Below are 55,962 nucleotides of genomic sequence, written 5' to 3' on the forward strand. Positions count from 1 at the left end.
CCTTCCACAATGCTTTGGAGGCCGTGTGGAAAAGGTTTCGGTTGCCGCAGCGAAACGGATCGATTAAGACTGTCTCCGTTCCGCTGATCCACTTCAGGAGCTTGGGAACCCGGTGCGAATCCGGGGCGGTCCCGCCACTGTAAGCCCGAGAGGGCGAGCCAGAAAACCGGCCTGAAGCATTTCTCTTAACCCTCTGCACGCGGATGCAGGGTGTTGAGATATTCAGAAAGAAACGTCCATCCACTTCGAGCGAACATGACGGACACGAGCCCGGTCTGGGATCGCGTGCGCGGCATGGAGCCGGTGAGTCTGTGCGACTGGCCCGGAAGGGTTTCCTGCGTGCTTTTCACCGGCGGCTGCAACCTGCGCTGCCCGACCTGTCACAATGCCTCCCTGGCCTGGACCTGGGAAAAACTGCCCGCCCTGGACAGGGCGACGGTGCTGGCCGACCTCGGCAGGCGTCGCCGCTGGCTGGACGGGATCACCGTGTCAGGAGGCGAACCGACCTGCCTGGACGGCCTGCGGGAACTGCTCGTCGACCTGGCGGCCACGGGGCTCCCGGTCAAGCTTGATTCCAACGGGTCCGCCCCCGATGTCCTGGCCGAGCTGCTCAGGGAGAACCTGGTCCAGACCCTGGCCGTGGACGTCAAGGGACCGTGGCGGATGTACCCGGAGCTGACCGGGCACGCCATGACGCCCCAAGGGGCCAGGCAGTCCTTGGAGCGGGTTTTCGACCTGGCCGGCGAGTATCCGGGGCGAATCTATTTTCGCTGCACCAAGGTTCCGGCTCTTTCTCCGGACGACTTGGAGGAGGCGAGAGCCCAGGTGCCCGCGGACCAGCCCCTGTCCTTCCAGGAGTTCGTGCCGCCCCGAAGTGCCGTGGACGTTTCCTGAAAACCTCAACCAGATTTTTTGATCGGAGTATTCATGCCCCAGCAGATTGTGAAACGTGATGGACGGATTGAATCCTGGTCCGTGGACCGCATTGCCCAGGCCATCCTCAAATCCCTGAACGCCAGCGGCATCAAGGACCCCCTCCTTGCCAAACGCCTGGCCGGGAAGGTGGAGGCCAAGCTCGACGGCATGGACAATCCTGAGCAGGAGCTCGTGCAGGACACCGTCGAGCAGGTGCTCATGGAGTCCCGCCTCTATCACGTCGCACGCCGCTACATCGTGTACCGCGAGAAGCGTCGCCAGATCCGCAGCCAGACCGAGACGTTCCTGGACGTGACCGAGACCATCGACAGCTACCTGAACAAGTCCGACTGGCGCGTGAGCGAGAACGCCAACATGGCCCACTCCTTCCAGGGGCTCATGCTGCACCTCTCGGGCTCGGTCCAGGCCCGCTACTCGCTGGAGAAATACCCCGAGGAGATCAGGCAGGCCCACGAGCACGGCTATTTTCACATTCACGACCTGTCCTTCGGCCTGGCCGGCTACTGCGCCGGCTGGTCCCTGCGCGACCTGCTGCTGGAGGGCTTCAATCTCGAAGGCCGCTGCTCCTCGGGCCCCTCGCGCCACTTCGACGCGGCCTTGGGCCAGATGGTCAACTTTCTGGGCACGCTGCAGAACGAGTGGGCCGGCGCCCAGGCCTTCAACAACGTCGACACCTACCTCGCGCCCTTCGTGCGCCACGACGGCCTGAACTACGACGAGGTCAAGCAGGCCATGCAGAAGTTCGTCTTCAACCTGAACACGACCTCGCGCTGGGGCGGGCAGAGCCCCTTCACCAATCTGACCTTCGACCTGACCCCGCCGGCGCACATCGCCTCCGAGGCGGTCATCATCGGAGGGGCGCTGCAGGACAGCACCTACGGCGAATACGGCGCGGAAATGGAGATGATCAACCGCGCCTTCCTGGAAGTCATGCTCAAGGGCGACTACCACGGCCGCATCTTCTCCTTCCCCATCCCGACCTACAACGTGACCCCCGACTTCCCGTGGGAGTCCGAGGTCGGCGAACTGCTGCTCAAGCTCACGGCCAAGTACGGGGCCCCGTACTTCCAGAACTTCATCAACTCCGATCTCAAGCCCGAGGACGTGCGCTCCATGTGCTGCCGTCTGCAGATGGACCTGCGCGAACTGCGCAAGCGCACGGGCGGCCTTTTCGGCGCCGGAGACCTGACGGGCTCCATCGGCGTGGTCACCGTGAATCTGCCCAAGCTCGCCTACCTGGCCCAGGGCGAGGAGGACTTCCTGGACCTGGTCGGCGAGTACGCGGCCCTGGCCAAGGATTCCCTGGAGTTCAAGCGCAAGATGGTCGCTGACAACATGGACAAGGGCATGTTCCCCTTCTCCCGGCGCTACCTCAAGAACGGCTTTCGCGGCCACTTCAGCACCATCGGCATCCTGGGCGGCCACGAGGCATGCCTCAACCTCCTGGGCAAGGGCATCGAGACCGAGGCCGGGACCAGGCTCATGATCCGCACCCTGGACCATCTGCGGACCATCACGGCGCGCTTCCAGGAGGAGACGGGCAACCTCTACAACCTCGAAGCCACGCCGGCCGAGGGGACGAGCTACCGCCTGGCCAAGATCGACAAGAAGCTCTACGCCGACATCCATGCCTCGGGCAACGGCGTGCCCTACTACACCAACTCGACCCTGCTGCCCGTGGGTCACACCACGGACATCTTCACGGCCCTGGAGCACCAGAACCGTCTGCAGCCCATGTACACCGGCGGCACTGTGTTCCACAGCTTCCTGGGCGAGTCCGTGCCGGACATCAAGGCCCTGCGGAGCTTCATCGTCAAGGCCCTGAGCGAGACCAAGATCCCCTACATCTCCGTCACGCCGACCTTCTCCATCTGCAAGGACCATGGCTATCTCACGGGCGAACAGGCCACCTGTCCGCGCTGCGGCCAGGAGACCGAGGTCTACACCCGGGTGGTTGGCTACTACCGGCCGGTCAAGATGTGGAACCGCGGCAAGCAGGCCGAGTACAAGGACCGCGTGGAATACTCCCAGGCCTCCTGCTTCGGAGCCTAGGCCCTCGCGGGAAACATAAAGAAAACGGCCGGGCTGCTTGTGCAGTCCGGCCGTTTGACGTTGCAGGCCTGGTCCCGGGGCGCCGGGAGGGGGAGTCAGCGCAGGGCCGTCCGGTTCCCCTGCCCCAGGCTGCTCAAGACGGAGCGCAGCCCGGCGGCCAGCCGGAGGATGGCCTTGGAGATGACCGGTTCGGGGCGGTTGATTTTCTGGGAGTGCAGAAAGACGGTAATTTCGCGCATGATGAGCCTCGTATTCGAAAATATGGTAAATTTCGTGAATGTCGTTTTGAAGCGAGGGTCAATTAGGCGCGAATGGTCTGTTCGTCAAGTGAATTTCTGACGATTGTATTTTTGTATGATTTCGGGGCGCTGGCGTGTCAGGACGGAGGCAGCAGGGCGTCCTGGGTGCCCCGGTCCCACTGGGCGGTGGCCGGCAGGCCCAGGGAGGCGCGGAAACGGGCCAGTGCGGCCTTGGATCTTTTGCCCCATACGCCGTCGATCCCGCCCTTGTAGAGGCCTTGGCTGGCCAGGGCCTGCTGGACGCGCTTGGCGTCGGACCTGTGCTTCAGGTCGAGGAGCGGGGCGGGCGGGGTCTTGGCCTTGACGGCGGACGGGGCCGCCCCCATGAGGAGGCGGACTTCCTCGGTCAGGCGCAGGCGGCACGAGGCCGATGCCAGGACGACGTGGTCCGCGGTCTGCACGATGCGCGCGCTGACCCGCACCCCGCCGTCGGCCAGGGTGTATGTGCCGGTCAGCACGGTCTGCAGCCCCGAGGTCGAGCCGGCCTGATCCGGGCTGCCGGACAGGGCCGTCTCCCCGTTCTCCTTGAGGCTGTAGGGCGTCGGCATGAAGGCGCGGGTGTCGGCCACGCGGTACCCGTGACGCGCGAAGGCGTTGCCGGTCTCCTCGGCCAGGATGCGCCCCAGGGGGGATGTCGACCTGAGGTCGTTCAGGTCCGCGAAGGGGGCGGTCATGATGGCGGAGGAACGGTCTAGGCGGACCTGGAGGTTCCCGGCCAGGCTGTCGGCGAGAGCGGTGCAGAGTTCCTCGATGCGAGAGGCCCCGCAACCGGCCGCGCCGGGGGCGGGGATGGCGCAGAGCAGGGCGCAGAAGAGCAGGATGGCGCGGGTCATTTGTTCACCAGAGAATAGCGTTTGAGCTCGACGTCGCCGCTCGGCGCGCCGAGTTTGTAGTGGGCCATGTCGCGGCCGTCGACATAGAAGATGCTCGAATCCCGGTACAGGTAGCCGCCGTTGTGGACGAGGGCTGAGGTGACCTGAATTTCCGTCTGCGGAGTATCCGGATCGAAAAGGCCGCTCTCTTCGGACACCATGGGGACCTTCGGGTAGCGTCCCTTGTCGTCCTTGGCCTGCACGAAGTCCGGGTCCGCGATGAGGAGGCGGCCCGACCGGGTCCGCGCGAGGGTCCGGCGGTGGGTGACCGTCTCAACGCCCACTTCCAGAACCGCGGCCCCGTTCGGCGTGAAGGAGACCGGTACGCCGTAGTCCACCAGGCGGGTCAGCAGCGCCTCGCGGTAGGATTTGCCGAACGGGGTGGCCTGCGCAGGGGCGACGTAGACGCGGAGTTCCCCATCGGGATGGAAGTGATCCAGCGCCTTGGCGCAGTTGCCGGCGACTGTGGCCGCCAGGCGGTCCCAGTGGGCCATGGCCTGCATTTTGGGCTGCGAGGACAGCGGGTACCCGGAGGCCAGGGGGGCCTGGGCCGTGGCAAAGCTGTCGGACTGCGCGCCGTTGATGCCGGCCGGGGAGCAGGCGGCCAGGGACACTACGGCCATCAGGGCGAAAAGGGCGGTCAGGCGCATGATTTGCTCCTTGAAATCGGTTCTTTCCATGATCAGGTTATCGGCCGCGCCGAAGAAAACTTAAGGTTAGGCTGGCAGCCTTTGGCACGAGGCATGCTTCGGAACGGTCAGTCGGCATTTTTCTCCGGGGGGTTCGACCATGTCCAGAATATTCATCGCTCTGGCGAGTGTGTTTCTTTGCGGCTGCATCCAGCTGCCGTCCTTCGTCGGCAAGGCCTCGGGCCCTGTCGAGCCGCGCCTGCTGGATTTTTCCTACAAGGCGGGCGACCAGTTGCACTCGCAGCTTTCGGGAGGCCCGGTGGCGTCCTATCCCATGCTCGCGGCGTCCTTCGTCGATTCGGGCAGCATGGAGAACACCAATGATCTCGGGCGGCTCCTGTCGGAACAGGTCGCATCGCGGCTGAGCCAGCACGGCTACTCCGTGACGGAAATCCAGCTGCGTTCGGATCAGTTGCGCGTGGATCCATCCGGCGGCGTCATGGCCCTGTCCCGCGACATCGCGGAGATCAACACCGACTCCGCAGCATATTCCGTCCTGGTCGGGACGTACACGGTCGTGGGGCGCCAGATGTACGTCAACGCGCGTGTCCTGCGGGCCAGCGACGGCATCGCCCTGGCCTCTTCGGACTTTTCCCTGCCGTATGCCCACCAACAAAAGGCCGAAACCAGGTCGGCTTCCGTCCAGCCGTCCGTGGAAACGACACTCAGGTGACGTGCCGGCCCCCTTCATGCTTGTTCTTGTGTCAAGATTGACTTATACGCAAAGTCGTGTGTCAATCTTTACATATCTGGAGGAAGCATGAAGAAATTGCTCTTGGTATTCGCGTTGTTGCTGCTGCCCGTCACGGCCATGGCCCAGGACAAGGTGCTGAAGATGTCCACCACCACCAGCACAGAGTCTTCGGGGCTCCTTGAGGCGCTTCTGCCCGAGTTCAAGAAGGACACGGGCATCGACGTCCAGGTCGTGGCCAAGGGAACCGGCGCGGCCATCAAGGACGGCGTCGACGGCAACGTGGATGTCATCTTCGTGCACGACCCGGCCCGCGAGGAGAAGTTCGTGGCCGACGGCTTCGGCACCAAGCGCTACTACGTCATGTACAACGACTTCCTGCTGATCGGCCCGGCCAGCGACCCGGCCAAGGCCAAGGGCCTCGACGCGGCGGTCGCCATGAAGAAGATCGCCCTGTCCGAGGCGGTCTTCGTTTCCCGCGGCGACGACAGCGGCACCCACGCCAAGGAGCAGGAGCTCTGGAAGGCCGCGGGGCTGCCCCTGGAGGACGAGGAAACGGTCTTCAAGGCCAAGGACAAGGACGTGAAGTTCACGGCCGTGCATCCAGAAGGCATGAAGGGCTACATGTCCATCGGACAGGGCATGGGCAAGACCCTGACCTTTGCCGAGGAAAAGCAGGGCTATACCATCACGGACCGCGGGACCTACGTCCAGTACAAGTTCGGCCGCGCCGAGGGCCTGCAGCTCGAACCCGTCAGCGAAGGCGACAAGACGCTCTTCAACCCCTACGGCGTCATCCCGGTCAACCCGGCCAAGCACCCCCACGTGCGCTTCGATCTGGCGGACACTTTCGCCAAATGGCTGGTTTCCGAACGCGGGCAGAAGGTCATCGGCGACTACAAGCTGCTTGACAAGCAGCTCTTCTTCCCCGACGCGAAGTAGGCCGCAGGGGCCCAGGATATCTGCCGCAGAATCAGGTCTTCGGTGATGACGGGGCCTGCTGTTGCAGTGGGCCTCTTATTTTATTTCATCTCGGAGTCTCTTCATGTTTTTCTGGGACAGTCTTCACGCAGCGCTGATGATGGTGATCGGTTTCAACGACGAATTGCTGCACATTGTCGGCGTGTCCTTGAATGTCAGCGTCTGGTCCACCCTGGCCGCATGCATTCTCGGGGTGCCGGCCGGGTTTGCCATCGGCATCGGACGGTTTCGCGGCAGGCAGACGTGCATCACGTTTTTCAACACCATGCTGGCGCTGCCCACCGTAGTCATCGGACTGCTCGTCTATTCCGTCCTTTCCCGCAGGGGCGTATTCGGAGCATTGGGCTGGCTGTACACGCAGAAAGCCATGATAGTGGGGCAAATCATCCTCATCACACCCATCGTCATCGCCTTCACCATCGCAGCGGTGAGCCGCATAGACGAACGTTACCGCCGCACGGCGCTTACCCTCGGGGCTTCGGGGTGGCAGGCGGCCATGGTCATCCTGCACGAGGCGCGGTTCAGCATCATGGCAGCTGTTGTCGCCGCATTCGGGAGGGTCATATCCGAGATCGGCATTTCCATGATGCTCGGCGGCAACGCCAAGGGCTTTACCCGTACCATGACGACGGCCATGGCCCTCGAATACGACAAGGGCGAATTCGTGCTGGCCCTGGCTCTGGGGCTCGTGCTGCTGGCCATCAGTCTGGGCGTGAACATGCTGCTGGGGTATGTGCAGGGGAGGACGCGCCGATGAGCCTCTACGATCTGCGGAACGTGCGCGTATCCCATGACGGCCGGACAGTGCTCGACTTGGCCGGGCTGTACATCGAGCAGGGACGGACCTACGCGCTGCAGGGGCCCAACGGGGCCGGAAAATCCACGCTGCTGTCCATCCTGGCATTTCTGAACGCCCCCCATGCGGGGGACGTGCATTTCGAAGGGCGTCCCGTATCCTGGAACGAGCCCAGCCTGCGTGTTTTGCGGCGCGATGTCGGACTGGTCGAGCAGCATCCGGTCATGTTCAGCCGCAGCGTGCGCGAGAACGTCGGCTACGGGCTGGCTGTGCGCGGGGTGGACCGCGAGCGGCGGGCCGTGCTGGTGGCCGAGGCCCTGGAACTGGTCGGTCTCGGGCATCTGGCCGAAGCCTACGCCCCGCGCCTGTCAGGAGGAGAGACCCAGCGCGTGGCCATAGCCCGGGCTCTGGCCAGCCGCCCAAAGGTGCTGCTGCTCGACGAGCCCACCGCAAGCGTGGATACCCAGAACAGGGTCCTCATCGAGCAGATTGTGGCCGAACTGCGCGACCGGGGGGATACCACCCTCGTGCTGTGCACCCACAATCGTTCCCAGGCCAAGGCCTTGTGTCCCGAGTTCATCTATCTCGATGACGGCAAGCTGGTTACGCGCGCGCGGACGAATTCCTACGCCGGTCTCGTGACGGTCGAGGACGGCCGGAAGTGGTGCCGGATCGCAGAGGGCTTCCGGGTTCCGGTGTCGGCATGCGAGGCAGGCAGGGTGCAGGTCTCCATCGACCCGGAAGGCGTGCGGCTGGGCAAACCCTCGGATACCGGGCCTAACCGAGGGCCGCTGTCCAAGGTGCGTCTCGAGGGGGACATGGTTTCCTTGAGCGTTGAGCTCGGGTATCCTTTGCATGTGCAGATGCGTGTGGCGGACTTCAAGGCGGCGAGGCTGGAGATCGGCGACATGGTTCTGGCGGAGATCAGCCCGGAAGCGGTGGAGTGTTTGCCGGTGCGCTGACTTCGTGGCCGAAAGGCGAGATGCCGCCCTGACCCCTTCAACCCCCAGGATGAACGACGTGCCAGACCGGATGTCGCAATACCTCTCTTCGCAGGAAGCGCCGGACCGTCCGCGCTGGTTCGAACTGTGTCTGCGCTTGAACGAACTGCGGCGTGACGAGAGCGGCTGGTGGTCGAAGGTCGTGACTGATTCGGAAGCAATTCCCAGAGTCGACGAGTCCGGGGTCGCCGTGCGGCTGCACGGGAACGCTTTCGTCGAGATCGGGCTGCGCGACGGCGAGCCGCAATGCCGCATCGAGTCCGAGCATCTCCTGCTGGCCCATCCGGGAGGGCGGGCCGTTCTCGGGGATGACGCGGCCTGCGCGCGCTCGGTCCGGACCCTGTCCGAGCTGGCCGAACACTACGATCATGTCCGCCGCCGCGCCTGCCGCCATGCGGACCGCCGGCAGGCCATTCTGGACCGCCTCTTTCTCCGCCACTCCTGTGTTCTGGCCGTTGACGCCCCCTTTGCCGCTGGCCGGGTCGACCTCGTGGCCCTGTCCCCGCAGGGCACAGCCGTTTTTTTCCTGATGCGGCGCTACGCTGACGGAGACCTGCGCCTGAAGGGGCGCGGGGGCATCGTCTGGCGGATGCGCGAGATGGACGGCCGGCTCGCGGACCAGGCGGCGGCCTCCGTCTGGATCCGCGGGCTCCTGGAGCGCGGCGCCGCCCTCGACACCCGCCACGCACGGCGTTACCGCCTGCCCGGATCCCTGCACGTCCACCCGCACGCCCGCCTGCTCATCGTCGATTTCGACCACGCCCAGCGTCAGGCGGGGCTGCCGGCCCTGCGCGCCGACCTCGAACACGGACTTGACCGCAGGGGCGCCCGGAGTGATATTCATTGTCTTGGCGACGCCGGGAACATTTCCTTCGGGACCTTTTTCTCCGGCCTTTGACGGTTTTTCACGTTTTGCGGCGGAGGCGATATGTCCGATCTGCATTTGTGGCACCGCGCCGAACTCGGGAAGCTCCGACAGGACATGGAGGAGCTCTTCGACTCCCTCGTGCGGGACTTCTGCAGCCCCCTGGATCTTCGGCTGCTGCGCTGCGAGCCCGATGTGCGCGTGGTCAGCGAAGGCGACGCCATCGTGGTCACGGCCCTCGTCCCCAACCTCGACCCGCGCTCCATCAAGGTCTCGGTGTCCGGGAACCGGCTGTCCATTTCCGGGGAAAGGGTTGAGGAGGACCGGGACGCGGGGAGCCTGTATATTTCCCGGCAGGGGTTCGCCAGCTCCGTGCGGCTTTCCTCGGCCGTGGACGCGGACCATGTGACCGCCAGCTACGCGGGCGGAATGCTCAGGATCGTCCTGCCCAGGCTCGCGGGCCGCACGTCGGTGCGGATGCGGGCGAACGAGCACAACAACGAGCGAGGTAGGCATGAGTGAATCCTTACGACTGACTCCCGAAGAACTGCGGTGGACCCTCGACATCTCCACCCTGCCTTTCGCCACCACGGACGAACTCGAACCCCTGGACGAGATCCTCGGCCAGGACCGGGGCGTCGAAGCCCTGCGTTTCGGCATCGGGGTGCGTCGTCCGGGCTTCAACATTCTGGTCACCGGCGCTCCGGGCTCCGGCCGCATGGACGCCGTGAAGAAGGTCCTGGCCCTGGCCGTCCAGGGCGGCAAGGTGCCCGGCGACCTGTGCTACCTGAACAACTTCAAGGACCCCGAAGCCCCCATCCTGGTGCGTCTGGGACAGGGGCAGGGCGCGCGTCTGAAGAAGAGCATGCAGGGGCTGGTGGACGAGCTGAGGAAAGAGGTTCCCAAGCTCTTCGAGAGCCCGGAATATCTCGCCCGCAAGAACGAGATCAACGAGGCCTACGAGAAGAAGACCGCGAGCTTCTTCATGAATCTCGAAAAGCAGGTCAAGGAGGCCGGCTTCGCCCTGGTCACCTTCCAGGGGCGCCAGGGGCAGCCGCCCGAGGTCATGCCCGTCGTCGACGGTGAACCCACCCCGGTCCTCAAGCTCGAACAGATGGTCGACAAGGGCCGCTTCCCCCGCGACGAGTTCGAGCGCATCAAGGCCAAGCATTCCGAGATCAAGAGCGAGATCGATTCCATCTTCCTGCAGGTCCGCCAGCTCCAGAAGGAAATTCAGGAGAAGAACCGGCAGGCCGACAAGACCATGTTCTCGAACCTGGCCGACGACCTCATCGCCCCCCTGCGCGAGGATTTCGCCTGCGAGGAGCTGAACGAGTACTTTCAGCACATGATCGACAACATGGTCGAGAACATCGCCATCTTCTTCGCCCAGGAACAGCCCCCGCACATGCCCGTGGGCGATCCCTTCGAGCAGTACACGGTCAACGTGCTGGTGGACAACTCCGAGCAGCAGGGGCCGCCGGTCATCATCGAGGAATACCCGACCTACCGCAACCTGTTCGGCAGCATCGAACGCATCGTGGACCGCAGCGGCGTCTGGCGCACGGACTTTTCGCGCATCAAGGCCGGCTCCTTCGTGCGCGCCAACGGCGGCTATCTGGTGCTGAACCTCCTGGACGCCATCATGGAACCGGGCGTCTGGCAGTCCCTCAAGCGCGCCCTGAAGAGCCGCAAGATGGAGATCCAGACCTACGACCCCTTCTATCTGTTCACCACCTCGTCCATGAAGCCCGAGCCCATCGAGATGGACATCAAGGTCATCGTCCTGGCCGACACCTACATGTACCACCTGCTCCAGCACTACGACGATGACGTGCCCAAGATCTTCAAGGTCCGGGCGGACTTCGACACGACCATGGACAACACCGGCGAGGCCGTGAGCCAGTTCGCCCGTTTCGTCCGCGCCCGCTGCGCCGAGCACGGCCTGCGACCCTTCGACCGCACGGCCGTTGCGGCCCTGGTGGAGGAGGCCGTGCGCATGGGTGGGCGGCAGGAGAAGATGGCCGCCACCTTTCCCAAGCTGACGGATCTGCTCATGGAGGCCGAGTATTTCGCCCAGCAGGCCGGCCGGGACATGGTGGAGAGGGATGACGTGGCGCAGGCCGTCGAGGCCCGCATCCACCGCTCCAGCCTCATCGAGGAAAAGATCCAGGACATGATCGACCGCGGGTCCATCATGATCGACACGGACGGCGCCAAGGTCGGCCAGATCAACGGCCTGGCCGTGTACAGCATGGGCGACATCATGTTCGGCAAGCCCAGCCGCATCACCGTGGCCACGTCCATGGGCAAGGCCGGCATCATCAACATCGAGCGCGAGGCCGACCTCTCGGGCAGCACCCACAACAAGGGCGTGCTCATCCTCGGGGGCTACCTGCGCAAGATGTTCGCCCAGGACAAGCCCCTGGCCATGAGCGCGTCCATCGCCTTCGAGCAGAGCTATTCCGGGGTGGACGGCGACAGCGCCTCGTCCACGGAGATGTACGCCCTGCTGTCGAGCCTTTCGGGCGTGCCCATCAAGCAGGGCGTCGCGGTGACGGGCTCCGTCAACCAGAACGGCGAGGTGCAGGCCATCGGCGGGGTCAACCACAAGATCGAAGGGTTCTTCGCCTGCTGCAAGGCGCGCGGGCTGAACGGCGAGCAGGGCGTCATCATCCCCAAGGCAAACGTCAAGGACCTCATGCTCAAGCCCGAGGTCGTGGACGCCGTGCGCGGGGGGACGTTCCACATCTGGTCCGTGGGCACCATCGAGCAGGGCATCGAGATACTGACCGGCAAGAAGGCCGGGATACGGAAAAAGGACGGAAGCTATCCCAAGGGCACCATCTACGCCCTGGTGGACGAGCGCCTGAAGAATCTTGCCCAGGCCATGGCCCAGTTCGGCAAGGACGACAACAACAAGAAGGATTGAGCGGGCCCGTGCCCGGAAGGAGACAGTCTTGGAAAACAACATGTACGATCTGGTCATCGTCGGCGGCGGGCCGGCGGGCCTCTCGGCGGGCATCTACGCCATGCGCGCGGCCATGCACGCCGTGCTGGTGGAGAAAGGCATGCCCGGCGGGCAGATCGCCCTGACCAAGGACGTGGAGAACTACCCCGGCATCGAGGAGGTCGGGGGCTTCGAGCTGTGCGAGAAGTTTCTGAACCACGCCAAGCGGTACAATCTGGAGATTCGGGAGAACGAGGTGGCCCGTGTGGAGCCCGGAGTGGACTTCCATGAAGTGGTGCTGGCCGACGGCACGCGCCTGAACACCCACGCCGTGATCCTGGCCGCCGGCGGCTCGGCCCGGAAGCTGGGCGTGCCCGGCGAGATGGAGCAGTACGGCAAGGGCGTGTCCTACTGCGCGACGTGCGACGGCTTCTTCTTTCGCGGCAAGACCGTCATCGTCGTCGGCGGCGGCGACACGGCTCTGGAGGACGCCCTGTACCTCTCCAAGATCTGCAGCAAGGTCTACCTCGTGCACCGCAGGGAAGAGTTTCGCGGCAGCCGCATCCTGCAGCAGCGCGTCCTCGCCGAGCCACGCATCACCCTGGTCCTGAGCTCCGTGCTGACGAACATCGCGGCCGACGACCAGGGCGTGACCGGCGTGACCGTCCAGCATGTGGAAACCGGGGAAACCCGCGACATCGACACCGACGGCGTCTTCATCTTCGTCGGGTTCAGGCCCAACAACATGCTGGTGCCGGCAGGGGTGAAGATGAACGCCGCGGGGTATGTCGTCACCGACGAGAAGTGCGAAACGAGCCTGCCCGGCATCTTCGCCGTGGGCGACCTGCGGCAGAAGTACGCCAACCAGATCGTCCTGGCCGCGGCCGACGGCTGCGTCGCGGCCCTGGCCGCGGCGCACTACGTGGAGGCTCGCAAGGCCCAAGCCGGCCGCAAGTAGCCGGGCCTGCCGCATTCCCGTTCGCGGAAAACAAAAAAACCCCTTGGAAACAAGGGGTTTTTTTGTCGCCTGCGGCGTGAAATCTTCTGGCTCCCCGGGACAGATTTGAACTGCCGACAGGGTGGTTAACAGCCACCTGCTCTGCCAACTGAGCTACCGGGGAACGTCGGCCAGAAGGCGCTTTTAGGGAAAGGGGGCGCGGCTGTCAACACGGAGGGCATTCTCTTTTTGCCGTCAGCCCCTTCTTCCGCTCAACGGAACCCCCGAATGATCGGGTCGAGGCGTTCCTGTGGATACATTCTCGCGAAGGGCGGCAGCTGCGACGCCCCCTCTCCGGGAGTCAGTTCCATGACACGAGTCAGGACCGTATCCACGGGCAGCCTGTCCAACACCCGGACCCGGTAGCTCGATGCGAGCGTGGCCCCCGCGTCGGAGACCTTCGCCAGGTAGCGCTTGTATTCAGGGTCGGTGGTCGAGGACGACAGGTAGTACAGGCTTTCGCGGTATTCGCGGCCGCCGAGTTCCGTCTTGCCGCCGCCGAGGAAGACGAAGACCTCTCTTCCGGCTGTTTTGATGACTCTCGACAGCAGCAGGATCGAGGCCGGCCCTTCCCCCTCCTGCACGAAGACCAGTGTCTGGACGAAGTCGACCGGAGTCAGAGCGGTGTCCCTGATCTTGCCGCGGACAGAGACCTGCTCTTCGCCGATGAAGCGCCACTCGGGTCCGATGGGTATCGATTCTGATCCCCACAAGACGACTTCCGCGGCCCCCGGTCCGTAGCGGTCGGCGAAGGGCGTAGACGCGCATCCGGCCAGCAGGGCCAGCAGGGCCAGCATCGGCAAAAACAGAACACATCTTTTAAGTTTTCGGGCGAACATGGCGTCCTCCTTGCGTTGGTGAAGACTCTTTTTGAGTAAGTATTGCATGTTAAAAGTACACCCCGAGCCCGGGCGTGAGCCATTCGAAAGATGCGTCAAGCAGGGGCGGGTAGCGTCCCGGCAGCGCGGGGTCCGCAACGGGGGGCTGCCGCTTGTGACGCAATCCGTCCAGGGTGATGGGGCGCGGTTCCTGGACGCAGTGGCGTTCCAGCACGACGTCGAAGCCCTCCGTGACGGGAACGATGCGGTGGGCGTGTCCGGGGGCGGCTGCGGGGCGCAGGAACGCGGCGTCGTAGCCAACCCGCAGCGCCGCGTCCGCGGCCGCGACAGCGGACAGCGGCGTGGCCCTCCAGGGGGAATGCGGGGAATCCTGCGTCTCGACCGTCCGGATATGGCCGCTTGCGGTCAACTCCTCGCCGTTCTCCAGCAGCCACGAACCGAAACGCTCGCGGGCGGCTGCGGCCTGAAAACGGTTCTTGTAGGCAAAGGAGCAGTAGTTGACGGCCAGGGGCAGGTCCTGCTCCGCGGCATGCGCCACCAGTTCCAGGGCGCACAGTTCCGACTCGAGCACCGTGACCTTGGGGCCATGCACGAAGGTGTAGTCGCGTTCCAGCAGATGGCGCGCGTTGTGCGGGGTGAGACGGAGCTGATGCAGGTTCAGGTGGGAGGCCCCGGCCTCCCACATCTTTGGCAGCAGCGTCCGCAGGCGTTGCAATTCCTCGGGAACGGCCGGGATTTCCACGGTCACCGTGGGCACGACGCCCCTGGCCAGACGGACCGCGTCGAGGGAGTAGTCCGTGGCCCCTATGTCGAAGCGGATTTCGTCCAGGCCCGCCAGGGCGAGCCTGGCGAGCTTCTCCGCGGTGGCCAGGATGCCGTTGGTGTAGAGCCAGATGTGCAGGCCGGGGCCGCAGGTCGCGCGCAAGGCGCGGACGTATTCGAGGCTGCGTTCGAAATCCAGGAACGGTTCGCCGCCGCTGACGCTCGCTCCGCCGAACCCAAACAGCCTGACGAAGGCCGCGAAATCCCCGGCGCGCCGGAAAGGCACGGTTCCAGACATGGGCGGGTCGTCGTTGTTCTGAGGCGTGGGGCAGTAGAAGCATCGGCCGTTGCAGCGGCCGCTTATGAACAGGCATGACCACGCCTTGTCCGCGCACTGACGGCAACCGGGAGACAGGGGCCCGTGATGGATCTTGGTGCCCAGGCAGGACAGGCGCACGCCGGGCCGTGCGAGCAGATCGTCCCGCCGCTGCCGGGCCTCGGCGGCGCGGTCGGCATCGATCCAGTTCATGTAGTTGTAGAGGGCGCCGTACTCGCGTGCGTTGTCCTCGATGACGCTTTCCCTTTGCCGTGTTGCATCCATGCCCGTCTCCTGTGGAGAGCAATGCGTTGTGGAAGGATCTAGTCGACGCGCAGGATGGTGGCGTACGCGCCGAACACGGCCCAGGCCGCGGCGCCTTCGCGCAGCCCGAGGCGGTCGAGGCTCTCGTTGGTCCCGATGGCGCACAGCTCGGTCTCGGCGTCGATGCGCAGGACGCATTCGGTGTTGATCCGTCCGCGGGTCAGGCGGACGATGCGGCCGAGGAAGCGGTTTTCGGCCGAGCAGAGAGGCTCCGCTTCGGATGGGTACAGATGCACCCAGGGCGCCTTGACCTCGATGGTCGCCAGACGGCCCTCCTTGAGGCCCATGCGGTTCAGGCTGTCCAGGGTGATGATGGACGAGATGGTATGCCCGCCGGGAGTGACCAGTTCCACCACTGCCTGCAGGTCGGCCGGCAGGATGCGGCCGACGCGGCCGAAGAAGGCGTTGCGGGCGCTGGTCTTGCGGGCGCTTTCGCGCTGCAGGAACGTGGACGTCACGGCCTGGATGTCGTCTTCGGAGAACGAGACGTAGGACGAGGTCAGGTTTGGCGTGGAGTGACCCAGATACTTCTGTACCGCCGGCAGGGGCATGTTGGACTGCATCAACTCAACCCCGCGGGACTTGCGGATGGCTTCCGGGCTGCCCAGTTGCTTGGGGAAACCGCAGGCCTGGGCCCGTTCGTAGAACTTGCGGCGCACGAAGGCCGGGTCCACGCTGAGGGTCTGCCCTGCGCTGTGAAGGAAGGTCTCGTCGTCCAGCAGCGCCTTGATTTCCCGCGACAGGGTTTCGGATAGCGGCACCGTCCGCGGCTCGCCGCCCTGTGCGTCGCGGCCGAAAGCCATTGTCAGGGCGGCATGGTCTATGTCGCGGACGGGGTTCAGCGTCAGGACCTCGTGCAGTTTGGCCCCGGTATGGCGGATGAGCAGGAAGATGAGCAGGATGCGCCTGCGGGACAGGGCCACGTCGGCGCGCGGCGTTCCTTCGGCCCATGTCCTGAACTCCCGTTCCAGGCGTTCGAGCTGCAGCGTGTCCAGGCATGAGGACGGCTCGGCCACGATGCGGCCGTGATCGGACGGGCGGGAGGATGGCCGGGGCTTCTTGCTGGTGGGGGAATTCATGAGAATGCATTTTGAACCGGTTGGAGGGGAAAAGGCAAGAAGAGAATGCAGATTGGGGCTATACGTGACGACATAATTAATTGCGCACTTGATAAAATCATGGCATCGTGGATCCATGAAAGTACTCACAATCACCGATGCCGAAGACATGATTATGGCCATCCAGGACGAAATTCGCCGTACCGAGGAAGCCCGCTACGATCATCGCCTCCACGCTATGCTTCTCGTCGCGCAGGGACTGAGTTGCAGGGAGGCTGGAAAGATGTTGGGCGATGCACCCCGGACAGTCGCGTACTGGGTCAACAGGTTTGAAAATGAGGGTTTTGCAGGTTTGGTCGATGGAGAGCGGCCCGGGCGCCCCCGTAGACTGACCAAAGAGCAACTCGCTGCAATTGAGACGGCCCTGCGAAAAGATCCAGCCGAATTCGGATTGCAAGGCCTTTGGGATGGAAAAACCCTTTCGTGTTTCATTCAGGACCAATGGGACGTCTCCCTGGGAGTTCGACAGTGTCAGCGCCTTTTCCGGCAACTCGGTTTTCGATTCCGCAAGCCTCGACCGAAAATTGCGCACGCTGATCCCGCCCAGCAGGCGGAATATAAAAAAACTGCTGAGATTTCTGAAGAATAAACGGATCGATATCTGGGCCTTGGACGAGGTCAGGTTCGAACAGCATGGATCCAGGTGCCGCATGTGGATTCCGAAAGATGTGAAAGACCCTGTTGTACTCCATCATCCGACAAGAAAGAGCGTGGGATATTTCGGAGCAGTGAGAATCAGAGATGGCAAGTTCGTCTATCGCCGAGAAGCAGACAAGTTCAACGGAGAGACATTTTTCGGCTTTCTCAAATACTTGCGCCAAATCAGCTCTCACTCGGGCAGGCGGGTTGTGCTGATCGTCGACAACGTCAGATACCACCATGCGCAGCTTCATGCTGAATGGAGATTGGCTTGCCATAAGAGATTTGCGTTGGAGTTCATGCCGCCCTACAGCCCTGAACTCAATCCCATTGAGCGGGTTTGGAATATCACGAGAAGAAAAGCTACTCATAACCGATACTTCCCCAAACTGGAGGATGTGATCAGTGCCGTTGAGGGTGTGTTCGACCGATGGCGTCATGGCAGCGAAGTTCTCCGGAAGTTATGCGCAATAAATTAGGTCGTCGAGTATAGGTTCAGGGCGGTGGGGTCTTCGGCCGGGTGCCGTCCGTGCGGCGTCGGAACTCCTTTGCCGGCCTCGTAGGGGATAACCGTTGCGTGCACGGCCGGAAACCGCGCTTCGGGCGAGGGCAACGGTTCTCCCGACGATGCCTGGCGCAGTCGGACAGCCGACGCCGCACGGACGGCACCCGGCCGAAGACCTGCGCCTTGGAGTCAGGTTGTGTCGAAGATTGGGGAAAAGAAGGGGGGCGGAAAAAGAAAAGGCCCTTCGATGTGAAGGGCCTTGGAAATTCTGGCTCCCCGGGACAGATTTGAACTGCCGACAGGGTGGTTAACAGCCACCTGCTCTGCCAACTGAGCTACCGGGGATCGCTCGTGAGAAGCCCCTTTAGGGCAAAGAGGGACGCGCTGTCAACCGGTTTGGGCCGCGGCGCGAATTTTTGTCTGTCCGGCCTCCTCGGCCTTGCCCTGCTGCTCCAGGGCCGAGATGAGGACTTCCCAGAAGGCCGGCGCGTCGGGTTTGAGGTGCACGCTCTGGCGGGCCAGGGACTCGGCGATCTCCGGGTCGTCGCCGCGCTCGAGATAGATCTTGGCCAGCAGGTGGAAGGAGTGGGCGTCCTGTGGGTTGGCGGTGATGGCCTGGTGGAGGAGCTCGCGCGCCGTGTCGCGGTCGTCGCGGCGGAAGGCCAGGCGGGCCAGGTAGCGGTGGGCCAGGCTGCTGGCCGGTGTCTGCCCTTCGCCTTCGGGGGCGGTGCCGACCTGCTCGTAGAGGGCCCAGGCCCGTTCGAAATCCCCTTCCTCCTCGGCCATGAGGCCCAGGCGGATGAGGGCGTAGATGTGGTCGGGCTTGACGGCCAGGACCTGCTCGAAGGCCTGCCGCGCCGCTTCGGGGTCTCCGTCCTTGAGGCAGGCGCAGCCGAAATTGTAGAGGGGCATGATCTGGTCCGGATGGCTCGCCGCGAGGTCCTGGAAGATGGCCCTGGCCGAGGTGTACTTGTTCAGGCGGGCGTAGCAGACGCCGAGGGAGTTGCGGGCCAGGAGGTTGCCTTCGTCGGCCGTGAGGGCCTTCTTGTATTCTGCGATGGCGTCGTAGACTTCGCCCTGGGCGAAGAGCCGGTCGGCGCTGATGTTCAGGGAGATGGAGTCGAAGCAGGCGATCTTCTCGTCCTGCAGCAGGGCGGCGTGGTCCAGGGCCTTGCGGGCGTTGTCCAGGATGTCGGAACGGGTGAAGTCCAGGAAGGGGTAGCCCGCGATGCCTACGGACTTGTCCAGCCCGGCGAAGCGCTCGCCCTCGAAGAGTTCGCGCACGGCCCTTGCGCATTCGGCCTGCTCCATGTCCGGCACGTGGTAGACGACGCAGTTCATGCTGTAGCGGCCGCCCAGGGCCGACGGGCCGAAGAGGGCTTCGGCGCGGTTGGTCAGGGCCTGGAAGAACTGCTCCTCCTTCATCTGATCCATGGGCGTGCGTTCGGCGTGGGGCGATTCCAGACGCATGAGCAGCATGGAAAAGGTCTTGGACTGGCTGCGCACGGTCTGCCAGGTCTGCAGGAAATCGCGGTAGGGGTAGAGGCCGGTCAGCAGGTCCTTCTGCGGGGAGCGGGCGCCGGGCTGGGCTTCGCGCTGCTCCATCAGCCCAGAATGCTCGTCCAGGAGCGTCAGCTTGTCCCCCTTCTCCACCACCCAGTCCGGGTCGTTCTGGACCAGGATTTCGGCGATGGCCATTTCGTCCTGGACTTCCACCAGGGAGACCTCGGCCTTGTACATGGGCGGGTAGTGCCCGAAGACCACGTCCCCGCTGGCGCCGACGATGGTCTCGCGTCCGTTGAACTTGCGCGACCAGACCAGGAAGCGCTGGCCCTCGTGGGCGTCCACGCTGCGGCCGAGGTTGATGATCAGTCTGTTCATGGGCATGACCTCGAGCACGACGCCGCCCTGGGCCAGGATCTGGTTGAAGGAATAGACCTGCCCGCGCCCGCTGGCCTTGGCCGTGTTCAGGGCCTTCTCGGCCTTCTCCAGCACCAGCCAGGCCTGTTCGGCCGGGGCCTTCTGGAACTGCGCGCCCTGGAGGTCCTGGGGATAGTTGACGAAGCCGATGCTGGCCGACACGGACACGTCCTCGCGCAGGGGGGCGAAGCGGGCCGTGACCTTGGACATCTCGACGCCGAGGTTCGACGCCAGTTCGCGCAGCTTGGACCTTGAGGCCTGGGGCCAGAGCACGCCGAAGGAGTCGCCGTCCAGTCGGCAGACCAGGGCCTGCTTGGGGCACGCGTCGCGCAGCACCTCGGCCGCGAGGTTCAGGATGCGGTCGCCGAAGAGGTGCCCGTAGCTTTCGTTGACCTGCCGGAAGCGGTCCAGGTCGATCATGATCAGCCCGAAGCAGGCGCTGTGCCCCTGCAGGGAATCGTCGGCCACGGCCTCGGGGCCGGGCATGATGGAGCCGAGTATGCCCGAGATCTCCCGCATCAGCGCCCCGTGCAGGCAGTGCCGGTTGGCCAGGCCCGTCAGGGGGTCGGTGATGGCGAGTTTCCTGAGCCCGATCTGCTCCAGGCACAGGGAGGCCATGACCGGCAGGTAGGGCAGGGCCTGGGCCGTCTTGCCGGCGTCCACGCCGCGGGCCTCGAAGACCGCCAGCAGCCTGTCGCCGCGGATGAGGGGCAGCTGGAGGCGGTCGTCCTCCAGCACTGCCCTGCCGTAGGGGTGCTCGGGGTCCGGTTCCAGTTCCTCGGGGCTTACGGCCGGGAACATGAGGCTGTAGGAGGAAAAGGACAGGAGCTCCTTGAAGGAGCTTTTGAGCAGAGGCTCGTATTCGACGATGTCCTGCCGGCGCAGGGGAGAGACGGTGCTGGCCGTGTTCATGATTGACCCCGGGTGTTTCCGAAGCCTTTGCCTCATGCCGCACCCCTTGTCCAGAAAGGAGAATTGTGTTTTGGGTCGAAGGTGGCTACAGCCCGGGAAGACACCACTTCCGACGGAGGAATCGATGCTTCACGTGACCGCCATGCCCCTGGGGCCCCTGGATACCAACTGCTATGTCCTGCACTCCGACCGCGAAGCCGTGGTCATCGACCCGGGCGGGGACGCCGACGAGATCCTGTCCTTTCTCTCCTCCAGAAAGCTCGCCCTGCACAGCGTTCTCAACACGCACCTGCACTTCGATCACATCCAGGGCAACGCCGATCTGGTGGCGGCCGCGGGCGTGACGGTCATGGCCAACCCAAAGGACGCCTATCTCATGCAGACGGAGCTCGGCGGGGGCGGCATGATGGGGTTCCCCCGCACGCCTGCCTTCGAGATCACCCCCCTGGAGGAGGGCGAGCTGCCCCTCCTGGGCACCACGTGCCGCGTTCTGGCCACCCCCGGCCACAGCCCCGGCAGCCTGTCCTTCTATTTCGAAACGATCGGTGCCGTCTTCGTCGGCGACCTGATCTTCTACCGTTCCGTGGGCCGCACCGATTTTCCCGGCAGCTCCGAGCGCGAGCTCATGCGCTCCGTGCGCACCAAGATCTTCACCCTGCCCGAGGACACCGTCATCTATCCCGGCCATGGCCCTGAGACCACGGTGCGGCAGGAACGGCTCAACAACCCCTTTTTCACCGAGTTCATCCGTTAGGGAGGCCTCGTGATCCTCGAAGGCGAACACGATTTCCGGGGCAGGTGCTGACACGTGGGTTCCGATGCCAGTTGGCATCTGCGTTTCAGCCGCACGGACCGGCAGGTGTTCTGGGTCAGCCCGGGCGTCGTTCCCCAGCTCGAGAACGCGCTCTACGTCGAAACCGACTGGACCCTGACCACGCAGAACGTCGGGGAATTCGTGCGGGCGGAATTCGTCCGCAAACGCCGCTCATGAGCCTGCCCGTCATCATGTCCCTGAGCCCCCGCGGGGGCGGAAACAGCGATCAGGCCGCTGACTACTTCGCGCGCTGCCTGCATGGCGAAAGCCATGTCCTGCGCCTGCGGGACCACCATGTCGAGCCCTGTACGGGCTGCGGGGCCTGCGCCGCCGACGGCGTCTGCCGCATGAGCGGCGAGGATGAGGCGGAAGAGCTCTTCGCGCGGCTCGATCGGGCCTCGGGGCTCGTCCTGACCGCGCCCGTCTACTTCTATCATCTCCCCAGCCAGGCCAAGGCCTGGATCGACCGCGCCCAGTGCCGGTACATGGCCAGGCAGGGCGGTCGGGCCGCGGGTTCCGTACGTCCGGCCTATGTCGTGCTCCTTGCCGGGCGTCCGCGCGGCGAGAAACTTTTCGACGGCATTCTGCCGACTCTGCGCTATTTTCTGGATGCCCTGGACTTCCGCCTGGAAGGAACCGCCCTGTTGCGCGGCATCGACGAGGCCGGGGATTTCTCCAGGAGCCGTGAAGCCATGCAGGCCGTGCGCGAACTGGCCGGGAGGAGCGGATGGTAGGCTGCCTTGCTGTCACGGCCGGGCGTTTCCTGGACGCCCTGATCTGCCTTGCCGGCCGCCGCTGCCAGCTCTGCGCGGTGGTGCTGGACGATCCGCGGGACCATCCCCTGTGCCCGGAATGCGCATCGAAGCTGGAGCCTCGCCGGGGCGGGCACTGCCCGCTGTGCGGCACCTGCTACGCCGATCCCTGCTCGCCCGCCTACCTCTGCCTGACCTGCCGCATGTCCCCGCCGCCCTGGTCGGGGCTGGCCTTTTTCGGCCCCTATGACGGGCCCCTCAAGGAACTGGTGCATCGGCACAAGTTCGGCCACGAGCATGGCCTGGGCCGCCTGCTGTCGTTACTGACCCGTCAGGCCTGGGAGTTGCGGGGGCTGGGCCGGCCGGACGTGATCGTGCCCGTGCCCATGCTGCCGGGCCATGTGCTGCGCCGCGGATTCAACCAGAGCGCGGAGCTGGCCCGCATGCTGGGCCGGGCCATGTCCCTGCGGCCGCTGATGGGCGCCCTGGTCAAGACCCGCGAGACGCGCACCCAGTCGAGCCTGGGCCGCGCCGCCCGGCGCGGCAACGTGGCCGGGGCCTTCGCCGCCTCCCCGGAAATCCGGGGGCGGCACATCCTCATCGTCGATGACGTCATGACCACCGGGGCCACGATGACGGCCTGCGTCCGCGCCTGTCTGGAGGCCGGGGCCGCGAAGGTGGATGTCTTCATCCTGGCCAGGGCCCTATGAAGAGCGCTCTTGCCCTCCGCTGGAGGCATCCCGATCAGAAGCGCCTGCTGGTCATGCTGGTCTGCATGGTCATGGGAGCCGTCGCGCTGATGGGCATCGAAGCGTACCGTTTCCTGAGCATCGATGAGCATCAGCAGTTGCTGCGCACCGATCAGCGCCATCTGGAACTGGTGCAGAGTCTTCGTTTCGATCTCGGGGCCGCGCGCCTGGCCATTTCCAGGCTGGCGGGGGAGAACGACGCTTCCGATGCCGCGGATCTTGCCGCCGAGGCGGACAGGAGGCTCCTGCGGGCCAAGGGACTTCTGGTCCTCATGCACCAGGGCGGGGAACTGCGCGTGAAGGGGGATGCGGCCGAAACCGCTCCCATTGTCCTGTCCGAGCCCATGCCGCCCGAATTCCTGGCCACGGCTTCGCCGCTCGTGCCCATGGTCCAGGGGATTCTGGACGCGAGCACCAAGCTGACCGCGGGCGCGGGCAAGGCGGGGACGTACGACCCGGCCGCGGTTGCGCGTGTCGAGAGCCTCTTCGTCCAGGCCGAGGGCACGGCGCAGGCCCTCTCGCGGAGTATCGCCCAGAGCATTTCCGGGCACATCGACGATCATCAGACGCGGGCCAACCGTGCGCTGGCGGCCCGCATCGCGCTGGGAGGGCTGCTGCTGACGGTCCTGAGCGGGCTGTGTCTGCGCAGCATGGCCGCCGTGGGCGGGCTCCTGGAAGAGCGGGCCCGGGACGCCGAAGCCGTGGTCGAGGCCAATGCCGGCATGGAGCGGATTCTGGAGGCCCTGCCCGTGGGCATCGCCATCCTCGGCCAGGACCGCGCCATCCGCCGCGTGAACCTCGCCGCCACCAACCTTCTCGACATCGAGCCCGGCTGGTTCTTCGAGCGGCGCATCCCCTGGGACATGTTCTGCGAGGAGGCGGAGGCATCAGAACACGGCCCCCGGGTCGAGTTCGAGCATGAGGTGCGCATGCACGCCATGCAAGGCCGGACCCTCGACGTCATCAAGAGTTCCATTCCCGTCATCCTCAAGGGCGAGACGCTCATCCTCGAGGTCTTCATGGACGTGACCCAACGCAAGCAGGCCGAAAACGCCCTGCTGCAGGAGAAGTCGCGCCTGGAGTCCCTTCTGGCCGGCATCGACGAAGGCGTGGCCCTGAGCGACGAAGAAGGGGCCGTGATAGAAGTCAACGCGAGCCTCTGCCGCATCCTCGGCCTGGACAGGCGTCGGCTACTCGGAACCAGGGTCTGGGACCTTTTTCCAGGCGGAGTGCTCAAGGACGAGCTCGACGAGGGACTGCGCAGCCTCACGCGCGACCCCCGGACCCGTCTGCGCGAGATCCAGCTCGAATCCTTCCGCGACATGGCACTGGTGGTGCGCATGCAGCCCGTGCTGGGCAAGGACGCCTTCGGCGGCATGATCGTCAGCGTCATCGAAGTCACGGAGATCATCGACGCCCGGCGCAGAGCCGAGGCGGCCTCCCAGGCCAAGAGCATGTTCCTGGCCAACATGAGCCACGAGATCCGCACGCCCATGAACGCCATCGTCGGCCACGGCGAGCTGCTCTCCCACACCGCCCTGGACCCGGGACAGGCAGAGTGCGTGCAGAGCATCCGGGTCTGCGCCGAAAGCCTGCTGGTCATCATCAACGACATCCTCGACTTCTCCAAGATCGAGGCCGGCATGATGCGCATCGTGCCCGAGGACGTGGACCTCGCGGCCATGCTCGAACGCCTGCGGACCATGTTCGGCGAGCAGGCCCACCAGAAGGGCCTGGAACTGCGGCTGACCACGACGGGGCTGCCCGCGACCGTGCGCACGGACCCGGGGCGGCTCGTGCAGGTCCTGGTCAACCTCGTCGGCAACGCCGTCAAGTTCACCGAGAGGGGCAGCGTGGAGATCACGGTCAGCGCCGAACCGGTGCGGGGCGGCCGGGCCGGCGTGCACTTTTTCGTGCGCGACACGGGCATCGGGATTTCGGCCGACCGCCAGAAGGACATATTCACGTCCTTCGAGCAGGTCGACGGCTCCCTGACCCGGCAGTACGGCGGGACGGGGCTGGGGCTGACCATCGCCAACAACCTGGTCCGCCTGCTCGGAGGCGCCGGGATCTCCGTGCGCAGCCTCCCCGGTCAGGGCAGCACCTTCTCCTTCGTCCTGCCCTTGGACGTCCCCGCCCGCGCCATGCCTCGTGTGCAGGGGCTGTCGCAGGACGTGGCCGGGGAAGGGGCCTACGCCGACGTCCGGGTGCTGGCCGTGGAGGACAACGCATTCAACCGCGGTCTGCTCAAGAAGATGCTCGGTAACCTAGGCGTGACGCGGGTGACCATGGCCGAGAACGGGCAGGAGGCCGTGGATGCCCTGGCCGGGGGGCAGGCCTTCGACATCATTCTCATGGATATCCAGATGCCGGTTCTGGACGGGCTGGACGCCACGCGGGCCATCCGGGCCATGGGCCTGGAGGTGCCGATCATCGCCCTCACGGCCCACGTCTTGGAGTCGGACCAGCAGAAGAGCCGGGAGGCGGGCATGGACGGGCATCTGCCCAAGCCCTACAGCCTGAAGGATCTGCGGGAGACGCTGGGGAAGTGGTGCGTGTGAGGCGGTTGACAGATTTCGGTTGACGGCCCCGGGGTTTCGTTTTATGCACATCCTCCCTCTCGACGGCTGCTCTGCTCCGGGCGGCCTTGTAACGTGATGAAAGTCTTGACGGGGTTCCTCGGAAAAGGTAGCCACGTCGTTCAATATTTTGGAGGTCGCAAGATGTTTGCAATCGTAGAAACTGGCGGAAAGCAGTTCCGTGTAGAAGAAGGCCGCAGCCTGAAGGTCGCCAAGCTTGATGCGCAGGCCGGTTCGGAGATCACTCTGGACAAGATCCTGCTGGTCGGGACCGGTGCCGACGTGAAGATCGGTCAGCCCTTCGTCGACGGCGCTGCCGTGACGTGCGAGGTGGTCGAGCACGGACGTGACAAGAAGATCATCATTTTCAAGAAGAAACGCCGCAAGGATTATCGTAGAACACAGGGCCACCGTCAGGATTTCACCACCCTGAAGGTGAAGTCCATTCAGGCCTAGTGTCGTCGGGAGGAAAACATGGCTCATAAAAAAGCAGGTGGTAGTTCACGCAACGGACGCGACAGTGCCGGTCAGCGGCTCGGCGTGAAGAAGTTCGGTGGCCAGGCTGTCCTGGCGGGCAACATCCTCGTGCGTCAGCACGGCACCAAGGTCCATCCCGGCGTCAACGTCGGCGTGGGCAAGGATTACACGCTGTTCGCCCTGATTGACGGGGTCGTGAAATTTGAAAAATACACCCGCAAGAACAAGGTCCGGACCAGGGTCAATATCGTTCCCGCCGTCTAGACATTGTCGCTGCGACGATTTTTCAAGCCGCTTCAAGAGGGTGCTCTTGGGCGGCTTTTTTTGCTGTCCGGGTCGATCCCGGGCTTGGAGATCACATGAGATTCGTTGACGAGGCCAAGATCATCATCCGTTCCGGCAGCGGCGGCCAGGGCTGCGTGTCGTTCCGCCGCGAGAAGTACGTGCCCCGCGGGGGCCCCGACGGCGGCGACGGGGGCAAGGGCGGCGACGTCGTGTTCCGCGCCGTGGGCAACCTGCTGACCCTCTACGACTATCGCCACGCGCCCATCCAGGAGGCCGAAAGCGGCCGTCCCGGTTCCGGGCGGCTCTGCTACGGCCGGGCCGGGGTGGACAAGGTCATCGAGGTGCCCGTGGGCACCCAGGTTTTCGAGGAGACGGATGACGGCGAAGTCCTCATCGCCGACCTGACCAGGGACGGCCAGGAGATCGTCGTGGCCGAAGGCGGGCGCGGCGGCAAGGGCAACGCCCACTTCAAGTCCTCGACCATGCAGGTGCCGCGCTTCGCCCAGCCCGGCGAACCGGGCGTGGAGAAGTACATCCGCCTGGAACTCAAGGTCTTCGCCGACGTGGGCCTGCTGGGCCTGCCCAACGCGGGAAAGTCCACGTTCATATCGCGCATTTCCGCGGCCCGGCCAAAGATTGCGGCCTACCCCTTCACCACCCTGTCGCCCAACCTGGGCGTGGTCATCGACGAGAACGACCGCAAGCTGGTCGTGGCCGACATCCCCGGCCTCATCGAGGGTGCGCACACGGGCCTGGGTCTGGGGCACACCTTCCTGCGGCACGTGGAGCGCTCGCGCTTCCTGGTGCACATCCTGAGCATCGAGGACGTGAACCCCGAAGACCCCCTGGCCGGCTTTCACATCCTCGACGACGAGCTGCGCCAGTTCGACCCGGAGTTGGCCGAGAAGCCCCAGATGCGCGTCATCAACAAGATCGACCTGGCCGATGCCGAGCGTCTGGCCGAGGTGCGGGCTGCCTTTGACCGCCTTGGCCTTCGGGTGTACTTCATGTCGGCGTTGAACGAGATCGGCGTTGACGAGGTGCTTTCGGCCATGTGGGAGCTGCATCTCGCGACCGTGAAGGACGGGGGCGAAACCGAAGATGGAACAGTCGACTGATTGGCGCGCCCAGCGCCGTAGGATTCTGGAGAAGGCCAGGCGCGTGGTCGTCAAGGTGGGCAGCGCCGTGCTGACCACGGACAAGGGCCTGGACGAGCGGGTGGTCAACCGACTGGCCGATCAGATCGCCGGCCTGCATGACCGCGGCCTGGAGATCGTCCTCGTGACTTCCGGCGCCGTGGCCGCGGGCCGCTGCGTGCTCGGAGCGGACCGGGCCGCCGGTTGCATGGTGCACAAGCAGGCGGCCTCGGCCGTGGGCCAGAGCCGCCTCATGCACAGCTACGACGAGGCCTTCGCCCGCTACGAGAAGATCACGGCCCAGGTCCTCTTGACCAAGGACGACCTGCGCAGCCGCGAGCGCTTCCTGAACGCCCGCAACACCATGACGCGCCTGCTTGACTGGAAGGTCATCCCCATCGTCAACGAAAACGACACCGTGGCCGTGCAGGAGCTCAAATTCGGCGACAACGACGCCCTGTCCTCCATGGTCGCCAACCTCGTCGGCGCCGACGTGATCGTCAACCTGACCTCGGCCGACGGCGTCTTCGACGACAATCCCCTGGATAATCCCGAAGCGGCCTTTGTGCCCTGCGTCGAGAATATCGCGGAGCTGAACCTGCAGTCCATGTGCAGGGGCAAGACCGGGGCCGGGACGGGCGGGATGCTCAGCAAGCTCATGGCCGCCCGCCGCGCGGCCAGCATCGGCGTGCCGACCCTCATCGTCTCGGGAAAGGAGAAGTTCGTGCTGGAGCGCGTCTTCAACCTGGAGGAGCTCGGCACGTGGGTCGCGCCGACCCAGAAGATGCTCTCGGGCCGCAAGTTCTGGCTGGCCTACCATCTGGATCCGGCCGGGACCATCGTGGTCGACGACGGCGCCGCCCGCGCCTTGACGTCCAAGGGCAAGAGCCTGCTGGCCGCCGGGGTGAAGGATGTCGAGGGCAATTTCGGCATGGGCGCGCTGGTGCGCATCGCCGGCCTGGACGGCGCCACCGTCGGCGTGGGCCTGACGAACTTCAAGGCCGCGGAGCTGCGCAAGATCCAAGGTTTGAGCAGCTCCGAGATCGAGAAGGTCCTGGGCCCGTGCCCCCATCAGGAGGTCGTGCACCGGGACAACCTGGTGCTGGACAGTTCGCTCTGAGGAGTGCGGCGAGTGGCCGCACCCACTATGAAATAGGCTTCTGCATTGTGAATGCACGTAGCCTTTTTTTTTTTTGCGCCCAAGCACGCCGAAATTCCCGTGGTCCGTGGCGGTCCGTGACGGTCCGTGTCCGTCCCAATGTCCCGGCCTCCAGCGCCGTTTTGGAGGGCCTGTCAGGCCCTGAAGAGATGAAAAACGAAGAGCCGCCCCGAGCGCAGGGTCACGGTGGCGGTGGTTTCGGTGAAGACGTTGCTCATGCCCCAGCTGGTGCCGAAGGTCAGGGTGGCGTCGTGGAGCGGGTATTCCAGGCCGGAGAGCGTCACGCCGTGGACTTCGGCCGTGGCCGGGAGCAGGGACAGGGTGTCGCCGACGCTGCCGGTCAGGGTCAGGGGCTGGTCCGTGAGGTGCACGCACTGACCCTCGTCCGCGACGCAAGCCGGGACGCCTGCGGGCAGGCAGCGCGACAGCAGGAAGAGGTTGCCCAGGGTATGGTCCAGGCGCCCGCCCGTGCCGCCCAGGATGGAGATGCGCGTCGCGCCGCGCTCCAGAGCCAGCTCCAGGGCCAGCTCCAGGTCCGTGGCGTCCTTTTTAGGCGGGTGGAGGTCCATCTCGACCCCTGCGTCCCGGTAGCTGGCGAGGAGGTCCTCCGGAATGGAGTCCATGTCCCCTACGGCCAGGTGGGGGATGATGGACAGCGGCGCAAGGTGGCGGCTGCCCCCGTCCACGCCGACGACGCGGTCGGCGGAAGCGATCAGGGTGCGGATGTTGCCGGTGAGGTCAAGGGGGCCGTTGGCCAGGAGAACCCAGTGCATGGAACGTCCTTGGTGTGAGGTGGGGAAATCTTGCTGTTTCGGGGGCATCCCGATACGTTCCACAGAGTAATCACGCCGGTTGCCCAAGGCAAGGAGAACGGGCTTGGCCTTGGGCTGAACCGGCTTTTCCGGCCGGTCGGCGGACGCGGAAACGGTCCGGCCCGGCGGCCATGATCCCATCACGGAGGCTTCGATGTTCGATGCGACGATATATGCGGCGAGGCGCGCGCACGCGATGCGCTCCGTCGGGAAGGGCGTCATTCTGCTTCCCGGCAACGACCTGCTTGGCATGAATTACCGGGCCAATGAATACCCCTTCCGCCAGGACGGGTCCTTTTTGTATTTCACCGGCCTGGATTCGCCCGGGCTCTGCCTGTGGCTCGACTGCGAGAGCGGCGAGGAGGTGCTGTGCGGGCCCGAGCCGGACCTCATGCACACCATCTGGAGCGGCCCTGCTCCGTCACTGGGGGAATTGGCGGAAAGAGCCGGTATCGCCCGGCACGGAAGCGCGGTCGGGTTGAAGGAGCTTTGCCGGAAGGCGGTCGGGGACGGCCGAGAGGCTCACTATCTTCCGCCGTACCAGGGCGAAGGCGTGCTGCGGCTGGCCGGGCTCCTCGGCAGGACCCCGGACGAGGTGGAGGCGGGCCCTTCGGGGAGGCTCATCGATGCCGTGGTGGCCTTGCGGGCCGTGAAGGACGAGGCGGAGGTGGCGCAACTGCGCCAGGCCGTGGCCGTTTCGGCAGACATGTACGCCGAACTCATGGCCTGCTGCCGTCCCGGCGTGTCGGAAATGGAGCTCTACGGGCGCCTGCAGGGCCTGATCCTGTCGCGGGGCAGCCGGGAGGCCTTTCCCATGATCCTCTCTAGGCGGGGAGAGGTCCTGCACAACCACACCCATGACCAGATTTTGCGGCAGGGGGACCTGCTGCTTGTGGATTCCGGGGTCTGCTCGACGCTTGGCTACGCCTCGGACATCACGCGCACCCTGCCCGTGGGCGGTGCGTTCACGCCGCGGCAGCGCGATATCTACGAAATCGCGCTGCGCGCCCAGGGCGTGGGCATCGCCTGCATGGCCCCCGGCATCCCCTTCCTGGACTGCCATCTGGCGGCGGCCAGGGTCATGGTCGAGGGCCTCTCGTCCCTGGGGCTCATGCGCGGCAACCCCGACGTCGCCGTGGCCGCCGGAGCTCACGCGCTCTTCTGCCCGCACGGCCTGGGGCACATGCTCGGGCTCGACGTGCACGACATGGAGAGCCTGGGCGAGGACAACGTGGGCTATGACCAGGAGTTCAGCCGCAGCGGCCAGTTCGGCCTGTCCGGCCTGCGCATGGCCCGCAGGCTTCGCCCGGGCTTCGTCGTGACCGTTGAGCCGGGCATCTACTTCATCCCCGATCTGATCCACCTGTGGCGCGAACAGGGTCGGCACGCGCAGTTCATCAATTACGGCGCACTGGAACCATATCTGGATTTCGGCGGCATCCGCATCGAGGATGACGTGCTGGTCACGGCAGAGGGCGCCGAGGTACTTAGTTCCGCCATCCCCAAAACTGCCGGAGAGCTGACGAAGCACATGGGACGGCCCGCATGAAACGCATCAGCCTCCACGGCGGCCACAGCGGCCAGTTCTGCGACCACGCCCGCGACACCCTGGCGGAAATCGTCGCCGCCTATTATGCCGCGGGTTTTGAATGCGTAGGGCTAACAGAACACATGCCGCCCCTGAGCGATGCGTGGCTTTACCCCGACGAGGTGGAGCTGGCTCGGACGGCGGCGTGGATGCAGGAGCGGTTCGCTCGATATGTTGCCGAGGCCAGGCGGCTGGAGCGGGAATATGCGGGGCGCATGAGGATTTTGGTGGGCATGGAGAGCGAGTGGTATCCGGGGTGCGGTGAGTGGGTGGCAAGGCTGCGGCGCGAGCATGCGTTGGATTACGTGGTTGGATCGGTCCACCACGTTGACGGGCAGTGTTTCGATTATTCGAAAGAGGCTTATGCCGACGCCGCAGACAGGTTAGGAGGGCTTGAGCCCATGTACCAGGCCTACTTTGATTCCCAGTTGGCCATGATGCAGGCGATCAAGCCTGAGGTGGTAGGGCATTTCGACCTTATCAGGCTCCACGATCCAAATTACCCGGACACGTTGGCAAAACCGGAAGTCTTGCGGCGAGTGATGCGCAATCTGGAATGCGTGCGGGATATCGGAGCCGTGCTGGACATAAATGCACGTGCGTTTTTGAAGGGCCAGGCCGAGCCCTATGTTTGCGGTTTTATTTTGGAGTTCGCGTCAGGGATGGGTATCCGCTTCGCCTACGGCGATGACGCTCATGGAGCAGAAGATGTTGGTTTTGGGTTTGAAAAAGTCGGAGCGCTGCTTGGCTATGCTGGTGATCAGTCCGTCATATCCTGCGAAGTTCAGGCGAAGCCGGTTTTTTCCAGGCCGACCAAATGAGTCGGCTGGAAAAAGCGAGTCCGCTGCCGACCATGACGTAGATTCCCGTCTTGAGAAGTGGGCCAATGGGAAGAACGCCGATAATGCGGCCAAAAGCGGCCATGATCAGAATCAGCACCCAGTTCTTGAAAGAAAAAAGTCCGCCCAGACAAGCCCGCGCAGGTCTGTCGCCGATATGCGCGATAACTTTGACCGCGACCTTGTCGAAAATAAATCGGCTCTTCAGGAACCCCAGCCCTAATCCCAATAAAATTGAACAAAAAATCAAAAAAAAAGAAAATTGATGCGAAATCCATACACCCTTCCATATCAGAAATAATCCGACCACGGACCAGGCAATAGCAGCAGTACGCATTCGCGTGCGAGGGTAGGCCCGAGGGGTGAGGCGTTCAAAAAAATGAGGCAACATTGGACAGCTCCTTTCGCGCCGTTTGATAGGAAGGACGAAAGGGAATGTCAAACTGCAATAGGGGGAATATTTTGTGTAAACGGTCAGTTGTCGATAATCGACCCCACAAGGAGACGATATGGCCGCACGCAAGCCTCTTCCAATCGACCTGATCGACGCCCTCCTGGCGGATTACAAGAAGACTGAAGACCTCATCAGCGAGGATGGCCTTTTCAAACAACTGACCAAGGCCCTCGTAGAGCGAACCCTTAATGCCGAAATGACGTACCATCTCGGCTATTCAAAGCATGCGCTCCTCGCAAACCCTATCGGCAATACCCGGAACAGCAATAGCCGCAAAACCCTCAATGGTGATTTTGGCGAAGTCCCTGTCAAAGTTCCCCGTGACCGTATGGGAACATTCGAGCTTCAACTAATCGGTAAGAATCAAGCTCGCTGAACGGGCTGCGCTGACAAGATCCTGTCGCGCGAAACCCGAGGCATGACAGTCCGTGAGAGTCAAGCCCATCTGATGGGTATGTTACGACACTCATTTCCATGGTCAACGACGCGGTCATCGATGCCGTCAAGGCCTAGCAGTCCCGTCCGTTGGAAGCTCTGTACCCCATCGTCTATCTGGATTGCATCCAAGTCAAAGTGCGGGACAGCGGGGTCGTCTGCAATGGCAAACTTCTGTTTCTAAGGAGTTTGCCATTGTTGATTATTGAAATGTTATTATTCAGTATTTTTGCGCCAAAAAAGGACGCCTGGTTTAATGTTGATGGGAGGTATGATTTCAATGGTTTTGATTGCGCCTGTACTTGTTTGGATGAAAGCTGTAGATCCCTTTTCGCCAACGTGAATGCTGGGAGTGATTGCGAGTCCTGTTTCTAAAGAAAAGTGTTTGTCAAATGAATTGTTGAGTATTGGTTCATAATATGCTGTTCCTGTCTTGTAATAGAGCGCATAAAGTCTGCTTTGTCCCTCTGGGACACAGATGTCCTCATTTGGCATATAGCTCGTGAAAAGAACTGCTCCTCCAAAAACCGCTGATTGCCCAAGCACTCGTTCCCAATTTGGAGTAAAATCGGAAAAATCATGGCGCCATCCTGCGTAAGGCTCAATTTCTTGAAGTAAGACGTTCCATCCGCCAGATACTTCTACGCCAGATTTAGTCACGCCAATGCACGTGCGATCGTAAGCGCCATATGGACATGTTCCATTTGTGAGTTCAATTGCGGTGCTGTTGTAGATATTAGATAAAAGAACGGTGTTGGGGAACATAGTTGTTTCGCCTGTTGTCCCGTTGTAAGCTGGGTCTTTGATTCCAAAAAAACTCATGTGGTGGGTCTGGGCTGTGTCGCTGCGGTTGTAAAACCTTCCAGCTCCAAAAAATACCCATAAATTTTTGGATTCATCCATGGCAACATTTGCTGATGCAGTTATTGGCTTCCCGATATTGGCAAGTATTGAATTTCCCGTCCATGATACGTTGTCGTTGTTGTTGTCATTAAACGTCATGATACGGCGCATTGTCCCTGATGGTGATAGTTCGTCTCCTGAAGTAGTTCCGTAATAGATGATGTCTGTTTTGAATTCTTTGTTTTTATTTCGAGATCCAAAATCTACATCTACTGCGACAGGGTCACCAATTATTGAAGGATTTTCTGTGATGGCAAATGTTGCGTTGCCAGTGATAAACGATTTGCTTTCATTTAGCATGCGGACTTGTTTTTTTTGTACAAGCCATTTTAAATCGAGGATGTAGACTTGGCCCGGCTGAGCGCTTATTGCTGGGCTTCTGTAGTCAGTTGGAATTGTTCTTGCCTCGCCATTCGAATCTGCTGGTCCAGAGCCAAACACAAGGTACCAATTGTTGTTAGTGTCGGCTGTTCCGTTTGCGTTTTGAGTGCTCATAGGCATGACAGTCGGATAATTTGTAGTAAATCCAAGTTTTGGCATGCGGATTTCACCTAAAAGAGCTGGTTCTCCTTCAGGGTCGGTAATATCCATGATGACATAAGCCGAACTCATGACTCGGTCAGAAGAGTCGAGTAAGTTGTTTTTGTTGATATCTGCGGCAATCTTTCCGCCACCAAAGCGCATGCCTGCCACTAGTATTGTGCCCCAACCTTCAGGATGCTTCTCGCTTGGTGTGAAAACTCGGGCGTCGAAAACGCGTGGTTTCAAGTCCATATAGGGTACATGGAGTGCCATTCCATATTCAGGTTCCATGAGCCAACGCAGGTGCGGTAATAGATTGAAGGGAATGAATGCCCACAGTTCCGAGCCTAGTTCGAATTTGGCTTCGTTGCTAAGTTGGGTATCAAACCCTCGTCTAGTGCTATTGTAGAATCCGGCATTGAAGGCATGGAGCATGCCATCATTAGCGCCAACGTAAACAACTTGTCGTCTATTTTTGTATTTAAGGTAAAAATTTTTATAAGACGTGTCATTGTAAAGGATGTGGTAGTTTTCTGTTGGGGATCCTACAACTGTAGGTGAAGAATAAACAATGTCGCCAAGAGGCCATGATATTCCATTATTGTCCCTGCGATTTCGGACTTTGTCGCTGTATCCTTGGGATGAATCGTTGCTAATTTCTTGCCCACGAATGAAGTTAATTTGTCTTGGGGCCAAGAATGAGCACAAGGAGTTTCTGTTGGCTTGCGAAAGCGCGGCTATTGTGGTCGGTGTGTCTTCAAAACTTGGATATAGTGTAAGGTAGGGGGCAAGTGAGTCAGTGTTGCTTGTGCTAAAATCGATATATTGAGTTGACGGTGTCGTCGGCACCATGTTTCCGCTATCAAGAAATGTTTTTATGAATCTTTTATGTGTGTCTGTGTCGGAGTAGGCGTTTCTTTGTGAAGCAGCATTAATGGTTGTTAAATTGAGCCAATTGGTAGAAGACCATAGATATCGTATGTCTTGGGTGTCAACTGGGGTCATGTTCGTTGTTGTGCTATTGTAAAAAGCCTTTCCTTCATCATTAAAAGTAATCACGCGGTCTGTATATGTTGTTCCATTGTCTGGATCTAGCTTTTTATTGTTATTTGTGTCTTCGCGCATGTTTCCTTTGCTGTCTACAAGTAGTGCGTGGACCTGTCCAGACCAAGGCGACCCAATAAGGTCAGCGCCAGTGGCATTGCTTGGTGGAAAGAAGAGGGCTTGATACACAGCGCCTTCTCCACTGCGTGTTTGTGATGTTACGGCAGCAGCTGTTCCAGACATCTTTCCGCGAGTTGCATCCAAAAGTGCTTGCATTATTGCATTTTTAATTTCTTCGCCAGTGTCGCCTTCATAATAATTGTTTGGAAGGTCTTGTCCTGCTGGCTTGTATTCGCTCGAGTTTGGAATGGTTATTCCGGTGCTTTTTAATCCTGTTCTTGGGTCTTCAGCTGAAGATCCGTCTCCAGGCTGTCTATTATTATTATAGTCTGTGAAGCCACCGTAAATTGCCGCATAGCGTAATAAATGATTTCCTTTTCCAAAAGCGGCAACTGTGTAGAGTGTTGCTGTTTGGTTTCCAGACATATTTTCACTTGGGCGAAGATCTCCAATTCCCATGTATCCATGATACGCCGTGTTAAGAATATAGATAGATTTGTCGTCTTTGAGTCCAAATGCGCTAGTTTGTGAGTTTGTGAATTGCGGATATGCAGACCGAATGTCATTTGGAATTGAACCATCTTGGCGGACCTCGCCTGGCGTGATGAATAAAATATTTTGTTCAGTGCATGAGACATCCCCGCCATATTTAGAAAAATAATATGGGTCTTTCAAAGGGTCTTCGGTGTTGTAAGCATCCGACATGTATTTAGGGCCTGTCGCGCTCAGTTGTGAAACGTTGCCTAGGTACCCAAGAATGGTGTAGAGTGCTTCAGACAGTGGTGCTGGCCCAGATGGCCATAAATTGTTAATATTTGTTTTAATTTCTGTCATTGTTCCAGGGGCGTCTGACATATTTACAAGTATTTGAGATCCCTTGTGGTTATTGCCTTGTGCATCTTGATAATATCTGAATAATGAAAATCGAGCTTTTGTTGACCCATTTTCTTCTGTAAAAAAATCCAACACTCCGTTTTCTGCAGGCAGATTGCCTTGTTGTGCAATGCGTAGTTGGTATGGTCCCCCTAAGGCTTTTGGGGCATTGTCTGTGTTGGGAAGGTTTGAACTATTGTAAACGTAAAGATAGTCAGTCAGAGGATGTTGCGCTAAGATCACTTGTCCTGCAAATGGTGTCATTCCTGTTGAGTTTATTCCTGCGTCAATTTCGCGTGTATTTCCTTTGAGTGCCGTGCTGTCATCAGATCCAGATGGACTATCCGTGATTTCAATATCAAAAAATATATGGGTAGAATTGGCTGTTGTGGAATCGCTTTTTACGGTGCTGTTTGAATACTTTCCGCCTGTTAATATTTTTCTCATGACGTCAATTCGGTGCATCGTTGCCCAGTTCATGAACGTTCCATTCCATGAACCATTCTGATCGACGTAAAAATATCCGGAATTCTTGAGATCGCCTGATCTAGTAGTATTCGCGTAGTTATACCTTTCTTTCGGATCAAAATAGCCATAATAAAGAGTTGATTTGTCGAATGTTACGCCACTTTTTCTGTAGTCTGTTTCTCCGCCAGGAACAGGCTCTTTGTTTCCGTCTATATATGCATATGCCATGCGATGCATTGAGCTTGAAGTGTCTAGAATGATTGAAACGGATGGTTTTTCATTCGCAAATGTGAACGGAGGCCTCCAGTTAAAGTCGCTTGCTTTGTACGCGGATAGGGTTAATGGTGTTAAACACAAAAATACGGCAAGCAATATAATTCCCAAAGTTTCTTTTTTATTTTGTCTTTCGTTTGACATGATGCTTTGCTCCCGTGCTCTCTTGGATTGCTCGTATTTATGATTATGTTTTCTTAGTTATCTATGTCTCGCCATCCAAGGTCGACTTCCGCCCTGCTATTCCTCCGCCCTTCGCGATGTGAGCGAATAAGGTACTGCGCTTCAAACCCGTGCGGTAATCCTTTGCCAAAACCTTCATAGCCAGCGCCAATAATAACTGCTACGCCTTCAGCTTTTATTCCTAAGAGCCCTGCTCTGACGTAAGTTCCTTGAGTATTATGGGTATAGTATGAGTATGGATAGTCGCTGGCTACAAATGTCGCGTTTATCCATAGATTGGCATCGTCTTCGTAGAATGTTGAGTTGCCCTCGTCAAAAGCCTTTTTCACTAACTCTCTTCCAATATTAGCGCCTGAGTCAGCATGAAAAAATGATTCTTTAGAGTCGCGGTCATTGGCAGCCATAAAAATATTTAAGTCTGAGACTTCTAGTGCGGCAAAGCCTAGGGCTGCAAGAATTGCCAAGACAATGACTGCAATCACAAGTGCCGAGCCAGATTCATTGTTAGTCATATTTACAGAATGAGTATGCATATTCTGTGTTTCCTTGTTTTCCCTTGTTGTTCCATGTCACAATGCAGTTCATCTGTTTGCAAAAATCTTCTGGTGTTGCATTTGTAACGGAACAGTCGATGTTGTAGACTATGCCATCAATTGTTGTTGAATTGGAAGTGCCGTTGATTGAATTGAATGCTGAGTTCGTATATTGTTTGTGGCTCTCTTGTTCCAAGAATTCTTCTATCAACATGCTTGCTTTTGTCAGATAGTATGCTCTGCTGTCTTGGATTGTCGATCTCGCAATCATTGTGGAGACAGCAAGTAGCCCTACAGCTAGGATTGCTGATGCTATCAAGACTTCAACGAGTGTGAAGCCAGACTGCCTTGGCAATTGCTTCATTATCATCTTGTCACCTTTTAATCCAATCCCATGTTGCGTAACCAGACTCGAGTATGCATATTTCTATTGCCTATTTCGAGCGCCGCTCTGGCAGGGGATGGTGCTGCTGTTGCATTAATTTCAACCATGCGTATTTGGTCAACGTTTCCGCTGGTTGGATTGGGTATTTCAACACCGTTTGCATCAAAATATGAGAAACGCAAATCGCTGATGTTAGATGCCGCGCTGACCCAAGTGTCATCGTCGGGTATGTAAACAAGAAGGTGATTTGTGCTATTTCGTGTGTAGGCGATTATGTTTGTAGAATTGTTGTTGATTGATCTGCCGCGCGTACAGTATATTGATGTTTGATTTGTTGCTGTCGCATTAAATCCAAAATTTCCAATTCCCATTGGCCTGAAGCCACACATTCTGAGTTCCTCTGACATATCGACCAGTGCCGTAAGTAGCTCTTGCTGCATCATCGTTGTCTCTTCCTGTTTCGCAGCCATAAGATTGTGCACGCGGAAAACACTGTAGATGCCGGTCACAATAATGCCCATCATGACCAAGCCAACCAAAATTTCTACCAATGTCATGCCGGCTTGTTTGTTCCTCTCAGGCATGCTGCAGTCTCCTTAAACTAATTACTAATTGGTCACAATGCTGCCTGAAGAACTGACGGTTATAGTCAGCACCTTTCCGGCGTTGTTTTTTATTGGTAATGATCCAGCAACTGATGCTCTTCCGCGGCTGTTAAACGATGTGCTAAGCGATCCAGTAAGCTCAATTTTGCTTTGCAATGTTGAAATTTTAAATTGTCTGAATATTGTTCCATCATCCAGCCTTACGATACAAGAGTTTTCTTCTCCATCGGTGCAATTTAGGCTGACGCGCTGATTTCTCTTGATGGCCTCAATCCGCGCATCCTGGCACATGCTCACAATGGTCCGCGCTGCGCGCTTCAGGTTGGCCTGGGGTATCCATTTCATCAGAGCCATGCCTGATAACCCTGCCAAGATGGCAATTATCGCCACAAGGACGAGCAGCTCGACCAGACTGAAACCAAGTGATATCGACGGGGTGTTTTTTTTTGCGATCATGGCGCTTTCTTTGTTGATCATGGTGTACAAGGGGATATCGCATTTTTCCTAGTTATTTTCATATATCAAGTTAAGCAAGGTACACAAGCCTTTTCGTAGGTGAAAAAGGGTGGTCAGAGGGGAAAGTAAGTACCTTATGCGGCAGTAAAGTTGTCTAGTTTTAAGTAGGAAGCCTGACCGGAATACCTAACGGTAATGTAATTGTGTAACAAAAATTAAGCCATTCTCGAATCCTTATTCTCATTCTGAGAAATTCAGTCGCCTCAGGACGTTGCTTTGTTCATTCAGCCGTTTTTGTGCCGCACGGCCTTGTGGGATGACATATTTTGCTCGAAATGGACATTTTCTGCGCAAGTAAACTCGTCTGGAGAGGATTTGCTCAGTGCTACCAGCGTAATAAAGGCGTTACCCGTCTGTTCAGCGAAGGAAGCTCCTGCGCCCCCTTCCCTCAATGAGTATTTTTTCGCCAGAACAGCCCGCCGGACTTGAAAGGCAGGGGCGATTCGATCTCGATATTCAAGATCTTGCCAGTGGTTGACTGGGTGATGGCATTTAGTGTGTGCTTTTCACTGGCGTACACCGTGGGGTTTGCGGCCGGGCCTCGACCAAGATCGATGGTGGCGGGGAAGTTTCCGCTTGCATGTCGCAATGAGGGCCAGAAGTACGGGGTGCCTGTTTTGTAGTAGAGCGTCCAGAGGCGGCTTATCCCATCTGCCGAGCAGGCGTCTTGATCAGGCGTAAAGCTTGTAAAAATCACAGCGCCGCCCATTACCGCCGCCTGGCTCAGCGCTCTTTCTCCCGCATCCGTGAATGTGTACTTCCAGCCCGAAGCCTGGTCCAGGTTGCTGGTGAGCCATGCCCAGTCCTTGGTGGAATTCGAGTTTCCATCCATCTGGATTATGCCGACGCAATCAGGCGCATATTTCCCCTCCCCGCACGATCCTCGCGTTACGGCAATCTTGTTGCTGTCAAAGAGCTGCTGGATCGATACCGCGTTCCAGTTCTTGTTCCCGCCGGATTCCGGTTCCATGACGCCGTAAAAGCCCATTGGCGCGGATTGGGTGAGTTCGTCGCGGTTGAATAACCTTCCGGTACCGAAGTAAATCCAGAGTCTGTCCTTTTCGTCAACGGTAACCGCCGGGGCGGCATTCACAGGCTCGCCCACGTCGGCCAGGATGGAAGTTTCCCATCCTTCAGGATGGCCGTTCCCGGTCCGTAGTCGGTAAATCTTGCCCGTTGCACTGGTTGAACTTCCGGCCAAGGTTCCGAAATAGACGAGGTCTGTGCTGAATTTTCCAGACCCATTCCTGGAGCCGACATCAAGATCGACGCACACGGGATCGGAAATGAACGACCTAGCTTCCGTGAAGGCGAAAGGGGTCCCTTTCGAAGTGGTCACGCCGGTGCCGTCCACGGTCTTGACTGTCTTCTCCGTGAACAGGGCGCTCAGGTCCAGCACGAAAAGCTTGCCGGGTTGGTCGCTGGTTTCGTGCATCAGCTTGCTTCGAGCGGCGTGTCCGCTTCCGTCGGCAGGCCCGGATCCGAAGACCATGTACCACCTGTTGGTGACGAGATTACCGGCGTCGATGCTGCTCATCGGCATCACAGCCGGGGAGCAGGTTGTGAAACCCTGGCCGGGCATGGATATTTCTGCCAGCACATTGGGCGGGGATTCGGGATCGGTGACGTCCATTATTACGTATGCCGAGGTCACGGTTCGGTCTATGCTTGGGTTCAGCCCGTTGCCGTCGCTCTTGTCGATGTCCGCCTCCATGGCCGCCCCGCCCATGCGCATCCCTGCGACAAGGACGGTTCCCCAGCCGCCTGGGTATGTGCCCTCATCTATGGATGTGACTCCGTCAGACATGAAGAAGATCCGGGCGTCGAAGACCCGAGGTGTCAAATCCATGTAGGCGACATGCAGCTTCTCGCCGTAATCCTGATGCATGAGCCATTTGAGATGTGGAAGCAGGTTGTAGGGGACGAAGGCCCAGAGCTCCATGCCGAGGGGAAATTGCGTCAACGTACCTCGCGCCACATCGAAAGCGCGGGTTTCGGGGTTCCAGAATCCACCGTTGAACGCATGCAGCATGCCGTCATTGGCACCGACGTAAGCGACCTGTCGGCGGTACTGGTATCGTTTCACGAACGCCTCGTAGGTCGCATCGTTATATATGAGATGGTAGTTTTCGGAGGGCCGGCCCGCCACTGTTGGCGCAGAGGAGACGATGTCGCCCAACCGCCAGGGAACCCCTCCATGCATGCGGCTTCGAGTCGAATCGACGATGCCCTCGATCGTGGCATTGCCGACCTCCGCATCGCGGATGAAGTCAACCTGCCGCTTGGCCAGCGTGCTCTGGAAATTGGAGAGCGCAGCCGAATTGTCTTGCCGGAGAGCATTGATCGCATTCTGCGCAGGGTCGGCAAGATCGAGTTCCAAGGTTCCGGAGCCTGATTCGAACAAAGTCAGGAAGTTGTAAAAGAAATCCGGAGAGTTGAGCGTATTGTCGGCAGGGCTGGCCGGAAGCGCAAAAGGCTGGATTTCTTCGTTGGAGGCGGAGGCGACCATGTCCTGGTTTTTGTCCACAAAGGTCACGATGTAACGGTTCGGGGCGGCAACCGTGTAACTCGAACGCTGCGTGACCGCCTGCTGGTCGGTCAGGCTGTTGAGCCAGGCGCTTGTGGACCACAGGAAGCGGATGTCGGCGATGCCATGCAGTGCCGTGGCGTTTTTCTCCTCTTCCTCGATGACTCCGCTCCCGTCGGCGTCAACGTGGACGAATATCTCTCCCCCTGCGAATTCGACGACCCTGTCGGCGGTCAGGTCCAGACGTTGGTTGGAGTTGGTGTCCTCGCGAAGGTTGCCCTTGGCGTCCAGCAGGTAGGCGTGGACCTGGCCCGACCAGGGCGGGGCAATGTGGCCTGTCCGGCTGGGTGGAAAGAAGAGCGCCTGGTATGCGGCCCCTTCGCCGGTTCGCGCCAGTGTTGTGACGGTCATTGCCGTGCCGGAAGCGACTTCGGGCGCGTCGAGCAACAGGACGCGGGTGACGTCCTGTTCCAGCCTTTGCCCTGCCTGGACGGTGAAATAGTTGTCGGGCAGGCCGTCGCCATCGGCATCGAACTCTGCCTGCATGTCTGGCAGGTTGTTGCCGTTCATGTCCCTGAATTTTCCGTGCCGCGCCGCGTCCAGGAGAAGGTTGCTCGGGCCGTCGGTTACGGTAACGGCGTAGAAATCTGCGTTCTGCGTTCCCTCCATCCCGTCCTCGGGCCTCAAGTCCGTGGTTTGGCCAAAATATGCCATATCGATCAGATAGGTGCTCCCGCTTGGGTGCAGGGAATACTCATTTTCCGGTCGTTTTATCGTTGCCAGATTTTTGAATTTGCCGGGAACGCCGTGGTCGCCGGAACTTTCCCCGGCACTGACCAAAATGACGCTTTGCCGCGAGCAGGGAACGGTTTGCCCCCTGGACGGGAAATAAAAAGGATCGCCTGTCTGGGGGGCCTGTTTGTCACCCGAGATATTCATGGACTGTGTACAAGGTCGCTGCGAGGGGCGCCTCTCCCTGTGGGCGCACGGAGTTGACGGTGCTTACGATGCGCTCGAGTTCGACCTCGTCGTCGCTCATGGGGTGGCGGTTGATCCCGCCTTCCTCGAGGGTGAAGAGAGCGATGCGGGCCTTTTTCCCAATGGCCTGAAGCAGCCCGCTTTCAGCTTCGCCTTTGACACGCAGAACATATTGGTGCTCGACTTCAGCCCCGGACACGATCATCGAGTTTTCTTCATCCGCAAGCCTGCAGGTGACAGGTCCGCGCAGAGGCGTCATGTGCGCGAGTCGTCCGCCGTGGTCGCGCAGTGGTGTCGTGTCATCGTATTCGAAGCCATCCGTTCCATGGCCATGTTCCATTTCGTAGCAGTTGTCGGTGACCACGAATTTTCCGCCGCTCAGCAGTTTGCGCGCGACGTCGATGCGCAGCTTCACCGCCCAGTTCAGGAAATTGCCGCTCCATTGTCCCGTAGCGTTGTCCGGGGCAAAGTGGGCGTTGTCGGCTTCGTCAATGTAGGCGTAATACGTGTCGGGATCGAAATATCCGAAGTATTGCCGCGCAGCGTTGAATGGACCGGAATATGCCCGCTGGAGCATGCTTGCGGACGTATCCAAAACAAAGGTGACGGAAGGCTTTTCCTCCATGGTCACAAAGGGGGGGAGCCAAAGGAAATCGGCGCCTCGGTAGGCGGCGGCACCGGAAACCGAGAGCATGAACAGGCAAACGAACGCTATTGCAACAGGTTGGGGATAGTTCTTCCTCTTCATTGATTGATGTGCCTCCAGCCCAGATCCACTTGCGCTACGCTTTTATGGGCGCCCTGCCTGTGCGAGCGGATGAGGTAGCTGCTGAAGGTTCCGCCCGAGGCTGCGCCCCGGCCTGCGCTTCCATACCCCGTCCCGCCCTGTATGGCGCTGCCCGGAACTAGCCCTGTTTCGATGAAGCCGGCCCGGACATACGTGCCTTCGGACCCGTGACTGTGCCATTTGACGGGAAAGTCATCGGGGTCGAAGCCGCTTTTGTTTTCCCACGCGGATGCGTTGGTGGCGGGGGTGCCGTCGTTATAGAACGTGGAATTGGCCGAGGCGATGGCTCTTTCCAGGTATTCGTGGCCTGCGTTCGCGCCCGAGTCCGCCAGGAAGAATGCGTTTTTTGCGTCGTTGCCGTTGGCCGCCATGAGGATGTTCAGGAGCGCCGTGTCGTTTGCGGCCAGACCGATCACCCCGAGCAGGGCAAGGATGATGATGGCCACGACAAAGACCATGCCGGACTGGTTGCGGGAGGGTTCCGGGCAGGGTTCAGAATTTTGGGGAGAGAACATAGATGTACCGTGCGCTGGCTTGGAAGCCGCTGGTGTTCCATGAGAGGGTTCAGGTCATTTCCTTGCAGCGCTCCACGGGCATGCTGTCGGTCAGGGTGCAGTTCAGGGAATATCGTACGCCATCGATGACGGCGGTTGCGTTCGAATCAGCCAGGACGTTGAATTGTTTGGCGGAATACTGGGCGGGAATGGACTTTTCCAGGAATTCCTCGACCAGATGGCTGCCCTTGGAGATGTGGCCTGAGCGGAACTGCTGCGATGAGGCCTGGGCGATGAGGGATGCGACGCCCATCAGTCCGATGCTCAGAACGGCCGCCGCAATGAGGACTTCGATAAGCGTGAAGCCTCGACAGGTCTGTTTTTTGAATAGCTGAAGATGGCGGGTTTTGGAGGGTGAAACTGCTTTCAGGGCTTGGTTCAGACGCAAAGGGAGGGTGTGGCGTGTCATGTGTCGATCTACTCCGAAACCACACTGCCTGAAGGCCGAACCGTTACCGTGCGGGACAGGCCGGTGTTGTTGCGGATGGTTATGGACCCGGCCACGGTGGCCCTGCCGAGGCCGTTGAAATGGGTGGTGAAGGATTTGGTGTGGGCTACGCTGTTCCTCAAGCCGTTGAGGTCGAAGAGCCGCAACAGGGTATTGTCGTCGCGCACCCTGATTTCACATGTGTTGCGCAGCATGTCGCACTGCAGTCTGATTTGTTCGTTTCGTTTGATGGCTTCGAATCTGGCGTGTCGGCACATGCTGACAATGGTCCTGGTCGCACGGTCCATTTCGGCCCCAGGCAGGGCGGAGAGGAGGGACGTGCCGCAAAGGGTCGTCAGTATGGCCACGACGCCCAGGACCATGAGCGCCTCAAGGAGCGTGAAGCCCCTGGTCACGGCATTTTGTCCATGTTCGTATTTCGGCACCAGACCATGGCGGACATGGTGCTGTTGCCGATGCCCATCCCCGCGTGTGATGGAGAGGGGATCGCGGTGATTCGCACGCGCACGCCGCGGATGCTTTGCGTGTGCGTTTGCGGGTCTTCGATGATGTCGCCGCGGTCATCAAAATAAGTGAAACACAGGTCGCCGATGTTGGTGTTGACCGGTTGCCAGCGAACGGCTCCGGTGTCGTATTTGCGCAGCACATTGTCGGGCACCGACTTGGCGGAACCGTCGTTGGCGACGTTGATCCTGAAGCCCGCGTGTTCACGCAGGCTGCCGCTGTCGCCTTCATTGACGACCCCGTCGGCGTTCATGTCCTGGGTGCAATAGACTGTGCTTTGCGTCGTGGTGCGTCCGTAATCCGGTACGCCTGTTCCGGGTCTGTGGGAGAATCCGAAGCCCGGGGCCGCGTGTGCCGAAAATCCGCACATCCGCAGTTCGTCGGAAATGAGCGAGATGGCGGATAGCAGCTCCTGCTGCATGAGGGAGGCTTGGCTCAGCCTGATGGCCATGCGTTGATGGGTCTGAAAAAGGGTGAAGATCGCGCCGAGGATCAGGGCGGAAATGGCCATGGCGACAAGCAGTTCAATGAGGGTCATGCCTGATTGGCCGCATCGTTTTTGAAAGACTTCGGTCATGGTGCGTGTCTGTGGATGTGGGGAATTGCAATCCAAAATTCACAGAACGCTACGCGTTGCAGCGGCGAATTCCAATAAAGGCTGGGCCTTAAATCGGCAGGTTGGAAGGTCGGTAGGAAAGGTGGAAAATGAAGGGCGGCCTGGGCATTGTGTGCCCAGGCCGCCCTTGGAATTGAGCCATGTGACCGTTACTTGTCCACGATAGCGCAGTCGGGGTTGGGGCACCACCATTCGTCCTTGTCGCCGGTGATGGCCTTGACCTCGCCCTCTTCGAGCATCGCGGCCGTCTGGCCGTTCAGTTCCTTGCACTTGCGGCCGGAAAGTTTCTTTTTCGTGTCGCCTGATATGGACAGGGGCTTTTCCTGTTCGTTCGTCATGGTAGACCTCCTTGGTTTCTTCTGTGTGGAGTATAGCCGCGGCGTCGCACGCTGACAACATGGTCAGATCGCGCTCTCCAGATGCCTTCTCCGTATGGATGCGGAAGGCGTGCTGAATGATGTGGGTATGATACCCTGTTTGAGTCTTCATGGATTTTCATATATCCACGCCTTATGAGCGAAATGCGACTACATATTTTTATCCCTTGCGCACTGACGTCCCACGGTTTCCGCTACCTTGCGGTGGAGGTGGCGTGAACCGGGAGCGGTCCATCCTGGTCGTCGATGACGACGAAGGCGTTCGGCAGATCCTGCAGGATCTGCTGGCTTCGGTCGGGTACAGGACGGTCTTTGCGGGCGACGGCGAGGAGGCCCTGCTCAGGCTTGAGAATGGGGATGTGGATCTCGTCGTGTCCGACGACAGGATGCCCGGCATGAGCGGCCGCGAACTGCTCTGGGAGTGCGTGCGGCGCTGGCCCGGGCTGCCTGTCGTGCTGCTGACCGGGTACGGCACCGTTCCCGAGGCCGTGGAGGCCATCAAGGCCGGGGCCGTGGACTACCTGCTCAAGCCCTTTGACGGCCGGGAGCTGCTCGGCAAGATCGCGGCCATCCTGGCGGTCAGGGATACCCGCGCCTGGACCGGGGGACGGGGTCTGCTGGCGGAGGAGCTGTGGGGCGGGAAGAGCCCGGCCATGCAGCGTCTATGCAAGCTCATCGAGCGTGTCGCGCCGACGGAAGCCACGATCCTCCTGCTTGGCGAATCCGGCACGGGCAAGGAAAAGATCGCGGGCCTCCTGCACCGCCTGAGCCAGCGCGCGTACGGGCCATTCGTTGTGGTGGATTGCGGCTCCACGCCGTCCACCCTGCTCGAAAGCGAGCTCTTCGGGCACGCCAAGGGCGCCTTCACCAACGCCTTCAAGGACAAGAAGGGCCTTGTGGCCGAGGCCCATGGCGGGACCCTTTTCCTGGACGAGATCGGCAACATCTCCTCGGAGATGCAGCTGCGGCTCCTGCGCTTCCTGCAGGAGCGCCGCATCCGCCGCGTGGGCGACGTGACCGAGACGCCCGTCAACTGCCGGGTCATCGCCGCCACCAACGCGGATCTTGTCGAACTGGTCCGGCGCGGGGAATTCCGCGAGGACCTCTACTACCGCCTCAAGGTCATCGCCATCCAGGTGCCCCCGCTGCGCGAGCGAAAACCCGACATTCCCATCCTGGCCGAACGTTTCCTGCAGCTGTTCGCCGAGGACGGGCGCGTCCGCACTCTCGACCCCGAGGTGGCCGAGGCCATGCTCGACTATCCCTGGCCCGGCAATGTCCGCGAACTTCGGAACATGCTTGAAGCGGCCGTCATCCTGTCCTCGGACGGCGTCATCCGCATGGAGGACATGCAGTTCGAGGAAACCGACCTGGACGTCCCGTTGTCCGGCAACGTGCTCTCGCTTGAGGACAGCGAGCGGCAGGTCATCGTCAGCGCTCTGGAGAAAAGTAACTGGGTGGTTAAGGACGCCGCCGACCTGCTCGGCATCAGCCGGCGCACCATGCACTACAAGATCAAGAAATTCCGCATCGAAACAGGCAAGAAGGCGAGTTAGCCTTGTCCGGACACCGCTGAAAAAGGCGAAAGCGATCCTGCGCGTCATTCCCGCGAAGGCGAGAATCCATTCTTATCAGAGGGTTAAAAAAGCTCTTGGTCTCCTTCTCCAGAGGGGACGGCTTATTTCCGTGACGTCATATTTGGGCCTTCCCGATTCGCGTCTCCCTTCTTCCTAAGTGCTCGTCGTCTCCGATCATTGTCATCTTCCTCGGAATGATTACCAAATGAGAACTTGATTGGAGGGATGACCATGAAAAACATGCAGACACTGAAACATTTCATGCGCTATTTCGAGCCCCATTGCGAGGAGCGGGACGGCCGCAAGTACTGTTACGTCTCGGCCTTGGAATACCCCGAGGCCCAGGAGGCTCTGGACCTGTTCGGCGGGTACGGGTTTTTCGAAGGAGCGCCCAACTCCATCACCCTGAAATACGCGCATCTCGTTGAGGAGGACGGCGATGAGCGGTGGCATCTCGGCGCGGAGCAGACGCCCGGCGCGTACCCCGTCTGGGTGGCCTGGTAGGCTGGGCCGACCGAGGCCCCGGCCCTCAGGGAGGAATCAATGCGAATGCTGACCATCATACTCATGCTCTGCCTGAGCGCGGGAGGAGTCATGGCCGCGGAATACAAGAGCGCTGTGTTTGCCGGCGGGTGCTTCTGGTGCCTAGAAGGGCCTTTCGACGAATTGCCGGGCGTCATCGAGACCGAGTCCGGGTATACGGGCGGGACCGTGCCGAACCCCACGTACGAACAGGTGTCTGCGGGGACCACTGGGCATGTCGAGGCCATGCGCGTGGTCTACGACCCCGCGAAAGTCACTTTCGAAAAGCTGCTGTCCGTGTTCTGGCGCAACATTGACCCTACGGACGGAGGCGGGCAGTTCTGCGACCGTGGTCCGCAGTACCGCTCGGCGATCTTTTTTGCCGACGCCGGGGAGGAGGTCGAGGCGCGCAGGCAAAAGGCGCAGCTGGAAGAGGACAAAGGGATGCGGATCGTCACGGAGATTCTGCCCCGGGCAGAATTCTACCCCGCCGAGGAATATCATCAGGATTATTACACGAAGAATCCCCTGCGGTACCATTTCTACCGGCAGGGCTGCGGCCGGGACCAGCGCCTTCGGCAGATCTGGGGCGCAGAGGCCGGGGGCAAGGGATGACGCTTCCGGTGCGAGAAAAAGAAAGGGCCCGGTGTCCGCAACGAGCGGAAGCCGGGCCGACCTATATATAATGATATGAGTTGGGGGTCTTGCCCCTCAAGGCTTCGAGGCGGGGCGCGTTGTCCCGTCCCTCATTCCCGCGGAGGCGGGAATCCATCTTAAATGCTTTCGCTAGAACATTGCTACCCGTCTTGCCCTACCGTTCACTCCTCCCTGAGTTCCGCCTCGCTCATGAAGTTGCGCTCATAGCGCTGCCAGATGTCCAGGGCCATGCACAGGGGTTTGATCATGGGCACTGTATAGGTATGGAAGCGTTTGGCGTAGAGATATTCCCTGAATCTCGCGACATGGGTGGAGAGGCCGCGCGGGGAGACGATGAAGGGCTTGCCGATGGTGCGCCTGAATTCCACCAGCCGCTCGGGCAGGTACTCGGACAGGTAGGGCACCTGCAGGTAGATGGCGGCCATGATGACGTCGGTGTTCGGGTCTTCTGCGATGATCTCCAGGGCGCGCATGAGCCGCCGGTCGTCGCAGTTGCCGAGGAGGTCCAGGGGGTTGTTGCCGACGTTGACCAGCATCTGCTCCAGGTCGTCGGGATTGGCGGCCTTGATGTTTTCGCGCAGGAGGTCCTGCAGGCGCCGCCGGGTTTCGGGGGCGAACTGGGCCAGCTCCATGCCTTCGGCCGTGATCTGGTCCGCCAGGAGCACGGCCGCGCCGCCGCCGACGCTGACCACTGCCGTGCGCTTGCCCTTGGGCCGCGGCTGGGTGGTCAGGATGGAGAGCACGTTGACCATGATCTTGGGATCCTCGGTCAGTTCCTCGATGAGGTAGAAGCCGGCCTGGGAGCAGCAGGCCCGGAAGGCCTCGTGGCTACCGGCCAGGGAGGCCGTGTGGGACATGGTCGCCTCCTTGCCGCCGCCGGAGCCGCCCTTGATGATGACCACGGGCTTTTCCGCCGCCACCTGCCGGCCGATCTCCATGAGCTTCAGCCCTTCGGACAGCCCTTCGAGGTAGATGGCGATCACGTCGATGCGCGGGTCCTGGCCCATGTGCGCCAGGATCTCGGGCACGCCCACGCTGCTCGAATTGCCGCAGGAGACCCACTTGCCCACGCCCACCCGGTCGGCGTCGAGCATTTCCATCAGCTCCATGCCGATGCCGCCGCTCTGGGAGATGATTCCGATGCCGCCGGGTTCGCGGATGACGCCCGTGCGGTGCGGCGGGATGAACATGGTGTTGAGTCCGGAGAAATTGTCGATGACGCCCAGGCAGTTGGGACCGATGTAGCTGACCCCGTACTGCTGGCTCAGGTCCCGCAGGCGGTTTTCCAGCTCCCGCCGGCCGGACTCGGCGAAGCCGTCGCTGATGATGATGGCGCCCTTGCCCCCGGCCAGGCAGAATTTTTCGAACTCCCGCACCACGGTCTCGGAGTTGACCACGAACACGGCCATCTCCGGCACCTCCGGCAGGCTCTCAAGGTTCGGGTAGCAGCGCATGCCCTGCAGCATGTCCGTGCGCGGGTTGATGGGGTAGACCTTGCCCAGACGGCGCAGGTTCTTGAGCACGATGCCGCCCACGGTGCCGGTGTTGGAGGCGCCGTAGAGGACGATGGACGCCGGGTTGAAGATGGTCTGCAGGCTGGACATGGTGGCCGGGGAGACGTCGGTCCGGCTGGGGTAGTGGATGGGTTCGCCGGCGATGAGGCGGGCGTCGACGATGGCGAAGCCCTCCTCGTAGACGATGACCGGGTTGAGGTCGAGTTCGTGGATCTCCGGGTGCTCGGCCATGAAGCGCGAGACGCTCATGGCCAGCCGGATGACGGCGGCCTTGTCCAGGGCCGGTCCGCGGAAGCCGTCCAGGATTTTCCCGGCCATGGTCCTGCCCAGCATGGCGCGAACGTCATGTTCTTCCAAGATGCCGATGCCCGGAGCCACGTCCGCGAAGAGCTCTACGAAGCGGCCGCCCGATCCGATCATGGTCATGGGCCCAAAGCTCGGGTCCTGGGTGGCCCCGATGAGGATTTCCTGGCCGGCCTTGACCATGGGCTGGATCAGGATGCCATCGATGGCGCCGACCCCTGCTGTGCGGACATTCTCCATGAGCCGGTCGTAACCGGCCTCCACGGCGCTCTCGTCAGGAAGGTTCAGCAGCACGCAGCCCAGGTCCGTCTTGTGGATGATTTCGCTGGAGACGGTCTTCATGGCCACGGAGAAACCAAGCTCCCGCGCCGTACGCACGGCCTGCTCCCGGCTGCGGACCATGCGACCCAGGACGGGGATGCCGTAGGCGTCCAGAAGAATCCGGCTTTGTTCGAATCCGAGCTGGGTGGGTTCCATTTTGGTGTCTCCTTGGTATTGTGTCTGTGGATCATGAGGGCGGCCACGAATTTTTGCAAGAGGGTGCCCATTGTGACCTGTCCGCGCACGCTGGCATGGGCTGGATGGAAAGCGCGCCAAATGCCATTATGACACGCAGAATCGGCGGAAGGAAGGCCCGACGTTCGTTCATCATTCAATATATAGTCGTTTTGGCAGGAAAAACGCCGAACTCCCTTGACCTGAAGCAAAGTTGGGAGGATATGGACGGCAAGGTTTTTTTGAGCTGTGGCAGTCTGAACATCAGCCAACCGCGGAGGGCGGACATGAGCATGGAGATTCTGGAACTGGTCAAGCGTCGGGATCCGGGCGAGGTCGAATTTCATCAGGCCGTGAGCGAAGTCATGGAATCCATTGCGCCGGCCCTGGAGCGCAATCCCGAATACCGGCGCGCGGGGATCGTGGAGCGCATGGTCGAGCCGGAGCGTGTCATCATCTTCCGGGTCCCGTGGATGGACGACCAGGGCGAAGTACACGTCAATCGCGGTTTCCGGGTGCAGATGAACAGCGCCATCGGGCCTTACAAGGGCGGCATCCGCTTCCATCCGTCCGTGAACCTGGGCATCCTCAAGTTCCTGGCCTTCGAGCAGGTCTTCAAGAACTCCCTGACCACCCTGCCCATGGGTGGGGGCAAGGGCGGGGCGGACTTCGACCCCAAGGGCAAGTCCGACGCCGAGGTGCAACGCTTCTGCCAGAGCTTCATGCTCGAACTCTTCCGCCACATCGGGCCCAACACCGACGTGCCGGCCGGCGACATCGGCGTGGGCGCGCGTGAAGTCGGTTTCATGTTCGGCATGTACAAGAAGCTCTGCAACGAGTTCACGGGCGTGCTGACGGGCAAGGGCGCATCCTGGGGCGGCAGCCTCATCCGGCCCGAGGCCACGGGCTACGGCGCGGTCTATTTCGCCGCCGAGATGCTGGGGGCCAAGGGGAAGACCCTCGAAGGCACGCGCAGCCTGGTCTCCGGTTCCGGCAACGTGGCCCAGTTCACCATGGAGAAGCTCCTGCAGATGGGCAGCACGCCGATCACGTTTTCGGATTCGTCAGGGTACATCTTTGACGAAGCCGGCATCACCACGGAAAAGCTGGCCTTCATCAAGCATCTGAAGAATGTCCGCCGAGGCCGGGTCAAGGAGTACGCCGAAGCCTATCCCGAGGCCGTGTTCACGCCCGTGGATTTCGGGCTGGGCTATAATTCTCTCTGGGCCCACAAGGCGGACTGCGCCTTTCCCTGCGCCACGCAGAACGAAATCAACGGCATCGACGCCCAGCACATGGTCGACGGCGGGGTGCGGGCCGTGGCCGAGGGCGCGAACATGCCCACCAACCACGATGGCGTGCGCATTCTCCAGGACAGTGGTGTGCTCTTCGGGCCGGGCAAGGCGGCCAATGCCGGCGGCGTCTCGGTTTCGGGCCTGGAGATGACCCAGAACAGCATGCGTCTGAGATGGACCAGGGAGGAAGTGGACGACCGCCTGAAGCTCATCATGAAGACCATCCACAAGGTCTGCATGGACACGGCCGAGGCCTACGGCAAGCCCTTCAACTACGTGGCCGGGGCCAATATCGCCGGCTTCGCCAAGGTGGCCGACGCCATGCTGGATCAGGGCGTTGTTTGATCGGACTTTCCCCTGTCCCAATTCTGCAAAGCCGGTTCGCCGGCTTTTTTCTTTGCCTGGCCGCGTTGCTCGCAGGACCGGCTTTGGGTAGGCTCGCGTCCATCCCAAGGAGGAGACCAAATGCCCTTCACCCCCGCGCTGCAGCTCGTGGCTCAGGATTCGGAGTTCCGCAAATTTCACGACCTCATGGCCCGAAAGGTCCAGAACATTCTCCTTGTTTCCACGGCCTACGACGCCTGGGTCATGGAGGAGGACTGCAAGCTCTCGGAGCGCATCGTGTCCGAGTACCAGGGCCTCAACCTGAGCCGTCCGCCGCGCCTGACCTGGGCGTCCAGCGCCGATGAGGCCTTGGCCTTCCTGGCCGAGCGGACCTTCGAGCTCATCATTCTCATGCCGCAGCTGGCCGAGCGCGAGGCCCTGACCCTGGGGCGGCGCATCAAGGAGCTGAACCTCGGCATCCCCGTCTACCTCCTGACCCATCGCGAGGTCTTCCTGCCCGGCGAGAGCCCGGCCGAGGGCATCGACCGGCAGTTCGTCTGGACCGGCAACGCCGACCTGCTGGTGGCCCTGGTCAAGAACGCCGAGGACGCCATGAACGTGGACTTCGACACGAAGAGCGTGGGCATCCGCGTCATCATCGTGGTCGAGGACTCGCCGCGCTACCAGTCCTGCCTGCTGCCCATCCTGTACCGGGAGCTTGTGGTGCAGACCCAGGAGGTCATCCGGCAGGGCCTCAACCAGGAGCACCGTCTGCTGACCATGCGCTGCCGGCCCAAGATCCTCCTGGCCGGCACCTTCGAGGACGGCCTGGACCTGTTCCGGAAATTCGAGCCCTATGTCCTGGGCGTCATCTCCGATGTCCGCTACCCCCGGGCCGGGCGGCTCGACCCGTCCGCGGGCGTCGATCTGCTGGCCGCCATCAAGGCCCAGCGCTTCGACATCCCGCTCCTGCTCATGAGCAATGAGCCGGAGAACGCCAGGAGGGCGCAGGAGATCCCGGCCAACTTCGTGGACAAGAACTCGCCGACGCTGCTGGCCGATGTGCGGCGTTTCGTGCTGGATCGCCTTGGGTTCGGGGATTTCGTCTTCCGCGACGCAGATGGCGGCGAAATCGCGCGGGCCGGGAGCATGTTCGCCCTTGAGGAGTGCCTCAAGACGATGCCCGCCGAGGTCCTTGTCCACCATTCCCGGCACAACGATTTCTCGCGGTGGTTCTTCGCCCGCACGGAATTCGAGCTTGCCGACCGGCTGCGGCCCATGAGCGAGAAGGATTTCGCCTCGCCGGAGCTTCTGCGGCAGGGCGTGCTGCAGATGGTCAGGATGCGTCGGGAGCAGCGGCAGAAGGGCATCGTGGCCAATTTCAACCCCAAGGATTTCGACCCGACCACCGATTTTTTCAAGATCGGGGAGGGATCCCTGGGCGGCAAGGCCAGGGGGCTGGCTTTCCTGTTTTCGCTCCTGAACCGCATCCCGGCCCTGCAGGACAAATATCCCGGCGTCGAGTTCGCCATGCCCAAAACCTTGGCCATCGCCACGGAAGGCTTCGACGCGTTCGTCAGGGTGAATGATCTCAAGTGGTTGGCGGAAAAGGACATCCCGGACGAAGAGGTCCTGCGGACCGTCGGGAAGGCGCGCTTTCCGAGATGGCTGCGCAATCAGCTCAGGGCCTACCTGGCCCAGGTGAGCCACCCGCTGGCCGTGCGCTCGTCGAGCCTGCTGGAGGACGCGCAGTTCCAGGCCTACGCCGGGCTCTACTCGACCCTCATGGTGCCCAACAACCACCCGGACCTCGATACCCGGCTGGAGGAGCTGATCCTGGCCATCAAGCAGGTCTGGGCCTCGACCTTCTACCAGGCGCCCAAGGCATTTTCGCGCCGTGTCAGCCAGCGCACGGACGAGGAGAAGATGGGGGTGCTCGTGCAGCAGGTCATCGGCGAGGACTACGGCGGCTATTTCTACCCGGCCATTTCCGGCGTGGCCCAGTCCTACAACTACTACCCCTTCGGGCGCATGAAGCCCGAGGACGGGGTGGCGACCATCGCCCTGGGCTTCGGCAAGATCGTCGTGGACGGAGGGCAGACCCTGCGTTTCTCGCCGCGCCATCCCAACATTTTGCCGCAGTGCCCGACGGTGGAGCTGGCCCTGCGCACGGCCCAGACCGAGTTCTACAGCCTGCCGCTGGAGCGCTGGCCCTGGCCGCGCACGGACTTTTCCCTGGTGCGGCGCAACATTGTCGAGGCCGAGGCCGCGGGCCCCCTGCCGCTCGTTGCGTCGACGTTTCTGCCCGAGGAAGGGCGCATCCGCGACACGGCTTCCATCCCGGACCGGCCGCGGGTGCTCCTCTTCGCCCCGGTGCTCAAGCACAGGCTTCTGCCCCTGGCGGAGATTCTGCAGGACGTCATGGCCGTGGCCGAGTCGGCCATGGGCTGTCCCGTCGAGATGGAGTTCGCCTGCAACCTCTACCCCGGCAAGGAGCGCAGGCCCGTGTTTTCGCTCCTGCAGCTGCGCCCCATGTCGGCCCGGGCCGACCTGAACCGCGTGACCATCAGCGAGGAGGACCGGGCTCGGGCCTTCTGCCTGTCGACCCACGCCCTGGGCAACGCCGAGAAAACGGACGTGGAGGATATCGTCTATGTCCGGCCCTCGGGCTTCGAGGTGGAGAAGACGGTGCAGATCGCGGCGGAAATCGGCCGCATAAACGCGCGGCTCATGGACGCGGGGCGCAAGTACCTGCTGGTGGGCCCCGGCCGCTGGGGCACGGCGGACCGCTGGCTCGGCATCCCCGTGGCCTGGAACGACATCTGCGGCGTGGCCGCCATCGTCGAGACCGCCTCGGCCCAGCTGCGGGTGGAGCCGTCGCAGGGCTCGCATTTCTTCCACAACATCACGACGCTGGGCATCAACTACATCATGGTCTCGGGCAAGGAGGGGGAGCGCTTCGATTGGGACTGGCTGGAGGCGCAGGAAATCTCGGGCATGGACGAGCATGTCGTGCATGTCCGGCTGCCGAAGCCCATGCGCATCAAAGTCGACGGCCGGACTTCGCACTGCGCGATCATTCCCGATGACGGGGGCAGTCGTGGGTGGGTGGTTGCTGCTCCTCCCGCCCCGGGGTGCTGTGCTACGGGGACCGGGGCGCAAGGTGAGCCCGGGCCGTGCGTACTATGATGTCGCCGACGCGTTCCGAAAGGGCGCTCTGCAGACTCCAGCACTGGTAATAGTGGGGCACGCGCAGGGTTTCGCCGGGGGCGAGGTCGACCAACTCGCCGTTTTTCAGGTGCGGTTCCGCCAGGTTGCGCGAGACCATGCCGAAGGCGCCGCCCTGGAGGATGAGCCCCTGGAAGCCGATGTTGGACGGCATGACGTGCACGGGCGGGCTGACCTCCCGGCCGAAGCGCTGCTGCAGGAATTCGTGCTGCAGGGCGTCCTTGTGGCTGAACATGACCATGGGCGCCTGGCCTGCGGCCTCGATGTCGAAGCCGTCCGGGCAGTGCC

Annotated in this window: 51 protein-coding genes, 2 tRNA genes, 1 pseudogene and 1 riboswitch (1 of these 55 only partly in view); of the genes and pseudogenes, 29 read left to right on the forward strand and 25 right to left on the reverse strand. The window is 61.2% G+C overall.

The annotated features are described in order from the left end of the window. Nucleotides 1–78: 78 nt before the first annotated feature. A riboswitch (cobalamin riboswitch) is annotated at nucleotides 79–189 on the forward strand. Nucleotides 190–255: 66 nt separating this feature from the next. Beyond that, entirely contained in the window at nucleotides 256–894 is a 639-nt protein-coding gene (locus tag ACZ5AC_RS17500) for an anaerobic ribonucleoside-triphosphate reductase activating protein (RefSeq protein ID WP_464248839.1), read from the forward strand. A 33-nt stretch (nucleotides 895–927) separates the two neighbouring features. After that, the gene (locus ACZ5AC_RS17505; protein WP_464248840.1) at nucleotides 928–2,988 is read left to right on the forward strand and encodes a ribonucleoside triphosphate reductase; all 2,061 of its coding nucleotides are present in this window, start codon (nucleotides 928–930) and stop codon (nucleotides 2,986–2,988) included. Between the two features lie 95 nt (nucleotides 2,989–3,083). Here ACZ5AC_RS17505 and ACZ5AC_RS17510 read toward each other — a convergent pair whose 3' ends face one another. From ACZ5AC_RS17510 to ACZ5AC_RS17520, 3 genes are all read right to left on the reverse strand, one after another. After that, nucleotides 3,084–3,227, reverse strand: a complete 144-nt coding sequence (locus ACZ5AC_RS17510; RefSeq protein ID WP_464248841.1) for a hypothetical protein — start codon at nucleotides 3,225–3,227, stop codon at nucleotides 3,084–3,086. 137 nt (nucleotides 3,228–3,364) lie between these two features. Continuing rightward, complete coding sequence (locus ACZ5AC_RS17515; RefSeq protein WP_464248842.1) at nucleotides 3,365–4,120, reverse strand: FlgO family outer membrane protein; 756 nt, start codon at nucleotides 4,118–4,120, stop codon at nucleotides 3,365–3,367. Further along, nucleotides 4,117–4,809 carry a hypothetical protein gene (locus ACZ5AC_RS17520; RefSeq protein WP_464248843.1) on the reverse strand — a complete coding sequence of 231 codons (693 nt, stop codon included), beginning with the start codon at nucleotides 4,807–4,809 and terminating at the stop codon, nucleotides 4,117–4,119. Before ACZ5AC_RS17520 ends, ACZ5AC_RS17515 begins: the two co-directional genes overlap by 4 nt. 139 nt (nucleotides 4,810–4,948) lie before the next feature. On the opposite strand from ACZ5AC_RS17520, the gene ACZ5AC_RS17525 reads away from it, so the two are divergent. The 8 genes from ACZ5AC_RS17525 (at nucleotide 4,949) to trxB (ending at nucleotide 13,090) form a co-directional block, all read left to right on the forward strand. Then, a complete protein-coding gene (locus ACZ5AC_RS17525) occupies nucleotides 4,949–5,521 on the forward strand; it encodes a FlgO family outer membrane protein (RefSeq protein ID WP_464248844.1) in 573 nt (190 codons plus the stop codon). Between the two features lie 87 nt (nucleotides 5,522–5,608). After that, entirely contained in the window at nucleotides 5,609–6,481 is an 873-nt protein-coding gene (locus tag ACZ5AC_RS17530; RefSeq protein ID WP_464248845.1) for an ABC transporter substrate-binding protein, read from the forward strand. A 136-nt stretch (nucleotides 6,482–6,617) separates the two neighbouring features. After that, a complete protein-coding gene (locus ACZ5AC_RS17535; protein WP_464248846.1) occupies nucleotides 6,618–7,277 on the forward strand; it encodes an ABC transporter permease in 660 nt (219 codons plus the stop codon). Continuing rightward, nucleotides 7,274–8,278, forward strand: a complete 1,005-nt coding sequence (locus ACZ5AC_RS17540; protein WP_464248847.1) for an ABC transporter ATP-binding protein — start codon at nucleotides 7,274–7,276, stop codon at nucleotides 8,276–8,278. The genes ACZ5AC_RS17535 and ACZ5AC_RS17540 overlap by 4 nt, the downstream gene beginning before the upstream one ends. 58 nt (nucleotides 8,279–8,336) lie before the next feature. Continuing rightward, nucleotides 8,337–9,215 (forward strand): hypothetical protein, encoded by an 879-nt coding sequence (locus ACZ5AC_RS17545; protein WP_464248848.1) that lies wholly within the window; start codon nucleotides 8,337–8,339, stop codon nucleotides 9,213–9,215. Between the two features lie 30 nt (nucleotides 9,216–9,245). Then, nucleotides 9,246–9,704, forward strand: a complete 459-nt coding sequence (locus ACZ5AC_RS17550) for an Hsp20/alpha crystallin family protein (protein ID WP_464248849.1) — start codon at nucleotides 9,246–9,248, stop codon at nucleotides 9,702–9,704. Then, a complete protein-coding gene (locus ACZ5AC_RS17555) occupies nucleotides 9,697–12,114 on the forward strand; it encodes a Lon protease family protein (RefSeq protein ID WP_464248850.1) in 2,418 nt (805 codons plus the stop codon). The genes ACZ5AC_RS17550 and ACZ5AC_RS17555 overlap by 8 nt, the downstream gene beginning before the upstream one ends. A 28-nt stretch (nucleotides 12,115–12,142) precedes the next feature. Further along, nucleotides 12,143–13,090 (forward strand): thioredoxin-disulfide reductase, encoded by a 948-nt coding sequence (trxB, locus tag ACZ5AC_RS17560; RefSeq protein WP_464248851.1) that lies wholly within the window; start codon nucleotides 12,143–12,145, stop codon nucleotides 13,088–13,090. A gap of 87 nt (nucleotides 13,091–13,177) precedes the next feature. Here the strand turns inward: trxB and ACZ5AC_RS17565 are convergent. From ACZ5AC_RS17565 to ACZ5AC_RS17580, 4 genes are all read right to left on the reverse strand, one after another. After that, nucleotides 13,178–13,253, reverse strand: a tRNA-Asn gene (locus ACZ5AC_RS17565). A gap of 88 nt (nucleotides 13,254–13,341) precedes the next feature. Next, complete coding sequence (locus ACZ5AC_RS17570; protein ID WP_464248852.1) at nucleotides 13,342–13,968, reverse strand: hypothetical protein; 627 nt, start codon at nucleotides 13,966–13,968, stop codon at nucleotides 13,342–13,344. Nucleotides 13,969–14,017: 49 nt separating this feature from the next. Continuing rightward, nucleotides 14,018–15,331 (reverse strand): radical SAM protein, encoded by a 1,314-nt coding sequence (locus ACZ5AC_RS17575; protein ID WP_464248853.1) that lies wholly within the window; start codon nucleotides 15,329–15,331, stop codon nucleotides 14,018–14,020. 38 nt (nucleotides 15,332–15,369) lie between these two features. Next, on the reverse strand, nucleotides 15,370–16,449 hold the full coding sequence (locus ACZ5AC_RS17580) for a TOBE domain-containing protein (RefSeq protein ID WP_464248854.1): 1,080 nt from the start codon (nucleotides 16,447–16,449) through the stop codon (nucleotides 15,370–15,372). A gap of 115 nt (nucleotides 16,450–16,564) precedes the next feature. Here ACZ5AC_RS17580 and ACZ5AC_RS17585 point away from each other — a divergent pair, with 115 nt between their 5' ends. Further along, complete coding sequence (locus ACZ5AC_RS17585; RefSeq protein ID WP_464247925.1) at nucleotides 16,565–17,077, forward strand: helix-turn-helix domain-containing protein; 513 nt, start codon at nucleotides 16,565–16,567, stop codon at nucleotides 17,075–17,077. A 19-nt stretch (nucleotides 17,078–17,096) separates the two neighbouring features. Then, complete coding sequence (locus tag ACZ5AC_RS17590; protein ID WP_464250615.1) at nucleotides 17,097–17,606, forward strand: IS630 family transposase; 510 nt, start codon at nucleotides 17,097–17,099, stop codon at nucleotides 17,604–17,606. Between the two features lie 295 nt (nucleotides 17,607–17,901). Here the strand turns inward: ACZ5AC_RS17590 and ACZ5AC_RS17595 are convergent. Beyond that, nucleotides 17,902–17,977 (reverse strand) — tRNA-Asn (locus ACZ5AC_RS17595). Between the two features lie 42 nt (nucleotides 17,978–18,019). Then, nucleotides 18,020–20,464 carry a diguanylate cyclase domain-containing protein gene (locus ACZ5AC_RS17600; protein WP_464248855.1) on the reverse strand — a complete coding sequence of 815 codons (2,445 nt, stop codon included), beginning with the start codon at nucleotides 20,462–20,464 and terminating at the stop codon, nucleotides 18,020–18,022. A 124-nt stretch (nucleotides 20,465–20,588) separates the two neighbouring features. Between ACZ5AC_RS17600 and ACZ5AC_RS17605 the strand changes: the two genes are divergently transcribed. The 9 genes from ACZ5AC_RS17605 (at nucleotide 20,589) to proB (ending at nucleotide 28,376) form a co-directional block, all read left to right on the forward strand. Then, nucleotides 20,589–21,218, forward strand: coding sequence for an MBL fold metallo-hydrolase (locus ACZ5AC_RS17605; RefSeq protein WP_464248856.1), 630 nt, complete (start codon nucleotides 20,589–20,591; stop codon nucleotides 21,216–21,218). A 54-nt stretch (nucleotides 21,219–21,272) separates the two neighbouring features. Then, nucleotides 21,273–21,455 carry a hypothetical protein gene (locus ACZ5AC_RS17610; protein ID WP_464248857.1) on the forward strand — a complete coding sequence of 61 codons (183 nt, stop codon included), beginning with the start codon at nucleotides 21,273–21,275 and terminating at the stop codon, nucleotides 21,453–21,455. Further along, nucleotides 21,452–22,012, forward strand: coding sequence for a flavodoxin family protein (locus ACZ5AC_RS17615; RefSeq protein WP_464248858.1), 561 nt, complete (start codon nucleotides 21,452–21,454; stop codon nucleotides 22,010–22,012). The genes ACZ5AC_RS17610 and ACZ5AC_RS17615 overlap by 4 nt, the downstream gene beginning before the upstream one ends. Further along, the gene (locus tag ACZ5AC_RS17620; protein WP_464248859.1) at nucleotides 22,006–22,740 is read left to right on the forward strand and encodes a phosphoribosyltransferase family protein; all 735 of its coding nucleotides are present in this window, start codon (nucleotides 22,006–22,008) and stop codon (nucleotides 22,738–22,740) included. Before ACZ5AC_RS17615 ends, ACZ5AC_RS17620 begins: the two co-directional genes overlap by 7 nt. After that, entirely contained in the window at nucleotides 22,737–25,340 is a 2,604-nt protein-coding gene (locus ACZ5AC_RS17625; protein ID WP_464248860.1) for a PAS domain-containing hybrid sensor histidine kinase/response regulator, read from the forward strand. Before ACZ5AC_RS17620 ends, ACZ5AC_RS17625 begins: the two co-directional genes overlap by 4 nt. Nucleotides 25,341–25,502: 162 nt before the next feature. Continuing rightward, on the forward strand, nucleotides 25,503–25,814 hold the full coding sequence (gene rplU, locus ACZ5AC_RS17630; RefSeq protein ID WP_459822384.1) for a 50S ribosomal protein L21: 312 nt from the start codon (nucleotides 25,503–25,505) through the stop codon (nucleotides 25,812–25,814). Between the two features lie 18 nt (nucleotides 25,815–25,832). After that, nucleotides 25,833–26,099 carry a 50S ribosomal protein L27 gene (gene rpmA / locus ACZ5AC_RS17635; protein ID WP_464248861.1) on the forward strand — a complete coding sequence of 89 codons (267 nt, stop codon included), beginning with the start codon at nucleotides 25,833–25,835 and terminating at the stop codon, nucleotides 26,097–26,099. A gap of 95 nt (nucleotides 26,100–26,194) precedes the next feature. Next, a complete protein-coding gene (gene obgE / locus ACZ5AC_RS17640; RefSeq protein WP_464248862.1) occupies nucleotides 26,195–27,238 on the forward strand; it encodes a GTPase ObgE in 1,044 nt (347 codons plus the stop codon). Beyond that, a complete protein-coding gene (proB, locus tag ACZ5AC_RS17645) occupies nucleotides 27,222–28,376 on the forward strand; it encodes a glutamate 5-kinase (protein ID WP_464248863.1) in 1,155 nt (384 codons plus the stop codon). The genes obgE and proB overlap by 17 nt, the downstream gene beginning before the upstream one ends. A gap of 173 nt (nucleotides 28,377–28,549) precedes the next feature. Here the strand turns inward: proB and ACZ5AC_RS17650 are convergent, their stop codons facing one another. Then, entirely contained in the window at nucleotides 28,550–29,188 is a 639-nt protein-coding gene (locus tag ACZ5AC_RS17650) for a thiamine diphosphokinase (RefSeq protein ID WP_464248864.1), read from the reverse strand. A gap of 193 nt (nucleotides 29,189–29,381) precedes the next feature. Between ACZ5AC_RS17650 and ACZ5AC_RS17655 the strand changes: the two genes are divergently transcribed. Next, the gene (locus tag ACZ5AC_RS17655) at nucleotides 29,382–30,776 is read left to right on the forward strand and encodes an aminopeptidase P family protein (RefSeq protein ID WP_464248865.1); all 1,395 of its coding nucleotides are present in this window, start codon (nucleotides 29,382–29,384) and stop codon (nucleotides 30,774–30,776) included. Further along, a complete protein-coding gene (locus ACZ5AC_RS17660) occupies nucleotides 30,773–31,636 on the forward strand; it encodes a histidinol-phosphatase (RefSeq protein ID WP_464248866.1) in 864 nt (287 codons plus the stop codon). The genes ACZ5AC_RS17655 and ACZ5AC_RS17660 overlap by 4 nt, the downstream gene beginning before the upstream one ends. On the opposite strand, the gene ACZ5AC_RS17665 is transcribed toward ACZ5AC_RS17660, so the two are convergent. After that, nucleotides 31,584–32,045 (reverse strand): hypothetical protein, encoded by a 462-nt coding sequence (locus tag ACZ5AC_RS17665; RefSeq protein ID WP_464248867.1) that lies wholly within the window; start codon nucleotides 32,043–32,045, stop codon nucleotides 31,584–31,586. The genes ACZ5AC_RS17660 and ACZ5AC_RS17665 overlap by 53 nt on opposite strands. A gap of 118 nt (nucleotides 32,046–32,163) precedes the next feature. Between ACZ5AC_RS17665 and ACZ5AC_RS17670 the strand changes: the two are divergent. Further along, nucleotides 32,164–32,699 (forward strand): annotated as a pseudogene (locus ACZ5AC_RS17670) (transposase); the annotation flags it as partial. A 60-nt stretch (nucleotides 32,700–32,759) separates the two neighbouring features. Here ACZ5AC_RS17670 and ACZ5AC_RS17675 read toward each other — a convergent pair. From ACZ5AC_RS17675 to ACZ5AC_RS17730, 12 genes are all read right to left on the reverse strand, one after another. After that, nucleotides 32,760–36,890: a pilus assembly protein gene (locus tag ACZ5AC_RS17675; RefSeq protein WP_464248868.1), complete on the reverse strand. Its 4,131-nt coding sequence runs from the start codon at nucleotides 36,888–36,890 to the stop codon at nucleotides 32,760–32,762. 53 nt (nucleotides 36,891–36,943) lie between these two features. Further along, the gene (locus ACZ5AC_RS17680; protein ID WP_464248869.1) at nucleotides 36,944–37,462 is read right to left on the reverse strand and encodes a pilus assembly PilX family protein; all 519 of its coding nucleotides are present in this window, start codon (nucleotides 37,460–37,462) and stop codon (nucleotides 36,944–36,946) included. Then, nucleotides 37,434–37,832 carry a type IV pilus modification PilV family protein gene (locus ACZ5AC_RS17685; RefSeq protein ID WP_464248870.1) on the reverse strand — a complete coding sequence of 133 codons (399 nt, stop codon included), beginning with the start codon at nucleotides 37,830–37,832 and terminating at the stop codon, nucleotides 37,434–37,436. The genes ACZ5AC_RS17680 and ACZ5AC_RS17685 overlap by 29 nt, the downstream gene beginning before the upstream one ends. A gap of 11 nt (nucleotides 37,833–37,843) precedes the next feature. Continuing rightward, nucleotides 37,844–38,431, reverse strand: a complete 588-nt coding sequence (locus ACZ5AC_RS17690; RefSeq protein ID WP_464248871.1) for a PilW family protein — start codon at nucleotides 38,429–38,431, stop codon at nucleotides 37,844–37,846. Between the two features lie 24 nt (nucleotides 38,432–38,455). Next, on the reverse strand, nucleotides 38,456–38,929 hold the full coding sequence (locus ACZ5AC_RS17695) for a GspH/FimT family pseudopilin (protein WP_464250632.1): 474 nt from the start codon (nucleotides 38,927–38,929) through the stop codon (nucleotides 38,456–38,458). A gap of 427 nt (nucleotides 38,930–39,356) precedes the next feature. Further along, on the reverse strand, nucleotides 39,357–42,434 hold the full coding sequence (locus ACZ5AC_RS17700; protein ID WP_464248872.1) for a pilus assembly protein: 3,078 nt from the start codon (nucleotides 42,432–42,434) through the stop codon (nucleotides 39,357–39,359). After that, nucleotides 42,418–43,221 (reverse strand): hypothetical protein, encoded by an 804-nt coding sequence (locus tag ACZ5AC_RS17705; protein WP_464248873.1) that lies wholly within the window; start codon nucleotides 43,219–43,221, stop codon nucleotides 42,418–42,420. The genes ACZ5AC_RS17700 and ACZ5AC_RS17705 overlap by 17 nt, the downstream gene beginning before the upstream one ends. After that, entirely contained in the window at nucleotides 43,218–43,775 is a 558-nt protein-coding gene (locus tag ACZ5AC_RS17710; protein ID WP_464248874.1) for a pilus assembly PilX family protein, read from the reverse strand. Before ACZ5AC_RS17710 ends, ACZ5AC_RS17705 begins: the two co-directional genes overlap by 4 nt. A 49-nt stretch (nucleotides 43,776–43,824) precedes the next feature. Then, complete coding sequence (locus tag ACZ5AC_RS17715) at nucleotides 43,825–44,223, reverse strand: type IV pilus modification PilV family protein (protein WP_464248875.1); 399 nt, start codon at nucleotides 44,221–44,223, stop codon at nucleotides 43,825–43,827. An 8-nt stretch (nucleotides 44,224–44,231) separates the two neighbouring features. Continuing rightward, nucleotides 44,232–44,657 carry a GspH/FimT family pseudopilin gene (locus tag ACZ5AC_RS17720; protein WP_464248876.1) on the reverse strand — a complete coding sequence of 142 codons (426 nt, stop codon included), beginning with the start codon at nucleotides 44,655–44,657 and terminating at the stop codon, nucleotides 44,232–44,234. Beyond that, a complete protein-coding gene (locus ACZ5AC_RS17725; RefSeq protein WP_464248877.1) occupies nucleotides 44,654–45,343 on the reverse strand; it encodes a PilW family protein in 690 nt (229 codons plus the stop codon). The genes ACZ5AC_RS17720 and ACZ5AC_RS17725 overlap by 4 nt, the downstream gene beginning before the upstream one ends. A 188-nt stretch (nucleotides 45,344–45,531) precedes the next feature. After that, on the reverse strand, nucleotides 45,532–45,720 hold the full coding sequence (locus ACZ5AC_RS17730; protein WP_464248878.1) for a hypothetical protein: 189 nt from the start codon (nucleotides 45,718–45,720) through the stop codon (nucleotides 45,532–45,534). A gap of 254 nt (nucleotides 45,721–45,974) precedes the next feature. On the opposite strand from ACZ5AC_RS17730, the gene ACZ5AC_RS17735 reads away from it, so the two are divergent. From ACZ5AC_RS17735 to msrA, 3 genes are all read left to right on the forward strand, one after another. After that, nucleotides 45,975–47,315: a sigma-54-dependent transcriptional regulator gene (locus tag ACZ5AC_RS17735; RefSeq protein ID WP_464248879.1), complete on the forward strand. Its 1,341-nt coding sequence runs from the start codon at nucleotides 45,975–45,977 to the stop codon at nucleotides 47,313–47,315. A 252-nt stretch (nucleotides 47,316–47,567) separates the two neighbouring features. Next, nucleotides 47,568–47,840, forward strand: coding sequence for a hypothetical protein (locus ACZ5AC_RS17740; protein ID WP_464248880.1), 273 nt, complete (start codon nucleotides 47,568–47,570; stop codon nucleotides 47,838–47,840). Between the two features lie 45 nt (nucleotides 47,841–47,885). Next, on the forward strand, nucleotides 47,886–48,473 hold the full coding sequence (gene msrA, locus ACZ5AC_RS17745; protein WP_464248881.1) for a peptide-methionine (S)-S-oxide reductase MsrA: 588 nt from the start codon (nucleotides 47,886–47,888) through the stop codon (nucleotides 48,471–48,473). Between the two features lie 203 nt (nucleotides 48,474–48,676). On the opposite strand, the gene ACZ5AC_RS17750 is transcribed toward msrA, so the two are convergent. Next, nucleotides 48,677–50,809 (reverse strand): acetate--CoA ligase family protein, encoded by a 2,133-nt coding sequence (locus ACZ5AC_RS17750; RefSeq protein ID WP_464248882.1) that lies wholly within the window; start codon nucleotides 50,807–50,809, stop codon nucleotides 48,677–48,679. A gap of 311 nt (nucleotides 50,810–51,120) precedes the next feature. Between ACZ5AC_RS17750 and gdhA the strand changes: the two genes are divergently transcribed. Further along, nucleotides 51,121–52,467 carry an NADP-specific glutamate dehydrogenase gene (gene gdhA, locus ACZ5AC_RS17755; protein ID WP_464250633.1) on the forward strand — a complete coding sequence of 449 codons (1,347 nt, stop codon included), beginning with the start codon at nucleotides 51,121–51,123 and terminating at the stop codon, nucleotides 52,465–52,467. Between the two features lie 120 nt (nucleotides 52,468–52,587). Continuing rightward, a complete protein-coding gene (locus tag ACZ5AC_RS17760; RefSeq protein WP_464248883.1) occupies nucleotides 52,588–55,635 on the forward strand; it encodes a PEP/pyruvate-binding domain-containing protein in 3,048 nt (1,015 codons plus the stop codon). On the opposite strand, the gene ACZ5AC_RS17765 is transcribed toward ACZ5AC_RS17760, so the two are convergent. Further along, nucleotides 55,589–55,962, reverse strand: partial view of a LysR family transcriptional regulator ArgP gene (locus tag ACZ5AC_RS17765; RefSeq protein ID WP_464248884.1) — the final stretch only. The gene runs 523 nt beyond the window's last position; only the last 374 of its 897 coding nucleotides appear in the window; the start codon falls outside the window, past its right edge; its stop codon occupies nucleotides 55,589–55,591. The genes ACZ5AC_RS17760 and ACZ5AC_RS17765 overlap by 47 nt on opposite strands.

This window comes from Desulfomicrobium aestuarii, from assembly GCF_055385525.1.

Excerpts from the sequence above, each read along its gene's own strand:
- ACZ5AC_RS17575 (WP_464248853.1), bottom strand. The coding sequence starts at position 15,331 with ATGGATGCAACACGGCAAAGGGAAAGCGTCATCGAGGACAACGCACGC.
- ACZ5AC_RS17660 (WP_464248866.1), top strand. The coding sequence starts at position 30,773 with ATGAAACGCATCAGCCTCCACGGCGGCCACAGCGGCCAGTTCTGCGAC.
- ACZ5AC_RS17515 (WP_464248842.1), bottom strand. The coding sequence starts at position 4,120 with ATGACCCGCGCCATCCTGCTCTTCTGCGCCCTGCTCTGCGCCATCCCC.
- ACZ5AC_RS17505 (WP_464248840.1), top strand. The coding sequence starts at position 928 with ATGCCCCAGCAGATTGTGAAACGTGATGGACGGATTGAATCCTGGTCC.
- ACZ5AC_RS17700 (WP_464248872.1), bottom strand. The coding sequence starts at position 42,434 with ATGAATATCTCGGGTGACAAACAGGCCCCCCAGACAGGCGATCCTTTT.
- ACZ5AC_RS17705 (WP_464248873.1), bottom strand. The coding sequence starts at position 43,221 with ATGAAGAGGAAGAACTATCCCCAACCTGTTGCAATAGCGTTCGTTTGC.
- msrA (WP_464248881.1), top strand. The coding sequence starts at position 47,886 with ATGCTGACCATCATACTCATGCTCTGCCTGAGCGCGGGAGGAGTCATG.
- ACZ5AC_RS17580 (WP_464248854.1), bottom strand. The coding sequence starts at position 16,449 with ATGAATTCCCCCACCAGCAAGAAGCCCCGGCCATCCTCCCGCCCGTCC.
- ACZ5AC_RS17650 (WP_464248864.1), bottom strand. The coding sequence starts at position 29,188 with ATGCACTGGGTTCTCCTGGCCAACGGCCCCCTTGACCTCACCGGCAAC.
- ACZ5AC_RS17760 (WP_464248883.1), top strand. The coding sequence starts at position 52,588 with ATGCCCTTCACCCCCGCGCTGCAGCTCGTGGCTCAGGATTCGGAGTTC.
- ACZ5AC_RS17710 (WP_464248874.1), bottom strand. The coding sequence starts at position 43,775 with ATGTTCTCTCCCCAAAATTCTGAACCCTGCCCGGAACCCTCCCGCAAC.
- ACZ5AC_RS17655 (WP_464248865.1), top strand. The coding sequence starts at position 29,382 with ATGTTCGATGCGACGATATATGCGGCGAGGCGCGCGCACGCGATGCGC.
- ACZ5AC_RS17715 (WP_464248875.1), bottom strand. The coding sequence starts at position 44,223 with ATGACACGCCACACCCTCCCTTTGCGTCTGAACCAAGCCCTGAAAGCA.
- ACZ5AC_RS17680 (WP_464248869.1), bottom strand. The coding sequence starts at position 37,462 with ATGCATACTCATTCTGTAAATATGACTAACAATGAATCTGGCTCGGCA.
- rpmA (WP_464248861.1), top strand. The coding sequence starts at position 25,833 with ATGGCTCATAAAAAAGCAGGTGGTAGTTCACGCAACGGACGCGACAGT.
- ACZ5AC_RS17625 (WP_464248860.1), top strand. The coding sequence starts at position 22,737 with ATGAAGAGCGCTCTTGCCCTCCGCTGGAGGCATCCCGATCAGAAGCGC.
- ACZ5AC_RS17605 (WP_464248856.1), top strand. The coding sequence starts at position 20,589 with ATGCTTCACGTGACCGCCATGCCCCTGGGGCCCCTGGATACCAACTGC.
- ACZ5AC_RS17695 (WP_464250632.1), bottom strand. The coding sequence starts at position 38,929 with ATGATCAACAAAGAAAGCGCCATGATCGCAAAAAAAAACACCCCGTCG.
- ACZ5AC_RS17570 (WP_464248852.1), bottom strand. The coding sequence starts at position 13,968 with ATGTTCGCCCGAAAACTTAAAAGATGTGTTCTGTTTTTGCCGATGCTG.
- ACZ5AC_RS17665 (WP_464248867.1), bottom strand. The coding sequence starts at position 32,045 with ATGTTGCCTCATTTTTTTGAACGCCTCACCCCTCGGGCCTACCCTCGC.
- ACZ5AC_RS17535 (WP_464248846.1), top strand. The coding sequence starts at position 6,618 with ATGATGGTGATCGGTTTCAACGACGAATTGCTGCACATTGTCGGCGTG.
- ACZ5AC_RS17600 (WP_464248855.1), bottom strand. The coding sequence starts at position 20,464 with ATGAACACGGCCAGCACCGTCTCTCCCCTGCGCCGGCAGGACATCGTC.
- ACZ5AC_RS17525 (WP_464248844.1), top strand. The coding sequence starts at position 4,949 with ATGTCCAGAATATTCATCGCTCTGGCGAGTGTGTTTCTTTGCGGCTGC.
- ACZ5AC_RS17550 (WP_464248849.1), top strand. The coding sequence starts at position 9,246 with ATGTCCGATCTGCATTTGTGGCACCGCGCCGAACTCGGGAAGCTCCGA.
- ACZ5AC_RS17690 (WP_464248871.1), bottom strand. The coding sequence starts at position 38,431 with ATGCCTGAGAGGAACAAACAAGCCGGCATGACATTGGTAGAAATTTTG.
- ACZ5AC_RS17620 (WP_464248859.1), top strand. The coding sequence starts at position 22,006 with ATGGTAGGCTGCCTTGCTGTCACGGCCGGGCGTTTCCTGGACGCCCTG.
- ACZ5AC_RS17725 (WP_464248877.1), bottom strand. The coding sequence starts at position 45,343 with ATGACCGAAGTCTTTCAAAAACGATGCGGCCAATCAGGCATGACCCTC.
- ACZ5AC_RS17530 (WP_464248845.1), top strand. The coding sequence starts at position 5,609 with ATGAAGAAATTGCTCTTGGTATTCGCGTTGTTGCTGCTGCCCGTCACG.
- ACZ5AC_RS17540 (WP_464248847.1), top strand. The coding sequence starts at position 7,274 with ATGAGCCTCTACGATCTGCGGAACGTGCGCGTATCCCATGACGGCCGG.
- ACZ5AC_RS17555 (WP_464248850.1), top strand. The coding sequence starts at position 9,697 with ATGAGTGAATCCTTACGACTGACTCCCGAAGAACTGCGGTGGACCCTC.
- proB (WP_464248863.1), top strand. The coding sequence starts at position 27,222 with ATGGAACAGTCGACTGATTGGCGCGCCCAGCGCCGTAGGATTCTGGAG.
- ACZ5AC_RS17730 (WP_464248878.1), bottom strand. The coding sequence starts at position 45,720 with ATGACGAACGAACAGGAAAAGCCCCTGTCCATATCAGGCGACACGAAA.
- ACZ5AC_RS17685 (WP_464248870.1), bottom strand. The coding sequence starts at position 37,832 with ATGATAATGAAGCAATTGCCAAGGCAGTCTGGCTTCACACTCGTTGAA.
- ACZ5AC_RS17615 (WP_464248858.1), top strand. The coding sequence starts at position 21,452 with ATGAGCCTGCCCGTCATCATGTCCCTGAGCCCCCGCGGGGGCGGAAAC.
- ACZ5AC_RS17520 (WP_464248843.1), bottom strand. The coding sequence starts at position 4,809 with ATGCGCCTGACCGCCCTTTTCGCCCTGATGGCCGTAGTGTCCCTGGCC.
- obgE (WP_464248862.1), top strand. The coding sequence starts at position 26,195 with ATGAGATTCGTTGACGAGGCCAAGATCATCATCCGTTCCGGCAGCGGC.
- ACZ5AC_RS17500 (WP_464248839.1), top strand. The coding sequence starts at position 256 with ATGACGGACACGAGCCCGGTCTGGGATCGCGTGCGCGGCATGGAGCCG.
- ACZ5AC_RS17585 (WP_464247925.1), top strand. The coding sequence starts at position 16,565 with ATGAAAGTACTCACAATCACCGATGCCGAAGACATGATTATGGCCATC.
- ACZ5AC_RS17750 (WP_464248882.1), bottom strand. The coding sequence starts at position 50,809 with ATGGAACCCACCCAGCTCGGATTCGAACAAAGCCGGATTCTTCTGGAC.
- rplU (WP_459822384.1), top strand. The coding sequence starts at position 25,503 with ATGTTTGCAATCGTAGAAACTGGCGGAAAGCAGTTCCGTGTAGAAGAA.
- ACZ5AC_RS17675 (WP_464248868.1), bottom strand. The coding sequence starts at position 36,890 with ATGTCAAACGAAAGACAAAATAAAAAAGAAACTTTGGGAATTATATTG.
- ACZ5AC_RS17740 (WP_464248880.1), top strand. The coding sequence starts at position 47,568 with ATGAAAAACATGCAGACACTGAAACATTTCATGCGCTATTTCGAGCCC.
- ACZ5AC_RS17510 (WP_464248841.1), bottom strand. The coding sequence starts at position 3,227 with ATGCGCGAAATTACCGTCTTTCTGCACTCCCAGAAAATCAACCGCCCC.
- gdhA (WP_464250633.1), top strand. The coding sequence starts at position 51,121 with ATGGAGATTCTGGAACTGGTCAAGCGTCGGGATCCGGGCGAGGTCGAA.